Genomic DNA, 56,218 nt, shown 5'->3' with positions numbered 1-56,218 from the left:
ATCGCGCGCTCGACCCGGCGGCGCATGTCGAGAAAGGCGGCGCCGGCGCGGCGGATCTCCTCGGCCCCGGCGGGGCGGAACGGGGCGGAGCGGCCGCGGCCGAACTCCTCCGCCGCGGTGGCGAGCTGGCGGATCGGGCGCACCTGGTTGCGCAGGAAGATCACCGCGACCACGGCCAGCAGCATGGCGGTGGCGACCATCCAGACCAGCAGGATATGCGGGTTGGACGCGATCGTGCGCTTGCGCGGGATCAGGGCGCGCATCACGCCCTTGTCGGTCTGGATCTTCACCTCGACGTCGCGGTCGTAGCGCAGCAGGTCGATGGCCATGGGGCGGGGGATGTTGGCCCGCAGCGTGTCGGCGAGCGCGTTGCCGGAGACGTCGTAGAAGCGCCGCATCCGCTCGGGCGAGACGGCGCGGCCGGCGTCGAGCGCCAGCGTCAGGCCCAGCGGACGGGCGAGGCGTTCGAGCCCGGCGCGGGCGGTCTCGATGTCGGGGGCCTCGTCGACGGCGGCGACGGCGTAGTTGAGCTCCAGCGCCACGGCGCCGGTCATCTGCTCGGTGACGCCGGCGTAGTGGCGCTGGATGAACAGGCCGGCGACGACGCCCTGAAGGAGGATGATCGGAGCCAGCAGGATCAGCAGGGCGCGGCCGAAGAGCGAGCGGGGGAGGTATTTCTTGTAGGGTTTGGCCATGGGCGCAGGCTGCGGCCTGGCGGGGCGGGCGCCAAGGGGGAAATGCGGCGGAAGCCGCGCGGCGGCGGTCGCGCGGGTGGGAAGGTCGGCGCCCGCGCGGCGTTGAGGCGGGGGCGCGGGCGGCGGGGGGCGCCGGTGGAGACGGGGGCGCGGCATCGGAGGTCCGCGCTGGCGGGACGCGTGGGAAGCGGTTCAGGGCGGCGCATGTCGGGGCTGAATCGTTGCGGCGGAACGGGTTCGGCCTGGTCGCCGGCCAGCGATCAGCGCCGCGGCCACGGCGCCGGGCGCCCCCTGGCGCGGCCCGGACCCCGCGCGTCCGGCGGGACGGCCGCAGGCCGGACGCGCCGCGCCGGCCGGATCCGTCGCAGCCCCGTCTTCCGCGCGCCGGCCCGAAAACCCCTTGCCTCCCCACGCCCCGACGCGTGACACATTGGGCGCCCGACCCGCGCCCCCCACCGCGCGCGCTCCCCTGCGCATCCGGGCCACGAAACCGCGAGGAGATGCCCGATGGCCGCCGACCCGTTCAACCGCGACCCCGCCGTGACCCATGGCGAGGCGGTCAGGCTGGAGCCCGGCCTGCGCCGGATCACCTGCCCCAATCCCGGCCCGATGACCTTCACCGGCACCCAGACCTATATCCTCGGCGAGGGCCAGGTCGCCGTGATCGACCCCGGCCCGGTCGACGAGGACCACCTCGAAGCCGTGCTCGGCGCCCTCGCCCCCGGCGAGAACGTCCATGCCATCGTCCTCACCCACACCCATATCGACCATTCCCCGGGCGTGGCCCCCCTGCTGGCCCGCACCGGCGCCCCGACCTACGGCTTCGGCCCGCATGGCGCGGGGATGTCGCGGCGGATGACCGATCTCGCCGCTTCGGGCGCGCAGTTCGGCGGGGGCGAGGGCGGGGACCGGACCTTCAGGCCCGACAACCTGCTCGCCGACGGCCAGCGGCTGGAGGGGCCGGGCTGGGCGATGACCGCGATCCACACGCCGGGCCACATTTCCAACCACCTGGCCTTCGCCATCGAGGCGGACGGCATGGCCCCGGGCGCGGTGCTCTCGGGCGATCACGTGATGGGCTGGTCGACCTCCATCGTCTCGCCCCCGGACGGGGACATGGCCGCCTACATGGCCAGCCTGCGGAAGCTGCAGGGGCGGGGGGACCGCGTGTTCTATCCGGGCCATGGCCACCCGATCCAGGACCCCGAGGCGATGATCGCCCATCTCATCGCCCATCGGGAGCAGCGCGTCGCCCAGATCCTCGACGCCCTGAAGACGGAGACGGGGGCCACCCCGGCGGAGCTCGCCGCCGCCATCTACACCGAGGTCGACCCCCGCCTGCTGCCCGCGGCGGCGCGCAACGTGTTCTCCGTGCTGATCGGGCTGGTGGAGGAGGGACGCGCCGCGCATGACGGCGCCCTGACCCCCGACACCGCGTTCCGCAGGGTCTGAACGCCCCGCGGCGCATGCCGCCCCGCCTTCGCCCGCGGCCGGGCGCCAGGTCTCCCTGCGCCGCCGGGCGCCAAGTCTCCCCGCGCCGCCGGGCGCCCGGTCTCCGAGCGCCGCGGGCGGAACGTCTCCGCCCGCGGGCCCTCGACGCGGCGCCCGGCGCGGGGCGGATCGGGGGTCAGTCCTCGCAGATCTCGCGCAGGGCCAGCCATTGCGCGTCTTCCAGCGCCGGCCGGTAGGGCGCGCCCGCGGTCACGTCGGCGGCGCGGGCGTCGGCGATGCGCTCATCCATGTCGGGATGCGAGGCGAAATGCCGGGCCAGCCCCTCGGGCCGCGCGCCGGGCCCGGCGGAGAGCCGCTCGAAGAACCCCGCCAGCGCCGAGGCGGGCAGGCCGGCCCGGGCCAGAAGCTCCTGCGCGTAGACATCGGCCTCGCGCTCGGCCTCCTGGGAATAGCCGGCGTCGACCAGCGCCCCGGCCAGCCGAGTCGCCGCCGAGCCTCCCGCCACGTCGCCGAACATCATCCCGATCAGCGCCGTCGAGCCCGCCCCGCGCAGCATGTCGCGCAACTGGTGACGCAGCGCCACATGGCCGAGCTCATGGGCCAGCACCGCCGCCACCTCATCCGGTCCCGAGGCCTGCTCCAGCAGCGCCGAGAGCACCAGAACGTAGCCCCCCGGCGCCGCGAAGGCGTTGACCTGGTCCGAGCGATAGACCGCCGCGTTGATCGGCACATGCAGGTTCGCCGCGGAGGACAGCCGGGCGATCATCGCGTTCAGCGCCGCCACGCCCTCGGGCGCGTCGCAGCGGCGGGCCCCCCTGGGGAACATGACGCGCACGGCCTGGTCGCGGGCGGCCTCGCCCAGCGCGCGCTCCTGCTCCGCCGGGATCAGGGGCGCCATCCGCTCGGCCGCCATCGGGGCCAGCCAGAACAGCGCCGCGGCGGCCGCCGCCAGCGCGCCGCCGCCCCAGAGCGTCATGCGCAAGGCCCCGCGGGCGGGCGAGGGACGGCGGTCGAGATCCTCGCACACCGCCTCGATCGCCTCGATCATCTGGGGGTCGCGGATCACCAGCCGCTCGTCCGCGTCTTCGAGCCGGTCGGGGTCCGGGGTCAGCACCATCAGGTCGCCCGGCGCGTCGGCGGCGGCCTGCGAGATCCGGCGCAGGCTGGCCAGCGCCCAATGCGCCACCGGCATGTCGTCGAAGCTCATCAGGGTCAGTGACTGTTCGCCGAAGCGGACCACGACCTCCTGCGGCTGGCCGCGGATCCCGTCATGGTAGTCGCCCACCGATTCCAGCAGCGCATAGCGCTCAAGCGCCGTGCCGCGCACGCCGCCCATTCGTCTGCCGCCGGAGCCTTTGGCCATGGGTCCTCGTCCTGACCGCCCCGGCGCGGCCCCCTGGCGGGGCCGTCTTCCCGGGCGCGGGCCGGCCCTACATAGGCGATCCGCCGGGCGGGGACGAGCCCTGCGGCGCAGGCTTCCGGCGGGCGGGACGCCGCGGGTCGGGGTGGAAAGCGGGGGGGGAACGGGGGGGGAACGGGGGGAAACGGGCGCCGCGGCGTCAGAACAGGCCGAGGTCGAAGGCGTCGTCCAGCCCTTCGCCCGCCGCCTCGCGATCGGCCGCGCGCTGGCGCACCGGCTCCAGCCGGTTGACGTCCTGAACGGTGATCGAGTCGCACAGATGCTCATGCCGTCGCCGCACGAAGACATAGGTCCACAGCCACAGCATGAAGGTCGCCGACAGGAAATAGTCGGTGGCCATGGCCATCATCGCCAGCCCCTGCGCGCGCCAGGTGTGGAAGCCCTCGAACAGGCTGTCCGCCACCGCGTTCAGCGCCGGCCCCTGCAACGCCGGAAAGGCCGTGAGATCGAGGCTCAGCAGATGGTCGGCGCGCAGCTCCTCCAGCCCCTTGAGGTCCACCTGCTCCATGATGCTCCCCGCCGCGGGGTTCTCCATCTCGACGCGCGAGGCGGCGACCATGGGGATCGAGGTCACCGCGAAGATCATCACGTAGACGGCGAGTCCCGGCCAGAAATTGCGGCGCGAGACCGCCATGTAGGCGTCCACGATGTGCCACATGGAGAAGGTGCAGCGGATGCGGGCGCCGGCCAGGCTGCGGGCGTTCATGAACAGCCGCGTCTCTGCGGCGCGGTAGTTCGCCCAGGCCAGCGCCAGCCCCAGCACCAGCAGCAGCGCGGTCGCCACGATGGCCAGCGGCCCGTAGGCCAGCAGCAGCGCCGCGGGGTCGTCGAGCCTCAGGAGCTCGCGCAGTTCGGACGAGGCCGCCACCGCCGCGATCCCGCCGGCCAGCGTCCAGAACGGCAGCCAGTTGACCAGCAGCGGCCAGGGCCGGCCGTGGAATTCGAACGCGGCGTCGCCCCAGCGCATGGCGCGCGACATCCGCGCTTCGCGCATCCAGCGCCAGATGGGCCAGGCCAGCCCCGCCGTGGCCGCCACCACCGGCGCCCAGACCAGCCACAGGCCGGCCACCGACCAGCCCGAGCCCTCCATGCCGAAGCGGATGTTCTTCCACCGCGTGCGCGCCAGCCGGTAACGCCGCCCGCGGAAGGCCGCGTATTGCATCAGCGGCGACAGCAGCAGCAGAGCGACCCCCGCCGTCATCGCCCAGCCGCCGATCCCCGCGGCGCCGCCGCCCAGCAGCGACAGGCCGAGGAAGGCGCCGCCGAACCCCACGGCCCCGAACACCACCGCGAGGCAGGCCATGGCGATGGCGAAGCCGACGAACAGCTCCGACCCGCGGCCGGTGTATTCAAGCCGGGCGCCGTCGACCTCGGTATGCGCCCAGAGAATGCGGCGGGTCTGGGTCTTCATCCAGAACCGGTAGAGCCCCAGCGTCAGCACGGAGATCGCGCCGTGAGTGACCGTGACCGCCGAGAGCAGCCCCTTGTCGTCCTTGTATTCCGGCAGCGCCTCACGCGGGAGCGCGGAGAGCCCGGATTCCGCCGCGGCCCGGGCTGCGCGGGCGCGGCGCAGGCGCTCGGCGTGCTGGATCGCGGCGTGGGAGAACGCGTCGTCGCCGCGGATGGTGGCGACGACGTCGTTCTCCTCCGCGCGGGCCGCCTGGGCGGCGCGGGCGGCGGGGCTGGGGATGGCGTTGGGCGACCCGGGCGGCGGCGCCTGTGGCGCGGGCCGCGGCGCCGGAGCTGCGGACAGGTCGGGCTCGGTCCGCGGACCGGTCTCCGCCGGGCTGCGTCCGAAGGGGGAGAGCCGCTTGCGCGCGCCCTCTTCGGGCCGGGGCGCGGAGGCGGCGTCGCGCTCGGCCGCCGGCGGCTTTCCGGCCGCGTCCGCCGCATCGGCGTTTTTGTTGGCGGGCGGCGGCGGATGCGCCTGGGCGTGGTTGAGCGACATCGGCGCGTCGCCTGCGCCCTCGTCCAGCGAATAGAGGAACGACGGACGGTCCTGAACCACGTCGCCGAACAGATCGGCGATCGGCTCCGGGTCCTTCCTCGTCCGTTTACGCGCCATGTGAATCCCTACGCCCCGCGCGGGAAGGTCCGCACGCACCGATCCGGAAACGTATCACTTCCCCTTCCGGTAAAGAATATTAACCGGGCGCGAAGAGGCGCCGCGACGGCGCCCGCGGCCCGCCACAGCGCGAAGCCGCGCTCCGCCAGCCGGAAACGCCGTGGCGTCAAGGACTTGTGACAAAGCTCACAATAACGCGGGCGGCCCATTCTGGGGCAATCGCCCGCGAAGGCGCTCAAGGGCGGTCCCCCCCGGACCCGAAGGCCCGGGGGGAGGAGGCGAATCGGTCAGGCCGCCTCGGGGTGGTGGTAGCCGATGCCTTCGAGTTTCTTGCGCAGTTCCAGCTTGGAGATCTTGCCGGTCGCGGTATGCGGCAGCTCGTCCATGAAGATCACGTCGTCAGGCACCTGCCACTTGGCGAAATGCTCGGCGACGAGGGCGAGGATCTCCTCCTTCGGCGGCTTCTCGTCGCCGACGGGCACGATCACCAGGATCGGACGCTCGTCCCATTTGGGATGCGCCACCCCGATCGCCGCGGCCTCGGCCACCAGCGGATGCGCGACGGCGGCGTTCTCCAGGTCGATGGAGCTGATCCACTCGCCCCCCGACTTGATCACGTCCTTGGAGCGGTCGGTGATCCGCACATAGGCGTTGGGGTCCATGGTGGCCACGTCGCCGGTGTCGAACCACTGGGACCCGGGAAGCGCGGCGTCCTCGTCCTTGTTGTGGTAGCGCTTCACCACGCCGAAGCCGCGGATCCACAGCTTGCCCTGCTGCTTGCCGTCCCAGGGCAGCTCGTTCTCCGCGTCGTCGGTGATGCGCAGATCGACGCCGTAGGGCGGGTGGCCGACAGAGGTCTGGATGTCCAGCTTGCCGGCCTCGTCCAGCGCCATGACCTCGGGCTTGAAGGTGCAGACGGAGCCGAGCGGCGACGTCTCGGTCATCCCCCAGGCGTGGATCACCCGGGCGCCGTAGTCGTTCTGGAACGCCTCGATCACCGCGCGCGGGCAGGACGAGCCGCCGATGATCACCTTGTTGAGGGTGGAGAACTTCAGGTTGTTGGCCCGAAGATACTGCAGCATCCCCAGCCAGATCGTGGGCACCGCGGCGGTGGCGGTCACCCCCTGCTCCAGCATCTCGTAGAGCCCGGCCGCGGACATGTCGCGCCCCGGCATGACCAGCGACGCGCCGGACATGGCCGAGACATAGGCCAGCCCCCAGCCATTGGCATGGAACAGCGGCACCACCGGCAGGATCACGTCGTTGGACGAGCCGCCGAGGCAGTCCGGCTGCAGCGCCGTCAGCGCGTGCAGCACGTTGGAGCGGTGGGAATAGAGCACGCCCTTGGGATTGCCCGTGGTGCCCGACGTGTAGCAGAGGCCGCAGGGGTCGGTCTCGGGGCCCGTGACCCACTCGAAATCGCCGTCCTCCTCGGCCACCATCTCCTCATAGCAGATGGGGTTGGGAAGGGTGGTTTCGGGCATGTGGGCGCGGTCGGTGAGGATCACCCATTTCTCGACCTTGGGCAGACGCGGGGCCAGCGCCTCCATCAGCTTCACCAGGTCGGCGTCGACCATGATGACCTTGTCGTCGGCGTGATTGATGATGTAGTCGAGCTGCTCGGCGAACAGCCTGGGGTTGAGCGTGTGCAGGATCGCGCCGCAGCCGGAGACCCCGTACCAGACCTCCATGTGCCGCACGGTGTTCCAGGCCATCACGCCGATGGCGTCGCCGCGGCCATAGCCCAGGCGGGCCAGCGCCTGGGCGCACTTCTTCGCCTTGGCGTGCACCGTCTCCCAGTTCGATTCCACGATCGGACCTTCCGCCGAACGGCCGCGCACCGGGCGCTTGCCGTGATATTTGGCGGCGTGGTCGATAACGGTGGAAACGCGCAGCGGATAATCCTGCATCGATCCTAACATTCGGCGTCCTCCCTGACGTCTTTCCGCGCGCCGTTGCCGTGGCCGTCGGCGACGGTCGGCGCGGGTTCCCTATGGCGGTTACGTTATAGGTAACATGCGTAAGATCGGGAGCAAGACGGACCCTAGGGAAGGCGCCCGATCCGGCCGTTTCCGGCCGATTTCGCGGGGCGAAGCCGGGCCGGGCCGGGTGTTCGCGGGTCCGGCCGCGGCGCGGGCCGGACCCGGAGCCGGCCTCAGCCCGCCTCCCGCATCTTCGCGATGGCCTCGGCCTGGGCGAGCAGCTTCTGCGCGACCTCGACATGCAGGTTCTCGACGATGCGGCCGTCCACGACCGCCACCGCCTCGCCCTTGGCGCGCGTCTCCTCGAAGGCCGCGACCTGGCGCCTGGCGAGCGCGATGGCGTCTTCGGAGGGGCCGAACTCCTCGTTCGCGATCTCCAGCTGCGCGGGGTGGATCAGGGTCTTGCCGTCGAAGCCCATGGACTTGCCCAGCGCGCAGGCGGCGCGGTTGCCGTCCGCGTCCTGGTAGGCGTTGTAGACCCCGTCGAGGATCGCCAGCCCGAAGGCCCGCGCCACCAGCAGGCACATGCCGAGCGAGGTCATCACCTCGGTCCGGGCGTCCGTATGCGCGGCCTCGAGCTCCTTCACCAGGTCGTTGGTGCCCATCACGAAACAGGCGAGCCGCGGGGTGGCCTCGGCGATCTCACGGGCGTTGAGGATGCCGATCGGGGTCTCCATCATCGCCCAGATCCGGGTCGTGGCGGGGGCGCCGGCCTCGTCCATCAGCTTTTCCACCGCGTGCAGGTCGGCGGCGGAGCCGACCTTGGGCACGAGGATCGCGTCGGGGGCGGCCGCCGCGGCGGCGCGGATGTCGGCCTCGCCCCATTCGGTGTCGAGCCCGTTGACCCGCACGATGATCTCACGCAGCCCGAAGCCGCCTTCCTTCAGCGCGCCGACCACGAGATCGCGGGCCAGCTCCTTCTCCGTCGGGCCCACGGCGTCCTCGAGGTCGAGGATCAGGGCGTCGGCCGGCAGGCCGCGCGACTTCTCGATGGCGCGGGCCTTGGCGCCCGGCATGTAGAGAACGGAACGGCGGGGGCGGGCGGCCTCGGTCATGGGGATCTCCGGTGTCGACGGGTTCTCGGGGGGGCTTGCGCAGGTTTTCCGCTGGGTAGCCTGCGGGGGACGGCCGCGCAAGTTCATGCCACGTCGCAGCGATCAAGAGACCGATGATTGCGCGCCGCGGCGGCCTTTGAGGGGATGGGGGGCGGGACGGCGAGAGGGGCGGCCAGGGGGGCAGGACGGCGTTAACTCTATTTTCGCTCCTCGCGTTCATCCTGATGCTCGCCGCCGCAATGGGCGGGACCGGCTCCCGGGCGGCGCTTCGCGGCTGTCGGGGGGGCCGAACCCGCCCTTTCGCGGCCGATCCGCCGACCCGAGATCCTGCGCCCGGCAGGTTCGGCCGGCGGCTCGGCGGGTCCGGGTCCCGGCGGCGCCCGGCGCCTGCCCTTTGAGGTGATGCCATGGAACGCGTGACCAATGCCCGCCCGGACCCCCGGACCCCGCGCCCCCTTCGGGCGTCTCATGCCGCCCCCGCCCTGCGCGGCGGCGCGCGTCGGCTGCTCTCGGCTCTTGTGGGCGCGGCCTGCATGGCCGGCGCCCTCGCCGCCCCCGCGCCGCTTTCGGCGCAGGAGCCCGGCCGCCCCGCCGGCCGGCCGGAGCCCATGCCGACGCAGGGCGCTCCCGGCGGCTCGATGTGCGGGGACCGGGGCAAGGTCGTCTCCCGCCTCGCGGAGAAATACGGCGAAACCCGGCGCGGCTACGGCCTGCAGCGCGGCTCCGCGGTGGTGGAGGTCTACGCCTCCGGCGACACCGGGTCCTGGACCATCCTTCTGTCCACGCCCAACGGCCTGGCCTGCCTGCTGGCCGCCGGCCAGAACTGGGCGCCGACCCCGGAGGAAGCCGCGGCCGCCCTCGGCGACCCGGCCTGACGGCGGGTCCGTCGCGGCCCCTCGCCGCCGGACACCTCGCCGCCCGCGCCCGGGTCGCGACGCGGGCGCGGCGCCACGGACCCGCAGGCGGGCCGGTCGGGCGCCCGCTCCCCCCTCAGTCCTTGAAGCGTAAGTCCCTGAATCGAATTGTCCGGCCCTGCGCCGAGGTGCTAGCCTCAGGACGCGCAGCCTCTGAAAGGACGTTCCAGTGTTCAAGGAATTCAAGGAATTCGCCGTAAAGGGCAATGTCGTCGACATGGGCGTCGGCATCGTCATCGGCGCCGCCTTCACCACCATCGTGAAAAGCTTCGTCGACGACATCGTCAACCCGATCATCGGCCTGTTCACCGGAGGGGTCGATTTCTCCGGCCTCTACATCAACCTCTCGGGCGAGGAGATCACCAACCTGGCCGAGGCGAAGGAGGCCGGGCTCGCCGTCGTCACCTACGGCGTTTTCATCAACGCCATCATCGCTTTCGTGATCGTCGCCTGGGTGCTTTTCTTCGTCGTGCGCGGCGTCAACACCCTGCGCCGCAGCGTCGAACCGCCGACCGAGCCGCCGGCCGAGGACGCCCCGGCCGCCCCTCCCGCCGACATCCAGTTGCTGGGCGAGATCCGCGACCTGCTGAAGAATCGGCCCGTCTGAGCGGCCCGCAGCCCCTCGGCGCGCTCAGAACAGCGCGCCGAGGGCCAGGAAAGTCGCCAGCCCCGCGACGATGGCGCCCAGCAGGGACCGGGTGAGGATGCCCACCGCGATCGTGACCGCGGCGCCGGCGATTCGGGCGGGATCGGTCTCCCCCTCCAGCGCGCGGGGCCACATCGCCATCGGCGCGGCCAGCGCCGGCAGCACCGTCACCGGCACATAGCGCAGCAGGCGCATCGCCCAGGTCGGAAACTCGCGCCCGCCCGCCAGCAGCAGGAAGGACGCGCGCACGAAATAGGTGCCGAAGCCCAGCGTGATGATCGCCGCCCAGGCGGTGACGTCCGAAATCCCGGTCATCGCGCCGCCCCCCCCGCGTCCGCACGCGCCGCCGCCCGCCGGGCCAGCGCGATCTCGACCGCCGCGCCGGTCCCCATGCCCAGTCCCGAGGCGGCCAGCAGCCCAAGCGACCACGGCAACTCCGCCAGCAGCAGCGCCGCCGTCACCGCCACCGCCGCCGCGCAGAGATTCGGCACGCCCCGGATCATCGGCGCGGCCAGCGCGAAGAAGGTCAGCGGCGGCGCGAAGTCGATCGGCAGGCTCGCCGGAATCGCCGAGCCCGCCAACGCGCCCACGGCCGTGCCCGCGATCCAGCTCGGCAGGATCGGGGCGCCGGACCCGAAATAATAGCCGATGCGTCGGGCCCGGCTTTCCTCCGGCCGGTCCTGGTAGCGCCGCAGCGCCAGCCCATAGACCTGGTCGACCACGAAATAGCCCGCGATCGCCCGCACCCAGCTCGACGTCCCGGTGAAGTAGGGCGCGAGCGACGCGGAATACATCGCCAGCCGCAGATTCACCGCCAGCGCCGCCAGGATCGCCACGATGACCGGCGCGCCGTCGGAAATCAGCTCGATCAGCACGAATTGCGACGCGCCCGCGATCACGAAGCTGGTCAGCACCATGATCCCGGTCAGGTCCATGCCGGCCGCCGTCGCCACCACCCCGAACAGCAGGCCGAAGGGCCACACCACCACCATGAAGGGGATGCCCGCCAGCGCGCCGGAGCGGAAGCCGCGCAGGAATTCGCCGTCCCCGCGGAACGGCGATGCGGACGGGTTGCGGACCGGCTCGGCCGCGCTCATGCTCGGGTCGGGGGGGAGATCTTTCATCAGCAAAGCTTACCTATCCCGCCTCTCCGCGCAAATCACGGATTGTGACCCATGACCCCAGCGCCGGCGATGCTTCGCCCGCCCGCCCGCATCCTCCCCGACCCGCACGCGCCCGGCCTGACCCGCGAGGTCGAGGGGTTCGACGAAACCGGCGCCCCTCGCGCGACGCGGGTGATCGAGGAACGTCCCCTGACGCTCTGGCTCAACGGCCGCGAGATCGTGACGGTGATGACCATCGGCGACCACCCGGAATGCCTGGCGGTCGGCTATCTCGCCAACCAGGGGATGCTGCGCCCGGACGATGTGATCACGGCCGTGGAGCATGACGACGACCTGGAAGTGGTCGTGGTCCGCACCGCGCGCGAAACCGACTACGAGGACAAGCTGGCGCGGCGCACCCGCACCTCGGGCTGCGCGGTGGGCACGGTTTTCGGCGACATGATGGAGGGGTTGGACGGCCTGGTCCTGCCGGAGCTGGAGGTGCGGACCTCGGATCTCTACGCCCTGTCGAAGGCCATCAACCAGATGCCCAGCCTCTACCTGGAGGCCGGCGCGATCCACGGCACGGTGCTGTGCAGGGGGGCCGAGCCGCTGGTCTACATGGAGGATGTCGGCCGCCACAACGCGGTGGACAAGATCGCCGGCTGGCTGCGGCTGCGGGGCGAGGACGCGTCGGACAAGCTGATCTACACCACCGGGCGGCTGACCTCGGAGATGGTGATCAAATGCGCGCTGATCGGGGCGCCGGCGCTGGCCTCGCGCTCCGGGTTCACGGCCTGGGGGGTGGAGATCGCGCGGCAGGTGGGGCTGACCCTGGTCGGACGGCTGCGCGGGCGGCGGTTCCTGTGCCTGTCGGGAGAAGCGCGGCTGCTGCGCGACGCCGATCCGGCCGGCGTGGCGGACGAGCCGCGACGGTCCGGGCGCAAGGGCGGGCGAGGCGCCGAGGCCTGACCCCGAGGGCCGCGCGACCACCCGCTCGCGAACCGCGCCCGGGCGCCCGCGCGGCCTGTCGCCCGGGGCGCCCGGCGGCGCCGGGGCGGGCGGCGACGCGAATTCCGGGCGCCGGGCGTTGCGTTGGCGGCGAGGGCGCCGATGATGCCCGGCGAAAACGGCGCGCCGCCGGACCCCCTTTCCAGGGTTCGCCCTCGACATGGGCGACCGGCGCGCCGCGCGAAGGAGACGCGATGCTGACCGACATTTACGGGGTGATCCTCGCCGGAGGCGAATCCCGCCGCATGGGCGGAGGCGACAAGGGGCTGGAGATGGTGGGCCGCCAGCCGCTGCTCGCCCATGCGCTCGCCCGCCTGTCCCCTCAGGTCCCCGCCTTCGCGCTGAACGCCAACGGGCCGCGGGCGCGGTTCTCGGCCTGGGGGCTGGAGGTGATCCCCGATGCCGCCCCCGACCGGCCCGGACCGCTGGCCGGCGTGCTGGCCGGCCTGGACTGGGCGGCGGAGCGCGGGGCGCGCGGGATCGTCACCGTGGCCTGGGACACGCCCTTCTTCCCGCGCGACCTCGTGCCCCGGCTGATCGACGCGGCGGAGGCGGCGGGGACCCCGCTGGCCATGGCCGTGACCCCGGATCCCCGGCTCGGGACCGCGCGGCATCCGACCTTCGGGCTCTGGGACGCGGGCCTGCGCGAGGATCTGCGCGCCTGCCTGGCCGGCGGGATGCGGCGGGTGGTGGAATGGACCGCGCGGCATGGCTGCGCCGAGGCGATGTTCGAGGCCGAGCCCTTCGACCCTTTCTTCAACGTCAACGCCCCCGAGGACCTGGCCGAGGCCGAGCGCCTGTGGGCCGCGCATCTCGCCCCCGGGCCGACGGCGGAGGAGGCGGGGCGATGAGCCGCTCGCCGGTCTGGGGGATCACCGGCTGGAAGAACGCCGGCAAGACCACGCTGGTGGAGCGGCTGGTGGCGGAGATTTCCGGCCGCGGGCTGGCGGTATCGACCCTCAAGCACGCGCATCACGGCTTCGACCTGGACCGGGAGGGGGCGGACAGCTATCGCCACCGCGAGGCCGGGGCGCGCGAGGTGCTGATCGCGTCCGGAACCCGCTGGGCGCTGATGCGCGAGCTGCGCGGGGCGCCCGAGCCCTCGCTGGACGAACTGCTGGCGCAGATGGCCCCCGCGGATCTTGTGATCACGGAAGGATGGAAGCGCGGCCCTCAGCCCAAGGTGGAGGTGCATCGCCCCGGCCTGGGGCGGGAGCTGATGGCTCCGGGCGACCCGACGGTGCGGGCGGTGGCGGCGGATGCGGATGTGATCACGGACCGGCCGGTGCTGGACCTCAACGACGTGCCCTCCATCGCCGATTTCATCCTGGACGAGCTGGGGATCGGATGAACGCGCCGCCCCCTCCCGCCGATCCGCCGGCCCTGCGCAACGACTGCTTCGCGTTGCCGCCGGGAGTGGACTGGCTGGCGGTGGACCGGGCGCTGGACCTGCTGCGCGAACGCTGCGCGGTGGTGACGGGGGCGGAGACGGTTCCGCTGACCCAGGGCGCGGGCCGCGTGCTGGCGGCGCCGGTCGCGGCGGGCCGGCCCAACCCTCCGGCGGCGAATTCGGCGGTGGACGGCTACGCCTTCGCCCATGCCTCGCTGACCGGAGCGGACCCCGAGCGTCTGCGGCTGATCCCCGGCCGCGCGGCCGCCGGCGCGGCGTTCCAGGGCCAGGCCGGCCCCGGCGAGGGCGTGCGCATCCTGACCGGCGCCGCGCTTCCCGCTAGGACGGATACCGTTGTATTGCAAGAGGATATCGGGCTGGCCGGGGGTGAATTGCGGCTCCGCCCCGGCCTGAAGCGCGGGGCCAACACGCGCGCCAGGGGCGAGGACTTCGCCGCCGGCGCCCCGCTTCTGCCCGCGGGCCATGTCCTGCGCCCGCAGGACCTGGCGCTGCTGGCGGCGGGGGGGCTGGACCGCGTTCCCGTGCGCCGGCGGCTGCGGGTGGCGGTGCTCTCCACCGGGGACGAGCTCGCCGATCCGCCGGGACCGCCCGAGGCCACCATCGACGCCAACCGACCCATGCTGCTGGCGCTGATCCGGGCCTGGGGGTTCGATCCGGTGGACCTCGGCCGGGCGCGCGACGACGCGGGCGCGGTGCGCGCCGCGCTGGATCGCGGGGGGGCGGAGGCCGACGCGATCCTGACCTCCGGCGGGGCCAGCGCGGGGGACGAGGACCACGTCTCCGCCACCCTGCGCGCGGCCGGCGCGCTGACCGCATGGCGCATCGCGGTGAAGCCGGGACGGCCGCTGGCGCTGGCCGCATGGAACGGCGCCGCGGTGTTCGGCCTGCCGGGCAACCCGGTCGCCGCCTTCACCTGCGCGCTGATCTTCGCCCGCCCGGCGCTGCTGGCGCTGGCGGGCGCGGGATGGCGGGCGCCCCAGGGCTTCGATCTCCCCGCCGGCTTCGCCAAGACCCGCAAACCCGGACGTCGCGAGTTCCTGCGCGCCCGCATCTCCGCCGAGGGTCGGGCCGAGCCGTTCCGCTCCGAGGGCTCGGGCTTGATCTCGGGCCTCGCATGGTCCACGGGGCTGATCGACCTGCCCGATCCCGGCCCCGACGTGGCCGAGGGCGATCCGGTCCGCTTCATCCCCTATGCGAGTTTCGGTTTGTGATCACACCCCGCGCCGCCGCCATGATCCGTACCGGCGGCTTCTACGCCGCGCTGTTCGGCGCATTGGGCGCGCATCTGCCGTTCTGGCCGCTGTGGCTGTCCGACTGGGGCCTGTCGGATGGCGAGATCGGGGCCTATCTGGGCGCGGGAATCGTGTTGCGGCTGGCCGCGGGGCTCGGCCTGCCGGTGCTGGCCGACCGACGCGAGGCGCGGCGGCTGACGCTGGGGCTGGTCGCGGGGGTCGGGGCGGCGCTGTTCGTCGCGCATCTGGCGGTCGGCTCGAAGCTGGCGCTGCTGGCGCTGACCATGCTGACGGCGGGCGTGTTCTCGGCGATGATCCCGATCTCGGACGCGCTGACCGGGGCCGCGGCACGGGTTCACCGGTTCGAATACGCGCCGGTGCGGGCGGTGGGCTCGGCCGCCTTCCTCGCGATGAATCTCGGGCTGGGCGCGGCGCTGGCCTTCGCCGGGACGGACGCGATCCTGTGGGTCATCGTGTTGTGCCTTCTGGCCGCCGCGGCGCTCGGGGCCACCCATCCCGGCGGCGGCAAGGTCAAGGGCGCCGAGCGGCCGACGCTCGCCGAAATGCGGCGGCTGGTCACCGGCCGCGTGTTCCTGACCTTCACCGCCGCGGCGGGGCTGGCGCAGGCCTCGCACGGGGTGATTTACGCATATGGATCCGTGCATTGGCGGGCTCTGGGCGTGCCGGAGGCGACCATCGGGATGCTCTGGGCCGCAGGGGTCGCGGTCGAGGTCGTGCTGATGGCCGCGTTCGGGCCGTGGCTGGTGCGCCGGTTCCGCCCCTCCGGCGCCATCGCGCTGGCCGGCGGCGTCGGCGTGGTGCGTTGGGCCGCGATGACCTTCGATCCGGAGGGCGCCTTCCTGTGGGTCCTGCAGGCCAGCCACGCGCTGACCTTCGCGGCGGCGCATCTGGGGATCATCGCCTTCATCGCCCGCGGCGCGCCAGACCGGCTGGCCGGCGCGGCGCAGGCGGTGATGCAGGCCTTCGGCACCGGCATCCTGATGGCCGTGGCCTCGGGCGCCGCCGCGATCGCCTATCCCTGGCTGGGCGCCGGCGCCTGGTGGATCGCCGTCGCGATGTCCGCCGCCGCGCTGATCCTCGCCGTCTCCGCGCGCAAGATGTGGGACGGCGGGCCGCTGCCGGCCTGACGCCCACGCTTGCGCGCCGGAGCCCCGCAGGGCAGGCTCCGCGCCGGTTTCCTCGAACCCCGGAGCGCCCGAGATGTCCCCGAAAAGCTGGGCCGACGCCGCCCCCCGCCTGATCGCCGTCGCCGCCGGACGCGCCCCCGCCGACATGGTCGTGCGGGGCGGAACCTGGGCCAATGTGCAGTCGGGAGAGATGATCCCGGCCACCGATCTGGCCATCGCCGACGGGCGCTTCGCCTATTGCGGGCCGGACGCCTCGCCCTGCATCGGGCCCGACACGGTGGTGATCGAGGCCGCCGGGCGGGTGCTGTCTCCGGGCCTGATCGACGCGCATATGCACGTGGAATCGGGGATGCTGACGGTCACCGAATTCGTGCGCGCGGTGGCGCCGCATGGCTCGACCTCGCTGTTCATCGACCCGCATGAGATCGCCAACGTGCTGGGATTGAAGGGCGTTCGGCTGATGCATGACGAGGCCATGCTGCAACCGACCAATGTTTTCGTGCAGGCGCCGTCCTGCGTGCCCTCCGCCCCCGGACTGGAGGTGGCGGGGGCCGAGTTCGGGCCGGACGAGATCGCCGAGATGATGACCTGGCCCAATATCGTCGGTCTGGGCGAGGTGATGAATTTCCCCGGCGTGGCGGCCGGCGACGCCCGCATGGTCGGCGAGATCGCCGAGGCGATGCGGGCCGGCAAGACGGTCGGCGGGCACTACGCCTCGCCCGACCTGGGGCGCGATTTCCACGCCTACGCCGCCGCGGGGCCGGCCGACGACCATGAGGGCACGCGGGCCGAGGACGCGCTGGCCCGCGTGCGGCAGGGGATGCGGGCGATGCTGCGGCTGGGCTCCGCCTGGCACGACGTCGCCGAGCAGGTGCGCGCGGTGACCGAGGGCGGGGCGGACCCGCGCAACTTCGTGCTCTGCACCGACGACTGCTATGCGGCGACGCTGGTGCGCGACGGGCATATGGACCGGGTGCTGCGCCATGCGATCGCCCAGGGCCTGCGCCCGATCACGGCCCTGCAGATGGCGACGCTGAACGCCGCCACCCATTTCGGGATGGAGCGGGAGATCGGCTCCATCGCGCCGGGTCGGCGGGCGGATTTCGTGATCACACCCTCGCTGGCCGGGTTCTCGGCGGAGCTGGTGGTGTCGCGGGGCGAGGTGGTGGCCGAGAAGGGCGCGATGGTCGCGCCGCGGCCGGGCTTCGTCTATCCGGCGGAGGCCAAGAACACCGTGAAGGTCGGCCGCAAGGTCGTGGCCGAGGATTTCGTGATCACAGCGCCCGAAGGGGCCAACGCGACGCGCGCCCGGGTCATCGGGGTGGTGGAGAACCAGGCCCCCACAAAGGCGCTGGAGATGGAGATCCCTGTCCGCGACGGCCGTCTCGCGCCCGAGGGGGCGGAGGGCGACGTCTGCCTGATCGCGGTGGTCGAGCGGCATCGCGGCGAGGGCAGGGTGGTGACGGCGCTGGTCTCGGGCTTCGGCTATGAGGGGCCCTGCGCGGTGGCCTCGACGGTCGCGCATGACAGCCACCACCTGATCGTGGTGGGCACCTCGGCCGAGGATATGGCCGCCGCCGCCAACCGCTTGCAGGACATCGGCGGCGGCGTCGCGGTATGGAAGGACGGGGCGGAGGCGGCCCTGGTGCCCCTGCCGGTCGCCGGCCTGATGTCGGATTCCCCGGCCGAGGAGGTCGCCGCCCAAGCCGACGCCATGGCCGACGCCATGCGGGCCTGCGGCTGCACGCTCAACAACGCCTTCATGCAGCATTCGCTGCTGGCGCTGGTGGTGATCCCGGCGCTGCGGATCTCCGATCAGGGATTGGTGGACGTCACCGCCTTCCAGCCGGTTTCCGTGACCGTATGACCTGTGATCACACCCCTGTCGCCGGGGGTGTGATCACGCCGGCTTGCGCTCGGCGTAAAGGCACAGGAGCTGCAGCGCCACGGTGGCGCCGGCGAGCGCGGTGATCTCGCCCACGTCATAGGCCGGCGCCACCTCCACCACGTCCATGCCGACCAGGTTCAGCCCGCTCAGCCCGCGCAGGATGCCCAGCGCCTGCCAGCTCGCCAGCCCGCCGCAGACCGGCGTGCCGGTGCCCGGCGCGAAGGCCGGGTCGAGGCAGTCGATGTCGAAGGTCAGGTAGACCGGCGCGTCCCCGACCCGCGCCCGGATCGCGGCGATGGTGGCGGCGATCCCGGTCTCATGGACCTTGATCGCGTCATAGGTCTCGACCCCCATCGTGTCGTCATTGGTGGTGCGGATGCCCACCTGGATGGAGCGCGCGGCGTCGATCTCTCCGCCCGCGATCCCGTCGCGGAACATGGTGCCGTGGTCGATCCAGTCCGGCCCGCCGCCATCCCAAAGGTCTGAATGCGCATCGAAATGCACCAGCGCCACCGGGCGGCCGAGCCGTTTCGCATGGGCCTTGATGCTGGGATAGGTGGTGAAATGGTCGCCGCCGATGGCCAGCGGAGTCGCGCCGGCGTCGAGGATCGAAGTCATCGCCGCCTCGATCGCCGCGGGCACCTCGGCCGGATGGCCATGGGGGATCAGGACGTCGCCCCAGTCGACCACGGCCATGCGCTCGAACGGGTCGAAGGCCGAGGGCCAGGCCCGCGACCAGCCCAGTTGCGAGGACGCGGCGCGCACCCCCCGCGGCCCGAATCGCGCGCCCGGCCGGTTGGTCACCGACTGGTCGTAGGGCACGCCCACCACCGCCACGTCGACGCCCGCCAGGTCGCGCGCATAGCGTCGGCGGCAGAAGCTGAGCGCCCCGGACCACATGGGCTCGTCATGGGTCACGGCCTGGTTTCCTTCGGCGAGGAAGGCGTAGTCGCGGCGGTGCGGATCGGACATGACGGGCTCCGGAAACGGCGGGCAAAGGCGGGGGGGCAAGGCCCGGATTGACAGGCCGCCCATTTGTGATCACAATTAGCCCATGACCCTCGCCGATGCAACCACTCCGTCTCCGGCCGTTCGCCCGGTCCGCGCGCTCCTGGACGAGGGCGCCGGCCCTGCGCATGAGCGCGTCTACAAGGCCCTGCGCCGCCGAATCCTGCACGGAGAGATGGCGCCCGGCGAACATGTCACCCTGCGCGGCGTCGCGGGGGAACTCGGCGTCTCCATGACCCCGGCGCGCGAGGCGGTGCGCCGGCTGGCCGCCGAGGGCGCGCTGGCGATCTCGGCCTCGGGCCGCGTCTCCGCCCCGATCCTCAGCCCGGCGCGGGTGGAGGAGCTGGCCTCGATCCGCGCGCTGCTGGAACCCGAGCTCGCCGCCCGGGCCCTGCCGCGCGCCCATTTCAGCCTGATCGAGCGGCTGAAACGCATGGATGCCGAGATCGACCAGCACCTGAAATCCGGCGACGCCGCCGCCTATGTGCGCGGAAACCTTGAGTTTCACCGGACGCTTTACCTGCGCGCCCACGCCCCCGCCATGCTCGCGCTCGCGGAGACGGTGTGGCTGCAGACCGGCCCCTCGATGCGCGCGCTCTACGCCCGGATCGGCATGGGGCGGGTCGCCGACTATCACCGCAAGGCCATCGCCGCGCTGGCCGCGGGGGACGAGGCGGGACTGCGCCTCGCCATCCGCGCCGACGTGCGCCAGGGCCTGACCATGCTGTCCAACGAGGGCCTCGACCAGGCCTGACCGGACCCGATCACGACTCGCTGGAACCGCCTCCGACCCGGGGCGGCGGCGACCCACCCGCCAAGGACCTCGCCATGAATGTTCTGAGCAACCCCCGCTCGACCGCCGATTACCAGGCGATGGACGCCGCCCATCACTGGCACCCGTTCACCGACACCGCCGACCTGGCGGCGAAGGGCGCGCGTGTGATCACATCCGCGCAGGGCGTGTGGCTGACCGATTCCGAGGGCGCCCGGATCATGGACGGCATGTCCGGCCTGTGGTGCGTGAATGTCGGCTACGGGCGTGAGGAAATCGTCGAGGCGGTGACCCGCCAGCTCCGCCAACTGCCCTACTACAACACCTTTTTCCAGTGCACCCATCCCGCGGCCGCCGAGTTCTCGGAGGCGCTGGCCCAGGTCGCGCCGCCGCATATGAACCGGGTGTTCTTCACCAACTCGGGCTCGGAATCCAACGACACCGTGTTCCGCATGGCCCGGGTCTACTGGGACTGCATGGGCCAGCCGTCGAAGAAGATCTTCATCGGCCGGCATAACGGCTATCACGGCTCGACGGCGGCGGCGGCGAGCCTCGGCGGGATGTCCGGGATGCATGCGCAATCCGGCCTGCCCTTTCCCGGTTTCGCCCATATCGACCAGCCCTACTGGTATGGCGAGGGTCGCGACACCGGCCTTTCGCCGGAGGAATTCGGGCTCGCCCGCGCCCGCCAGCTCGAAGCGAAGATCGACGAGCTGGGCGAAGACAACGTCGCCGCCTTCATCGCCGAGCCGATCCAGGGCGCCGGCGGGGTCATCATCCCGCCCGAGAGCTACTGGCCTGAAATCGCGCGTATCTGTCGGGAGCGGAACATCCTTCTGGTCGCCGACGAGGTGATCTGCGGCTTCGGGCGCACCGGGTCCTGGTGGGGCTCGGAGACCTATGGCGTGACCCCCGACCTGATGCCGATCGCCAAGGGCATGACCTCGGGCTATCAGCCGATGGGGGGCGTGCTGATCTCCGACCGCGTGGCGGGGCCGGTGATGGAGAAGGCCGGCGAGTTCTACCACGGCTACACCTATTCCGGGCATCCGGCGGCGGCGGCGGCGGGACTCGCGAGCCTGCGGATCCTGCAGGAGGAGAAGCTGGTGGAGCGGGTGCGCGACGTGCTGGCCCCGAAGCTGGCGACGCTGTGGGGCGGGCTCGCGGATCATCCGATGGTGGGGGAGACCCGGACCAGGGGCTTCCTCGGCGCCATCGAGCTGGCGAAGAACCCCGCGACGGGCGAACGCTTCGGCGAGGAAGTCGGGGCCGGGGCGCGTTGCCGGGATCTCTGCGTGGCCAACGGGTTGGTGATGCGGGCCGTGGGCGACACCATGATCCTGTGCCCGCCCTTTGTGATCACGGAAGACGAGATGGACGACATGGCCGCCCGCGCCCGCAAGACGCTGGACGATCTGGCCGATCAGCTCACCCGCGAAGGGCTGATGTGATCACAGGCGGATCCCGGCCGCTCAGCTGAGGATCACGCCCACCGCGACCATGGCGAGGCCGAAGAAGGCCACGCCCACGGCGGCGAAGTTCACCAGCTGCACGCGGCGCAGGATGCGGCGGACCTCCTCGGGGTCCGTCGCGGCGCCGCGCAGGGACATGGCCTGGCGAATGCACCAGAACAGGCCGATCAGCCCCGCCACCGCGGTGATCGCGCCGATCCATACCAGTATCGCCATGCCCAAATCCTCCGTGCCCGGGTCCGCGGCCTGATGCCCGCTTCGGCGCGCGGAGGCAAGCCGCGCCGCGTTTCCGCGGGACCGCCCACCCCGTCGCCCTCGCCCCCCGCCCTCGCCTTCCCCGCCCGCGTCCCCGGTTCCGCGCCGCGCGGGCGCCCCGGCGCCGAAAGCGCCTCCGTCGACGCGCGGCTCAGCTCCGGAGCCAGTCGGGCGCGAAGGTCAGCCTGTCGCATTCGGCAAGCCGGGCGGCCCGCGTCAGCTCCGCCGTCAGCCCGGCGACCCGGCCGGCGCCCATCCGCACCCCCGCCTCCGGCCAGAACGCCCGCACCGCCATCGCGCCGCCGTCCCGCTTCGCGTCCAGTCGGCCGATCATGCGGTCCCCCTGCATCACCGGGAACACGTAGTAGCCGTAGCGGCGCCGGGCCTCGGGCACGAAGATCTCGATGCGGAAATGGAAGCCGAACAGCCGTTCGGCCCGCGCCCGGTCCCGCAAGGCCGGGTCGAAGGGCGACAGCAGGCGCACGCGCGACCCCGGCTCGGGCAGTGAGGCGGCCTCGTCCAGCGCGGCCTGGGTGGAGAAGGCGCGGCGGCGGACGCCGTCGGCCATCTCGACCTCCGCCTCCAGGATGCGGCCCGAGGCGAGCGCCTGCGCGCACCACGTCCGGGCCTCCTCCCGCGTGACGATGGCGAAGAAGTCGGCCAGCTCGCCCGCCGTGCCGAAGCCCAGCCGGTCCAGCGCCGCCGACATCGCCCAGTCGACGATCTCGGCGTCGTCGCGGCGGTCGGCGAGATGCGCTTGCGGGATCACCCGCTCGGTCAGGTCGTAGAACTTCCGAAAACCCTGGCGGTGGCATATCGACAGCCGGCCGGAGCGCCAGAGGAACTCCAGCGCCGTCTTGGAGGGCTGCCAGTCCCACCACCCGCCGCCGCCGCCGGCCTCCTCGCCCGCCACGTCGCGGGTGCAGGCGGGGCCGTGATCCGCGACATGGCGCAACACGGCGTCGATCTCGGCGGCCCAGCCCTCGCCCCGCCATTGCGGCCAGCGCGCCTGCATCCGGGCTTCGTCGCGGGCGAATTTCAGCCGCCACATCGGGTGGAAGTCCATGGGGATGACCGCGGCGTCATGGGTCCAGTGTTCGAACGCCGCGCGGTCGCGGGCCACCAGCCGTTGCAGCGCCGGCGGACGGAAGCGGCCGCGCCGCGACCACAGGATCAGGTCATGGGCCCGCGCCAGGGTCAGGACGCTGTCCACCTGCACGAAGCCCAGCCCGTGCAGCACCGATTCCAGGTCCGCCCCGGCGCCGGGACCGGATTCGGCCCGCAGCAGCAGGTGACGGTCGAGGAACAGGCGGCGCGCGCGCCGGTTGTCGAGCACGGGACGAGTCATCCGCCCATCCTAGTCGGCGCGGCGGCCGGGCGACAGCGGATCGCCCGGCCGGAGACCGGCGAGGTTCACTCCTCCGGCAGGCAGCCGCCGCCCGAGGGCGTGTCCAGCCAGAACAGGTCGCCCGCCGCCATCTCGGTCTTGTCGGCCGAGCGCAGCTCGTCCACCCGACCGTCGGCGCGCACGATCCGGGTGCGGCCCAGCGCCCCCGGCCCGCCGCCGAGCAGCCCCGGAGGCGGCGCCACCCGATGCCCGGCGAGGATCGCGGCCGTCATCGGCTCCAGGAACCGGATCCGCCGCCGGGTGCCGTCGCCGCCGCGGAACTTCCCGGCGCCGCCGGAGCCTTCGCGGATGGAGAACTCCTCCAGCAACACCGGATAGCGCCATTCCAGCACTTCCGGATCGGTCAGCCGCGAGTTGGTCATGTGGGTATGCACCCCCGACGTGCCCGGATGCCCGGTCCCGTCGTTCAGCACCCCCGCGCCCGAGCCGCCGCAGACGGTTTCGTAATATTGCCGCCGGTCGTCGCCCCAGGTGACGTTGTTCATGGTGGACTGCGCCGCCGCCTGCACGCCCAGCGCCAGCAGCAGGGCCGAGGTCACGGCCTGGCTGACCTCCACATTCCCCGCGATCACCGCCGCCGGGTAGACCGGAGCGATCATCGAGCCCTTTTCCACGATGATTTTCAGGGGCTTCATCACCCCTTCGTTCATCGGGATATTGTCCTCCACCAGCAGGCGGAAGACATAGAGGACCGCGGCCCGCATCACCGGCTCGGGGGCGTTGTAGTTGGTGGGAAGCTGGCGGGTGGTGCCGGTGAAATCCACCGTCGCCTCCCGGGCCTCCTTGTCCACGGTCAGCTTCACGCGGATCTCGCGCGCCTCGCCGTCATAGTCCGGGTCCATCGGGTAGACGAACTCGGCGTCCTTCAGCTTGACGATGGCGCGGCGGACGCATTCCTCGGCGTTGTCCTGGACGTGCTGCATGTAGGCGTCGACCACCTCGCGGCCGAACTGGCGCACCATGCGTTTCAGCTCCTGCGCGCCCTTCTCGCAGGAGGCCACCTGGGCCTTGAGGTCCGCGATATTGGTATCCGGCGAGCGGCAGGGATACGGGCCGGACATCAGGATTTCGCGGGTCTCGGCCTCCCGGAACACGCCTTTGTCGACGAGTTTCCAATTGTCGATCAGCACGCCCTCGTCCTCCACCACCCGGCTGTCGGGAGGCATGGAGCCGGGCGTGAGACCGCCCACGTCGGTATGGTGCCCGCGGGAGGCGACGTAGAAGATGATCTCGTCGCCGTCCTCCTCCCAGACCGGGGAGACCACGGTGATGTCGGGCAGGTGGGTGCCGCCGTTGTAGGGGGCGTTCAGCACGAAGACGTCGCCCTTCGCCATCACCGGGTTCTGGTCGATGATCGACTTCACCGAGGCGCCCATGGACCCCAGATGCACCGGCATGTGCGGGGCGTTGGCGATCAGGTCCCCGGCCGCGTCGAAGACGGCGCAGGAGAAGTCCAGCCGCTCCTTGATCGTCACGGAGACGGCGGTGTTCTCCAGAACCGCGCCCATCTGTTCGGCGATCGACATGAAGAGGTTGTTGAACACCTCCAGCAGCACCGGATCGGCCTTGGCGCCCACGGCCTCGGTTTTGGGGCGGGCCTTGATGCGGTGGAGCTTGATGTGGTCGTGCTCGGTGACCTCCGCCTGCCAGCCGTCCTCGATGACGATGGAGGTATGGGGCTCCACCAGCACCGCGGGGCCGGTGAGACGGTCGCCGGGGCGCATCTCCTCCCGCTTCACATAGCGGGCGTCATGCCATTGGCCTTCCGAGTAGAATTCCGCCTCCAGCGCCGAAGGGAAGGCGGTTTCCTCCCGCGTTTCGGTCGGGTGGCTGGGTTCGGAGAGGTCGGCGGCGCGGCCGACGGCTTCGTTGGAGATCGCCTCGATCACCAGCGGCTTGTCGCCGGGGTCGAAGCCGAAGCGGGCGCGGTGGGCCTCGGCGAAGGCGGCGCGCATGTCTTCCTCGCGCCCCAGCGGGATCTCGATGGCGGTGTCGGTGCCCTCGACCTTCAGCAGCAGGACCGGGTGCAGGGTGATGTCGCGGTTGGCGACGCCCTGGGATTCCACCTCCATGGAGACGACCATGGACAGCCGGTCCAGATCCGCGGCGGCCTGAAGGCGCGAAGCCGCGTCCAGCCGCGCCTCCACCGCCATCTGGCGCGAGGCCCGGATATCCGCGAGCCCCATCCCGTAGGCCGACAGCAGCGAGGCCAGCGGATGGATCAGCGCGCGGGTCATGCCCAGAAGGTCGGCGATGCGGCAGGCGTGCTGCGCGCCGGCGCCGCCGAACACGGTCAGGCAGTAGCGCGACACGTCATGCCCGCGCTGGACGGAGATCTTCTTGACCGCGTTCGCCATGTTCTCGCAGGCGATGCGCAGGAAGCCGTCGGCCAGTTCCTCGGGGCTGCGGCCGACCTCCTTCGCCATCTCCTCGAACCGGGCGCGGGTGGCGTCGGCGTCGAGCGGGCGGTCCGCGTCGGGCCCGAAGATGGCGGGGAAGAAGTCCGGGCGCAGCTTGCCGGTCATCACGTTGGCGTCGGTGACGGCCAGCGGGCCGCCGCGGCCGTAGCAGGCGGGGCCGGGATGGGCGCCGGCCGAGGCCGGGCCGACCTGCAACCGCCCGTCGCGATATTGCAGCAGCGACCCGCCGCCGGCCGCGACCGTGTGGATATGCATCATCGGCGCGCGCAGGCGAACGCCGGCGACCTCGGTGTGCAGGACCCGCTCGAACTCGCCGTCATAGTGGCACACGTCGGTGGAGGTGCCGCCCATGTCGAAGCCGATCATCTTCGATTCGCTGGCGATTTCCGACGTGCGCACCGCGCCGACCACGCCCCCCGCGGGGCCGGAGAGGATGGCGTCCTTGCCCTGGAACAGCGTCGCGTCGGTCAGCCCGCCCGAGGACATCATGAACATCAGCTTGCCGCCCAGCGCCTCCGCGCCCTCGTCCTCGCCCACCCGGTCGAAGGCGGCGGCGACCCGATCCACGTAGCGGCGCAGGATCGGGCTGAGATAGGCGTCCACCACGGTCGTGTCCCCGCGGCTGACCATCTTCATCAGCGGGCTGACCTCGTGGCTGGTCGAGACCTGGCCGAAGCCGGCCTCCCGCGCCAGTTCGGCGGCCCGCTTTTCGTGGGCCGTGTGGCGATAGGCGTGGACGAAGACGATGGCCACGGCGTCGATGCCCGACGCCTTGGCCTCGGCCAGGTCGCGGGCCAGCGCGGCTTCGTCCAGCGGGGTTTCGACCGTGCCGTCGGCCATCAGGCGCTCATCGGCCTCGATCACCTGTTCGTAGAGCAGTTCGGGCAGCACGATATGGCGGTCGAACAGGCGCGGGCGGTTCTGGTAGGCGAGCCGAAGCTGGTCGCGCAGGCCCTTGGTGATCACAAGCAGCGTGCGGTCGCCCTTGCGCTCCAGCAACGCGTTGGTGGCGACCGTGGTGCCCATCTTCACCGCGTTGATGCGGTCGGCGGGGATCGCGTCGGTCGGTCCCAGCCCGAGAAAGCCGCGGATGCCGGCCAGCGCCGCGTCCTCGTATTGCTCGGGATTCTCGGAGAGCAGCTTGGCGGTATGGATCGCGCCCTCGGGGTCGCGGGCCACCACGTCGGTGAAGGTGCCGCCTCGGTCGATCCAGAAATCCCACCGGCTCATGTGCGCATCCCCTTTGCCAAGCGTGTTGTCCGGACTATCGCTTGGTTTTCGGCGGAGGCAACCGGGGCGGGGTGCGACGATGGAGCTTAGGGCGCTTGAGACGGGCGATCTGGAGGCGGCCCGGGCGATCTGGAACGCGATCATCCGGGACACCAACATCACCTTCACCGATATCGAGCGGACGCCGGAGTCGATGGCGGACTGGCTGGTCTCGGGCGGTCCGCGGCTGGGGGCGTTCGAGGGCGGGCGCCTGCTGGGCTTCGTCTCCGCCGGTCAGTTCCGGCCGGGGCCGGGCTATCGCTACACGTTCGAGCATTCGGTGCATCTGGCGCCCGAGGCGCGGGGCAAGGGCGCCGGGCGGGCGTTGATGGAGGCGCTTTACGCGGCCCTCAGGCCCTGGGGCGCGCATACGCTGATCGGGGCGATCACCGGGGACAACCATGTTTCGCTGGCGTTTCACGCGCGGCTGGGCTTCGTCGAGGTCGGGCGGATGGCCGAGTCCGGATGGAAGTTCGGCCAGTGGCATGAGCTGGTGCTGATGGAGAAGCGGCTCTAGCCACGGTTCCGCAGGATTTGTCGGGTCGGGCCGTGGCAGACAGGGGCGACCCCGGACGGAGACCCGCGATGACCGATGCCCGACCCGACCCGCGCACCCGCCCGCTTCCCGGCCCCGACCCCTACGCCGCCCGGCTCGACCGGGTGCTGGACCATATCCACGCCCATCTGGAGGAGGATCTGTCCTTCGACCGGATGGCCGAGATCGCCTGCCTCTCCCCCTGGCACTGGAGCCGGGTCTACGCGGCCATGCGGGGCGAAACCGTCGTCGCCACCATCCGCCGCCTGCGCCTGCAACGCGCCGCGGACCGGCTGGCCAATACCGGGATGGCGGTGGCGGAGGTGGCGACGCGGGCGGGCTACGGCTCCGCCGACGCGTTCGGGCGGGCGTTTCGCGACGCCTACGGGATGGCGCCGGGGGCCTATCGGCGCGCGGGCTCGCACGCCGCCTTCCGCGCCGCGACGCAGGCCGCGGACGCGGCCGGCTTTCCGGTGGAGATCGTCGCCCTGCCCGCGCGCAGGCTGGCGGCGATGCCGCATCACGGCGATTACATGAAGATCGATCACGCCATGGGCCGCCTGATCTCGGCGCTCGGCGTTCAGCCCGGCGTGCGGACGCGGGCGGAGATGATCGGCGTGTTCCTCTCCGATCCCGGCATCGGCCCGGTCGAGGCGCTCCGCTCCCTCGCCTGCCTGCCGCTGGAGGATGGCTCCGCCCCGCCGGCCCCGCCGCTGAGCGCGGAGACGCTGCGCGGCGGAGACTGGGCGCGCCTGCGCTACGCCGGGCCCTACGCGGACATGCCGGGCGCCTATCGCTGGTTGCTGGGGACGTGGCTGCCGGGATCGGGGCGGGAGCCCGCGGACGCGCCGATCTTCGAGGCCTATCTGGACGATCCCCGCGACACGGCCCCCGCCGCGCTGCGCACCGACATCCACCTGCCGTTGCGCGCCCTTTCGTGACGCCGCCGCCCGTCCCCCCTGCCGTTGCGGAGGCGCTGTCCCGCCATCCGCCCGCCATCGCCGCCCGCCTGGCCGAGATCCGCGCGGACATCTTCCGGGCGGCCGAGGCCGAGGGCGCCGCCCCCGTCGCGGAATCCCTGGCCTGGGGGGAGCCGTCCTACCGCCTCGCGTCCCCGCCCCGGGGCGCCGCGATCCGCCTGGGCCGGGTCCGCGCCGCGCCCGACGCCTGCGCGGTCCTGTTCCACTGCCGCACGACCCTGATCGAGGGCTTTCGCCGGGACTTCGCCGGGCTGTTCCGCTTCGAGGGGACCCGCGCGCTGATCCTCCCCGCCGAGGGGCCATGGCCGCGCGTCCCCCTCGGGCTCTGTCTGCGCGCCGCGCTGACCTATCGCCCGTGAGCCCCCGTTCGCCCGTGAGCCCCCGTCCGCCGCCCCGCCCCGGTTCCGCCTGGCGCGCCGTCGACCCGCCGCGCGGGCGCCCGGCCCCAACCCGCGGGACGGTTCCCGCGCGGCGCGCGTCAACCTGACCGACCGCGACCCGGCGCCCCCGCCTCGCCGCCGGGGCGCAGCCCGGCTATGCTCCCCCCATGTCGATCTGGACCCGCATAGGCGAGGCGCTTCAGGCGCTGCGCGAGGGCGAAAGCCTCTCGGACGTCTTCGGCCGTCTGAAGACCCCGCCCGAGCAGTCGGTGGGCTTCGCGATCGCGGTCATCGCGCTCGGCGCCAAGATGGCCAAGGCCGACGGGCAGGTGACCCGCACCGAGGTCACCGCCTTCCGCGACGTGTTCCACATCCCCCCCGAGGCCGAACGCCAGGCCGCCCGCGTCTTCAACCTCGCCCGTCGCGACGTGGCGGGGTTCGAGGGCTACGCGGCCTCAGTCGCGCGGATGTTCGGCGACCGCTCGGACCCGCTCGCCGATCTGCTGGAGGGCCTGTTCCACATCGCCGCCGCCGACGGCGAATTCCACCCCGACGAAGAACGGTTCCTGCGCCGGGTGTGGGAGATCTTCGGCCTGCCCGAGACCCTGTTCCGCGGTCTCCGCTCCCGCTACGCGCCGGACGCCGAGCCCGATCCCTGGGCGGTGCTGGGCGTGACCCCCGACACGCCCCTGCCCGAGATCCGGCGCGCCTGGCGGGCGCTGGTGCGCGACAGCCATCCCGACCGGATGATGGCCCGCGGCGTGCCGGAGGAGGCCGTGCGCCTCGCCACCCAGCGACTGGTCGACATCAACAAGGCGTGGGAGGAGATCTCCGCGATGAGCCGCGCAGCGGGCTCCGCCCCGGGCTGATCCGCGCCGGCTTCCCCTTTCCCCTTCCCCTTCCCCTTCCCCCTTCCCGGGCCTCCGGGCCTTGCCTTCGCGCTGCGCGGCATATCTCTGGGTCAGGCTCCGGGACCCGACCCCGGCGCCGCAGCATCCGGGACGCCGCCGCGCCGCCCGCAACGGAGGACCCGCCATGGCCGATCCCATCCCCCATCCCGACCGCGCCGCGGACGCCGAGGCCGCCGACCGCCTGCGCCGCGCGCTGGGCCGCTTCGCCACCGGCGTCACCGTGATCACCACCCGCGCCCCCGACGGCGCGGCCCTGGGCTTCACGGCCAATTCCTTCAACTCGGTGTCGCTGAACCCGCCGCTGATCCTGTGGTCGCTGGCCCGCAAGTCCGAGCGGCTGGGCGCCTATCGCGGCGCGGATTCCTACGCCGTCAACGTGCTCGCCGCCCACCAGGAAGGCCTCGCCCGCCAGTTCGCCGGCCCGGCCGAAACCCGGTTCCGGGACGTCGACTGGCGCGAGGGTCTCGGCGGCGCCCCGGTGCTGGCCGGGGCGCTGGCGGTGTTCGAATGCGCCCATGAGGCGGTCTATCCCGCCGGCGACCATGAGCTTTTCATCGGCCGGGTCGAGCGGGTGACCGAAACCCCCGGAGACCCGCTGACCTTCTTCGGCGGCGGCTTCTTCACGCTGCTGGGCGAATACCGCCCGCCCGCGGAGGAAGGCTGATCCCGGCCCGCCCGGCGCCCGCGCCGAATCCCCTCCCCCCGGCGCCCTCGCCGAATCCCCTCCTTGCCGCCCCGCCGCGCCGCGGTTAGGGTCCGCGCCCTGTCGAGGCGGCCCGCGAAGACGCGAGTCGCCTCGGCTCGTATGCACAAACTCCCGCGGATATCCCCGCGGAGACGAACCACGCAAAGGAGCGCGCCATGTTCAAGGGGTCGATCACAGCCCTGGTGACGCCGTTCAAGGACGGCAGGCTGGACGAGGCCGCGCTCAAAAAACTCGTGGAATGGCAGATCGCCGAGGGCTCCAACGGCCTCGTCCCGGTCGGCACCACGGGCGAGAGCCCGACCCTCTCCCATGAGGAGCATCGCCGCGTCGTGTCGCTGGTGGTCGAGACCGCCGCCGGCCGCGTGCCGGTGATCGCCGGCGCCGGGTCGAACAACACCGCCGAGGCGGTGGACTTCTGCCAGCACGCCGAGGACGCGGGCGCCGATGCGGTGCTGATCGTCACGCCCTATTACAACAAGCCGTCCCAGCGGGGGATGATCGCGCATTTCACGGCGTTGCACGACGCCTGCAAGCTGCCGATCATCATCTACAACATCCCCCCGCGCTCGGTCGTCGACATGACGCCCGAGACCATGGGCCAGCTCGCCACCCTGCCGCGCATCGTGGGCGTCAAGGACGCCACCGGCGACATCACCCGGGTGTCGAAGCAGCGGCTGACCTGCGGGCGGGATTTCATCCAGCTTTCGGGCAATGACGACATGGCGCTGGGGCACAACGCCCATGGCGGGGTCGGCTGCATCTCGGTGACCGCCAATGTGGCGCCGAAGCTCTGCGCCGAGTTCCAGGCGGCCACCCTGCAGGGGGATTACGGCAAGGCGCTCGACTACCAGGACCGGCTGATGCCCCTGCATGTCGCCCTGTTCCGCGAGCCCAACCCGACCGGGCCGAAATACGCCCTGTCGCTGCTGGGCGTGTGCACGGACGAGGTGCGGTCCCCGATGGTCCCCATCGAGGAATCGACTAAGGCCGAGATTCGGGGAGCGATGGCGCATGCCGGGCTGATCTGAGCCCGAACGCGCCTATATAAGAGCCATGGCCAAGAAGTCCGATCCCAATTCGAAGGTGATCGCGGAGAACCGCCGCGCCCGTTTCGACTACGCCATCGAGGACGATCTCGAGGCCGGGATCGTGCTGCATGGCTCCGAGGTGAAGGCCCTGCGCACCGCGCAGGCCAACATCGCGGAGAGCTACGCCTCGGTCGAGGGGGGCGAATTGTGGCTGATCAACTGCTACATCGCCCCCTACGGCCAGGCCGACAAGTTCAAGCATGAGGAACGTCGGCGGCGCAAGCTGCTGGTTTCGCGGCGAGAACTGGCGCGGCTGTGGAACGAGACCAAGCGCGGCGGCATGACCATCGTGCCGCTGCGCATGTATTTCAACGAACGCGGCATGGCGAAGCTGAAGATCGGCATCGCCAAGGGCAAGAAGACCGTCGACAAGCGCGAGGGCCAGAAGCAGCGCGACTGGCAGCGCGACAAGGCGCGTCTGCTCAAGCAGCACGGCTGACGCCGGGCGCCCCCCGCGCCGTCCCCCGCCCTCGGCGCGTCCCCCGGACCGGCCCGAAGGGCGGAACGGGGCGCCGGCCGGGTCGGCGCGGATCGGCGCCGGATTTGGGGGGAGGAGACCCGAGCATGACCGCACCCGACGAAACCCGGCTTCTGGCCGCGCTGGAAGCCACCTGGCCCCCTGCCGCGATCGACGAGACCTCGGCCCCCGGCTGGCGCCTGCGCGACGGCGCGGGGGCGGGCAAGCGGGTGGACTCGGCGCGCTCGCTCGGCGCCTCCGATTTCGAGGCCGCCGCCGCCGCCATGCGCGCCGCCGGCCGCCGGCCGCTGATCCAGGTCGCTTCGGACCCCGATCTCGACGCCAGGCTGGACGCCGCGGGCTGGGAGATCGTCGATCCCACCCTGCTGCTGGCCGCCCCCGTCGCCAAGCTGGTCGACATGGAGGCCCCGCGGGGCGTGAAATCGGTGCTGGTGCGCACCCGCCTGGCGCTGCTGGACGAGATCTGGGACGCCGGCGGCATCGGCCCGGCCCGCCGCGCCCTGATGGACCGCTGCGCCCTGCCCAAAGCCACGATCATGACCCGCACCGACGACATCGTCGGCGGCCTGTCCTACGTGGCGGTGGATGGCGACGTGGCGATGATCCACGCGGTCGAGGTGCGCCCCGAGGCGCGTCGCCGCGGCGTCGCCCGCGCCGGGCTCTCCGCCGCCGCCCGCTTCGCGGCGGAGAACGGCGCGCAATGGCTCGCGCTCGCCGTCACCGAGGCCAACGCCCCCGCCCGCGCGCTTTACCACAGCGCAGGCATGGAAAATGTCGGACGCTATCATTACCGTCTGGCCCCGAAGCAGGGCCGCTGAATCGGACGGCCCTCCAAGGAGGACCCAGATGAGCGACACCCCCGCCGCCAAGAAGCCCGACGCCGGCCCGATCCCGCAGCCCGAGCTGCCCGATGGCCTGCCGACCGCGCTGAACCTGCCGCCGGAGCAGCCGCTGCCCGACGACATCGCCAAGTATTTCAACGTCTGCAACGACAAGCTGGGGATGATCCCCAACGTGCTCCTCTCCTACGCCTTCGCGCCGGAGAAGCTGCGGGCGTTCTCGGCGCTCTACAACGACCTGATGCTGGCGGATTCCGGCCTCACCAAGCTGGAGCGGGAGATGATCGCGGTCGCCGTGTCTTCGGTGAACCGCTGCTTCTACTGCCTCACCGCCCATGGCGCCGCGGTGCGCCAGCTCTCGGGCGATCCGAAGCTGGGCGAGTTGATGGTGATGAACTACCGCGCGGCCCCGCTGGATGCGCGCCAGCGGGCGATGCTGGATTTCTCGGTGAAGATGACCGAGGAGAGCCACCGCATCGAGGAATCCGACCGCGAGGCGCTGCGCGAGGTCGGGTTCACCGACAAGGACATCTGGGACATCGCCGCGGTGGCGGGGTTCTACAACATGACCAACCGGATGAGCTCGGCCGTCGATATGCGGCCGAACGACGAATATCACGGGATGGCCCGCTAGGGGCCGCCCGCGGGCGGGGGCCTTTCAGGCCGCCGCCCGCACCAGCGCCGGATAGCGCAGGCCCAGCGTGATGGCGCGCAGCACGAAAAAGCACATCAGCGCGGCCCACAGCCCGTGCAGGCCGAACAGCGGAACCAGCGCCGCCCAGGCCGCGAGATACAGCGCCAGCGACCACAGCATGGCGTTGCGCATGTCCCGGGTCCGCGTGGCGCCGATGAAGATCCCGTCCAGCATGAAGGCCGGCAGGCCGACCACCGGGGCCAGCGCCGCCCAGGGCAGGTATTCGCGCGCCGCCGCCCGCACTTCGGGCGCCGTGGTCATCAGGTCGATGATCGCGCCCCCCAGCAGCCAGAACCCCGCCCCCAGCGTCGCCACGCAGGCCAGCCCCCAGGCCGAGGTCAGCCTGGAGGCGCGCCGCAAGAGGTCCGGCCGCCTCGCCCCGAAGAACTGCCCGACCAGCGCCTCGGCCGCGAAGGCGAAGCCGTCCAGCGCATAGGCCGAGATCGCGAGGAACTGCATCAGCACCTGATTGGCGGCCAGCGACACGTCCCCCCAGTCGGCCGAGCGGAACAGGAAGAAGCCGAAGCCGAACTGCAGCAGGCAGGACCGGATCAGGATATCCCCGTTGACCTTCGCCATGTTGATCAGCCGCACCCGGTCGAAGATCCGGGCCGGGTCGCGCCAGCCGTCGCCGGCGAAGGCGTCGCGGCACATCCACAGACCCAGCGCCGCGCCCCCGACCTCGGAGATCAGGGTGGCCGCCGCCACGCCCTCCACCCCCCAGCCGAAGCCGAGCACGAAGAGCAGGTCCAGCGCGATGTTCAGCCCGTTCATGGCGATCTGGAGGATCAGCACGCCGCGCGTCCGCTCCATCGCGATCAGCCAGCCGGTCAGCGCGTAGACCGAAATCGCGAAGGGTCCGCCCCAGATCCGAAGGGAGAGGTAATCGCGGGCCATGTCCTCGACCTCGGCCGAGGCGGGGGAAAGCTCGAAGGCCGCCCAGAACAGGGGCGCCTGCAACAGGATGAAGATCAGCCCCGAGGCGCCGGCGATCAGCATTCCGCGCAGCAGCAGGGCGGCGCATTCGGCGGAATCCCCGCGCCCGCGGGCCTGCGCCACCAGCCCCGAGGTGCCCATGCGCAGAAAGCCCATGGTCCAGTAGATGAAGCTGAGGATCACCGCCCCCATGCCCACCGCCCCGATCGGCGCGGCCGCGCCGAGCTGCCCGATCACGCCGGTATCCACCGCCCCCAGCAGGGGCGTGGTGGCGTTGGACAGCATGATCGGCACGGCGATGGCCAGGACCCGGCGATGGGTCAGCGGGGCGGGCGCCTCTCCCGCCGCGACGGGAGAGGCGGGCGCGTCGTTCATGGAGGTCAGGCCTCGGAGGGCATCAGGAAATGGCCGACGGCGGAGAGGAAGGGCCGCGCCCGCTCCTCCTGCCAGGCCTCGACCGCCACGGAAGCGTAGCGGCGCCCGGCCCGGCGGATCTCGGCCCGCGCATAGGCGTCCCGCGGCCCGGCGGAGCGCAGGTAGTCCAGCGTGAAGTCGATGGTCTTGGGCAGGGGCGGGAACTCTCCGCGGCCGATGGCGGCGGCGGGTTCGCCCCCCTGCTCCATCCGCGCCCAGACCAGGGTCCAGGCGAGCCCGATCTGGGCGGTGATCTCCAGGAAGGCCCCGGTGGCGCCGCCATGCAGGGCCGGCAGGACCGGGTTGCCGATCAGCTTCTCGTCGAAGGCGAGGCGGGCGGTCAGCTCATCGCCCAGCCGGTCGAAATGGATGCCCAGCACGCCGGCGAAAGGCACCGTGGCGACCAGCGCCTCCAGCGCCGCGTCGCGCCGGGCTTCGACCACATGGGCGGGCTCGCGCCGGGGGCGGGGGGGACGGACGGCGCTCATGCCTTGTCCTCCGGCTTCGCGGCGGCGGCCTTCGCGGCGGGGCGCGGGCGCTCCAGCACGAAGGCCCCGGCGGCGGTGGCGATGGGGTCGTCGATGTCGCCGTCATGGGCGACCGAGCGCACGAAGGCCACGTGGCGGGTGGCCTTGTAGCATTCGGCCCGCGCCACGATGTCCGCTCCGGGCTTCGCCGGACGCATGTAGTCAATGCGCAGGTCAAGGGTCGAGGTGCCCGCGGCGCCGGTCGGGTGGCTCATCACCGCGGCCCCGGAACAGCCGTCGAGCAGGGCCGTGACCACGCCGCCATGCAGCACGCCGGACTGCGGATCGCCCACGAAGCGCGGGTCGAAGGGCACCCGCATTTCCGCCACGCCGGCGAAAAGCGATTCGAGCTTCATGCCCAGTTCGCTGTTCCAGCGCACCCGTTCCATGAACCGCCGCCCGATCTCGGCGACTTGATCGGCGCTCAACGGCGTGGAGCGGGCTTCGGTCCTGGGGTCGGCGGAAATGGGGCGGGCCGCGTCGGATCGCGGGTCGGACTCTGTCATAATCGGCCTTTCGCTCGGCGCCGCTTCGTCGTAACCGCGCCACAAGGCCGGTCTAGCCCGGAGCATGGGGCGCGTCCACCACGCGGCCCGGACCGTCCCCACGCGCTGTTGCGTCGGAAAGCAGCGGTCGGCGCAGGCATGCGCGAACTGTCGCAGCGGTATGCTGCGGCTGCGAGACGCAGCGCGGAGCAGGCAGCATTAATCCTACCCGGTCTTGTCATTATCGTCGCCGCGTCTTACGTCCACGTCAACCAGCGGGGCTCGAGACGCGAACCGAACGCGGCGCGAAGGGCTCATCACGGAGAGACAAGTGAACGACACCGAGACAGAAACCTACACCACCATCAGCGAAATGTGCGCCGAGTTCGACGTCACGCCCCGCACGCTGCGGTTCTACGAGTACAAGGAACTGCTGCAGCCGCGCCGCGAGGGCCAGAAGCGTCTGTTCACCAAGCGCGACAAGGCCCGCCTGAAGCTGATCCTGCGCGGCAAGCGCTTCGGCTTCTCGCTGGACGAGATCCGCGAGCTGCTGGACCTCTATTATGTGGGCGATCAGCAGGCGACCCAGCTGGCGCGGACCTATGAGCGGGCCCTGCTCCGCATGAAAGCCATGCGCGAACAGCGGGCCGAGCTGGACGTCGCCATCGACGATCTTCAGCGGAACCTCGACATGGTTTCCCAGATGCTGGAGCAGCGCGGCGTCAAGGCTGCGGCGGAGTAAGACCGGCCCGGCCGAGGCCGGACCGCAAGGGAAGACGCCGGGGATGACCCCGGCGCTGCGTTTCGCCGGGCCCCACGCCGGCGCGACCTGATCGGCCGGGAGCATCCCGGTCCGCGATGCCGGCGACGAGCGGGGAGCGCGTCGCCGGCCCGGGCCCCCCTCTGGGTCCGTCCAGCTCCCTCAAGGGTTTCGCCGGCCGGGCGCCGAACGACCCGACGCCCGAGTCCCCCTTTTCGACCGCCTCGTCAGGCCCCCCCGATCCGGCGGCCCCTATCCGGCCCCCCGGATGCGGCGGCCCCGTTGCGACGGCCCCCGATCCGGCGGTCAGGTCCGTCGAATGCCATCTACGGACTCCTCGCCAGGCGGGGCGTTGGCGCTTAGATCGCTTCGCATACCCGTCCGGATCCGGCCCCGCATGGCGCGACCTGACGCCACGGCGCTCTTTACGTGCGCGTCAACTTACGCCATATCCATCGCGGACAGGCCGCAACAGGCCTTGTATGGTTTTCGGAAGCGTGGACGCGCCGCAAGCGCCTCGCCCGCCCTTGGGAGGACGATCGAATGCCCATCTACAACCCGCCGCTCCGCGACATGGATTTCATCCTGCATGACGCCCTCCAGGTGTCGACGCAGGAGATCGACGGCTATTCCGAGCTCGACCGCGACTTCACCGCGGCGATCCTCGATGAGGCCGGCAAGATCGCCCGCGACGTGCTCGCCCCCCTGAACCTGGTCGGCGACCGGCAGGGCTGCGTGCTGGAGAACGGCGTGGTGCGCACCCCCGACGGGTTCAAGGCGGCTTTCGACACCCTGCGTGAGGGCGGCTGGACCGGGCTCGACTGCGATCCCGAATTCGGCGGCCAGGGCATGCCCTACGTCATCGCCACCGCGGTCGGCGAGATGCACTCCGCCGCCAACATGGCGCTGATGATGTATCCGGGCCTGACCCACGGCGCCTATTCGGCGATCCACACCCATGGTTCGGACGACCAGAAGGCGATGTATCTGCCCAGAATGGTGTCCGGAGAGTGGACCGGCACCATGAACCTGACCGAGCCGCATTGCGGCACCGATCTCGGCCTGCTGCGCACCAAGGCCGAGCCGCAGGACGACGGCTCCTACAAGATCACCGGCCAGAAGATCTTCATCTCGGCCGGCGAGCACGACATGTCCGAGAACATCATTCACCTGGTGCTGGCGAAGATCCCCGGCGGCCCGGACGGGGTGAAGGGCATTTCGCTGTTCATCGTGCCCAAGTTCATGGTCGGCGAGGACGGAAGCCTCGGCGCCCGCAACGCGCTCGCGGTCGGCAAGCTCGAAGAGAAGATGGGCATTCACGGCAACGCCACCTGCGTGATGAACTACGACGGCGCCACCGGCTACCTGATCGGGGAGGCGCACAAGGGCCTTCGCGCCATGTTCACCATGATGAACGAGGCCCGCATCGGCGTCGGCATGCAGGGGCTTTCGCAGGCCGCGGCGGCCTATGACAACGCGGTGGAATACGCCCGCGACCGCCTCCAGGGCCGCGCCGTCACCGGCGTCGAGGCCCCGGACAAGCCCGCCGACCCGCTGATCGTGCATCCCGACATCCGCCGGATGCTGATGGATCAGAAGGCCTTCGTCGAAGGCGCCCGCTTCTTCGCCATGTGGGGGGCGATGATGATCGACCGCTCGCACCGCATGGGCGACGCGGAGGCGGAGGGGCTGATCTCCCTGCTCACCCCGGTGATCAAGGGCTTCCTGACCGACAAGGGCTACCAGTCCGCGACCCAGGCCCAGCAGGTCTATGGCGGGCACGGCTATATCGAAGAGCAGGGCATGTCCCAGTTCGTCCGCGACGCCCGCATCGCCATGATCTACGAGGGCGCCAACGGCGTGCAGGCGCTCGACCTCGTGGGGCGCAAGCTGGCGGCCAACGGCGGCAAGCCGGCCATGGCCTTCTTCGAGATGATCAAGGCTTTCATCAAGGCCAACGAGGGCGACGAAGCCCTGAAGAAAGACTTCCTCGACCCCCTGAAGGCGGCCTCCAAGGACCTGCAGGGCGCGGCGATGTATTTCATGCAGAACGGCATGAAGAACCCCAACGCGGCGCTGGCGGGCTCCACCGACTTCCTGCACCTGTTCGGCCATGTCTGCCTTGGCTACGCCTGGGCGCAGATGGCGGTCGCGGCCAATGCGGCGCTGGCGGCGGGGACCTCGGACGAAGCGTTCTACGCCAACAAGATCCGCACCGGCCGCTACTACATGGCCCGCCTCCTGCCCGAGACCGCGCTGAACCTCGCGCGTATCCAGTCGGGTCCGGAGCCGGTCATGGACATGCCCGCCGAGGCGTTCTGATCCAGCGGCGCCGTCCCCCGGGAGGGGGCGACGGCGCCGCCCCCGCCGCCCTCTCCCGCGCATGGCGGGGAGGGCCGGGACGGGCGCCTGCGTTCGGGCGCCTGCGTTCGCTCGGGGGCTTGCGCGCTCGCCACCGCGAGCGCACCTGCGTAACAAGGTGATCGGGCCGACAGAGTCCGACACTACCGACGCATCCAAGGGAGACCCGCATGACCGCCCCTATCCTCGCCTCCGCCTGGATGAACGACGAGCACCAGATGCTCGAGGACATGACGTCCAAGTTCATCACCGACGCCTGGACCCCGAACTACGCCAAGTGGCGCGCCAACGGGATCATGGACCGCGAGGCCTGGAACCAGGCCGGCGAGAACGGGCTGCTGCTGGCCTCGATCCCCGAGGAATACGGCGGCGCCGGCGGCGATTTCGGGCATGAGGCGATCATCCACATGGTCGCCGCGCGGCTGAACCTCGCCTCCTGGGGCATCGGCGTGCATTCGGCCATCGTCGCCCATTACATCCTCGCCTACGGGTCGGAGGCGCAGAAGGCCAAATGGCTGCCGAAAATGGCGTCCGGAGAGCTGGTCGCCGCCATCGGCATGACCGAGCCGGGCACGGGATCGGATCTCCAGCGCATCCGCACGCGGGCCGACAAGAACGGCAACGGCTACAAGATCAACGGCCAGAAGACCTTCATCACCAACGGCCAGACCGCGGACCTGATCCTGCTGGCCTGCAAGACCGATGTCAGCCAGGGCGCCAAGGGCGTGTCGCTGATCATGGTCGAGACCGAGGGGGCCGAGGGCTTCCGCCGCGGCCGCAACCTGGAAAAGGTCGGCATGCACGCCGCCGACACGTCCGAGCTGTTCTTCGACGACGTGCAGGTGCCGCCGGAGAACCTGCTGGGCGGCGTCGAGGGCCGCGGCTTCTACCAGATGATGGAGCAGCTGCCCCAGGAACGCCTGTCGATCGGCGCCACCGCCATCGGCGCGATCGAGGGCGCCGTGGCGCTCGCCACCGCCTATGCGAAGGAGCGGGAGGCCTTCGGCAAGCCGATCATCCAGAACCAGGCGCTCGCCCACAAGCTGGCCGAGTGCAAGACCGACATGGTGGTGGGCCGCGCCTTCTTCGACAGCTGCTGCGTCGCGCATCTGAAGGGCGAACTGACGGTCGAAGCCGCGGCCATGCAGAAATACTGGCTCACCGACCTGCAGGGGAAGGTGATCGACAGCTGCCAGCAGGTCTTCGGCGGCTATGGCTACATGATGGAATATCCCATCGCCGAGATGTGGGCCGACGCCCGCGTCCAGCGCATCTATGGCGGGACCAACGAAATCATGAAGGAACTGATCTCGCGCAGCCTGTAACACTGCGCCGCGCGGCCGGGGCGCGTTCCCGGCCGCGGATCCGATTTCAGGGAGAACCCCGCATGTCCGCCTACAAGCTCACCTGCTTCGCCCAGTCCGGAAACGCCTACAAACCCGCGCTCTATTTCGCGCTGGGCGGCATCGACTGGGAGCCGGTCTGGATCAACTTCTTCAAGGGCGCCCACAAGGAGCCCGCCTTCGCCGTCAAGAACGACATGGCGCAGGTGCCGGTGCTGGAGCATGGCGACCTGGTGCTGTCGCAAAGCGCCGTGATCCTCGACTATCTGGTCGAGCAGGAAGGCAAGTTCGGCTGGGAGACCGCCGCCGAAAAACGCGAGATCTGGCGCTGGGTGATGTGGGACAACTACTCCTTCACCTCGATGTTCGCCCCGTTCCGCTTCTTCGCCGCCTTCGTGCCCGAGGACAAACGCGACCCCGGCGCCATGAAGTTCATGGAAATGCGCATGGCCAACGCCCTGAAAACCCTCGACGCCCGCCTGGCCGGTCGCGACTGGGTGGCGCTGGACCGGCCGACCATCGCGGACATTTCGATCGCCGGCTACTGCTATTACGGCGACGAAGTTCCGTTCGATTTCAACGACTACCCCAACATCCTCGCCTGGAAGGACCGCCTCGCGGCCCTGCCTGGCTTCGTGATGCCCTATGAGCTGATGCCCAGGGGCTGACGCCTCCTCCCCGACCCCGGAACGCCGACCGGAAAGGACCTTTCCCCATGACCGACGCTTACATCTTCGACGCCGTGCGCACGCCGCGGGGCAAGGGGCGGGCCGACGGCTCGCTGCACGAAGTCACCTCGGTGCGTCTCTCCGCCGAGGTGCTGAACGAGCTGAAGGCCCGGAACGACCTCGACACTTCGAAGGTGGAGGACGTGATCTGGGGCAACGCCACCCAGGTCGGCGAGCAGGGCGCCTGTCTCGCCCGGTCCGCGGTGCTTTACGCGGGCTGGGACGAGCGGGTGCCGGGGCTGAGCATCAACCGCTTCTGCGCCTCGGGCATGGAAGCGGTGAACCTCGCCGCCAACCAGGTGAAGGGCGGGGCCGGAGACCTTTACGTGGCCGGCGGGGTCGAGATGATGTCCCGCGTGCCCATGGGCTCGGACGGCGCCGCGGTGGCCGCGGACCCGACCCTGGCGATGAACGCCTATTTCGTGCCGCAGGGCGTGGGCGCCGACATCATCGCCACCAAATACGGCTTTTCGCGCGACGACGTTGACGCTTACGCCATGGAGAGCCAGCGCCGCGCCGGCGTCGCCATCGAGGAAGGCCGTTTCAAGAAGTCCGTGATGACGGTGCGCGACCAGAACGGCCTGCCGATCCTCGACCATGACGAATATCCCCGCCCGGGCACCGACATGCAGGCGCTCGGCGCCCTGCGCCCGGCCTTCCAGATGATCGGCGAGGCCATGCCCGGCTTCGACGCCATCGCCAAGCTGAAATACCCCGAGCTGGAGCGGGTGAACCACGTCCACCACGCCGGCAACTCCTCGGGCATCGTGGACGGGGCGACCGCGGTTCTGATCGGCTCGAAAGAGGCCGGAGAGGCGCTGGGGCTGAAGCCGCGGGCGCGGATCCGGACCTCGGTCAAGGTCGGCTCGGACCCGACGATCATGCTCACCGGCCCGGTTCCTGCGACGGAAAAGGCGTTGAAGGTCAGCGGCATGTCGATCTCCGACATCGACCTGTTCGAGGTGAACGAGGCGTTCTCCGCCGTCGTCCTGCGCTTCATGCAGGCCTTCGACGTGGACCATGCCAAGGTGAACCCCAATGGCGGGGCCATCGCGCTGGGGCACCCGCTGGGCGCCACCGGGGCGATGATCATCGGCACGGTGCTCGATGAGCTGGAGCGCACCGGCAAGGGCGTCGGGATGGCCACGCTCTGCGTCGCCTCCGGCATGGGCGCCGCGACGATCATCGAGCGCGTGTGACCCCGGATCCGACTCAGACCCGGGCGCCGTCGCCGACGACGGCCCGCCCTCGACCGATTCCCCCCCACGGGAGACTGACATGACCGAGATTTTCCATACCGAGATCGACGCCGACGGCGTGGCCGTCCTGAGCTGGGACCTGCCCGGGCGTTCGATGAACGTGATGACGATGGAGGGTCTGGCCGAGCTCGACGCCGCCATCGACGCCCTGCTGGCCGACGACGCGGTGAAGGGGATCGTGCTGACCTCCGCCAAACCCGATTTCGCGGGGGGCATGGACCTCAACATCCTGCAGGGGATGAAGGATCAGGCCGGCGACGACCCGGCCAAGGGCCTGTTCGAGGGCGTGATGCGGATGCACGCCCTGCTGCGCAAGCTGGAACTGGCCGGCATGGACCGCAAGACCCGCAAGGGCGGCAAGCCGGTCGCCTGGGCCTGCCCGGGCACCGCCGCGGGAATCGGGCTGGAGCTGGGCCTGGCCTGCCATCGCCGGTTCGCGGCGGACAATCCCAAGGCGAAGATCGGCCTGCCCGAGATCATGGTCGGCATCTTCCCCGGCGCCGGCGGGGCGACCCGCGTGTCCCGGATGCTGGGCGCGATGGCCGCCGCCCCCTTCCTGATGGAAGGCAAGATGATGGCCCCCGCCAAGGTGAAGGCCGCGGGGCTGGTCGACGAGGTCGTGCCGGCGGATGACCTGATCCCCGCCGCCAAGGCCTGGGTGCTGGCCGCCAAGGCCGCCGACATCGTGAAGCCCTGGGACGCCAAGGGCTGGAAGATGCCCGGCGGCGCCCCCTATTCCGCCCAGGGGTTCGAAACCTTCGTCGGCGCCGCCGCCATGATCCACGGCAAGACCCAGGGCGCCTATCCCGCCCACAAGGCGCTGCTGGCCGCGGTCTACGAAGGGGCGATGGTCGATTTCGACACCGCCCTGCGCATCGAGGCCCGCTGGTTCACCAAGATCCTGATGAACCCGTCCTCCGGCGCCATGATCCGCTCGCTCTTCCTCAACAAGGAGGCGCTGGAAAAGGGCGCGGTCCGGCCCAAGGACGTGGCCGACATGCGGGTGAAGAAGATCGGCATTCTCGGCGGCGGCGGCTTCATGGGCGCCGGCATCGGCTATGTCTCGGCCATGGCCGGCATCGAGGTGGTGCTGATCGACCGGGACGACGCCTCGGCCGCCAAGGGGGTGGACTTCGTCACCGGCCTGCTGGACGACGCGCTGAAGAAAAAGCGCCTGACCGAGGACAAGAAAACCGCGATCCTCGGCCAGATCACCGCCACCGCGGATTACGCCGCCCTGTCGGGCTGCGACCTCGTGATCGAGGCGGTGTTCGAGGATCCGGGCGTCAAGAAGATCGTGACCGAGGCCGCGCAGGCCCATCTGGGCCCGGACGCGATCTTCGCCTCCAACACCTCGACCCTGCCGATCACCGACCTGGCCGGGAACTACAAGGACCCCGAGAAGTTCATCGGCATCCACTTCTTCTCACCGGTTCACAAGATGATGCTGGTGGAGATCATCAAGGGCAAGAAGACCGGGCCGGAAGCCGTGGCCAAGGCGCTCGATTTCGTGCGCCAGATCCGCAAGACCCCGATCGTGGTCAACGACGCCCGCTTCTTCTACGCCAACCGCTGCATCATCCCCTATATCAACGAGGGCACGCGGATGGTCACCGAGGGCGTCGCGCCCGCGCTGATCGAGAACGCCGCCAAGCAGATGGGCATGCCGCTCGGCCCGCTGCAGCTGGTGGATGAGACCGCGCTGGATCTGGGCCAGAAGATCGCCAAGGCGACCAAGGCCGCGATGGGCGACGCCTATCCCGAAAACCCCGCCGATCCGCTGATCGACTGGATGGTCGGGGAGGGACGGCTTGGTCGGAAGGCCAAGGCCGGCTTCTACGCCTATGACGACAAGGGCAAGCGGCAGGGCCTGTGGGACGGTCTGGCGGCCAAGTACCCGGTGGCCGACGATCAGCCCGACGTCACCGAGGTGCAGCACCGCCTGATGATGGCCCAGAGCCTGGAGGCCGTGCGCGCGCTGGAGCAGGGCGTGCTGGAGGACATCCGCGAGGGCGACGTGGGCGCGATCCTCGGCTGGGGCTTCGCGCCCTGGTCGGGGGGCCCGTTCTCCTGGCTCGACATCCTGGGCGCCGACAAGGCGGCGGCGATCACCGACGCGCTGACCGCGAAGTTCGGCGAGCGTTTCGCCACACCCCCGCTGCTGACCGAGATGGCCGCGAAGGGCGAGACTTTCTACGGCCGCTTCGGCCCGCAGGCCAAGGCCGCCGCGTAAGGCGCCCGGCCGGCGACGCCGGCCCGTCGGGGCGGGGGCTCGATGCCCCCGCCCCGACGACTCCCCCCTCACATACCCTCGCCCCCCTGAAAAGCGACATTCGCAGGTCGTGGAATCGCCCCGATCGGCGCCTATGTGATCCGCAGTCAGGGCGGCCCTTGGGGCCGGCCCGCGGATAGACTACAAAGGACGCCATGACCCGACGCGCTCCCCTCGCCGCCGCCGCGCTGGCGCTCGCCGCATTGCTGCCCGCCCTCGCGCCCGCGCCCGCCGCGGCCCAGGACGGCCGCGATCTCGCGCGCATCTCCGCCTATCTCAACGCGCTCGACACCGCCGAGGGCGGTTTCGTGCAGATCGCCCCGGATGGCGAGACCTCGGACGGGCGGTTCTATATCGACCGCCCCGGCCGCATCCGCTTCGAATACACGCCGCCGAACCCGTCGCTGGTGGTGTCTGACGGCACCTGGGTGGTGGTCTACGACATGCGCGACTGCGGCAAGCAGACGGCGCCCCTGTCCTCCACCCCGCTGAACCTGTTCCTGCAGGAGCGGGTGGACCTGCGCGCCGAAGGCGCGGTCAGCGCGATCGAGCGTCAGGCCGGGCAGATGCGGGTCACCGCAGTCAATCCGTCCGACCCCAACGGCGGGTCCATCACGCTGATCTTCAACGACAACCCGCTGGAACTGCGGCAGTGGATCGTCACCGATCCCGAGGGCCGCAACACCACCGTCGCGCTGAACGAGATCACCCGCGGCGTCGACATCAACGTCGCCAAGTTCCTGCCCGCCCGCATCGAGATGGACGAGTGCAACTGACGCCCCGAGCCGTCGCCCGCAGGGGCGACGGCGCCGACGCGGCCGGTCTTCAGCCCAGAGTGACGAAGACCGGGGCGTGATCCGAAGGTTTCTCCCAGCCCCGGGCGTCCTTCAGGATCCGGGCGCCATGGGTGGGAAGGTCGGGCGTGGTCCAGACATGATCGAGCCGCCGGCCCTTGTCCGCCGCCGCCCAGTCCTTCGCCCGATACGACCACCAGGAATAGAGCTTGCCTTCGGGCGCATGCTTGCGCACCGCGTCGACCCAGCCCCCCGCGGTCTGGGCGGCGGTCAGCTTCTCGATCTCCACCGGCGTGTGGCTGACGATCTTGAGAAGCTGCTTGTGGGACCAGACATCGTCCTCGCCCGGCGCGATGTTGAGATCGCCGACCAGCACCGCCGGCCCGCTCTGATCCCGGTAGATCGCCGCCATTTCATCCACGAAATCAAGCTTGTGGCCGAATTTCGGGTTCACCTCCCGATCCGGCTCGTCCCCGCCTGCAGGGACGTAGAGATTGTGGATCATCGTGCCGTCGGCCAGCCGCGCGGAGACATGCCGCGCATCGCCCTTGCCGCAGAAATCATGTCGGCCGGCATCCTCCAGCGGGATCCGCGACAGGATCGCCACGCCGTTGTAGCCCTTGTCGCCGCGGACCGCGAGATGGGTGTAGCCGATCTCCGCGAAGGTCTCGGCGGGGAATTTCTCCGCCGGGCACTTGGTCTCCTGCAGGCAGAGCACGTCGGGCGCCTCGGTCTCCAGCAGGTGGCGCACGATGGGCGCGCGCAGGCGGACCGAGTTGATGTTCCAGGTGCAGATGGTGAACGGCATGGGGCAGGCTCCGGCGGCGGGATCTGGGCGCGGGGCGCACCATGCGCGGGCGCGCGCGCGGGGACAAGCCCAGGGCGGACCGCTTCGCCGCGGCGCCGGCGCGGCGCCCGGCATGGCGCGCAGCGACCCCTTGGAACCCAAAGCGCCCGGCGGGAGGGGACCGCCGGGCGCCACCTTGGTCCGAGCGCGCGCGCCGCGAGGGGTTGCGGCGCAGCGGCGCTCCAAGGTTGAGTCATATCTGGGGAGCCGCACGCGCCATTCAAGCGGCGCCGGCCCGCGGGTTACACGACCAGACGGTAACCTCCCGATTCCGTGACCAGCAGCCGGGCCTCGGAGGGGTTGGGCTCGATCTTCTGGCGCAGCCGGTAGATATGCGTCTCCAGCGTGTGGGTGGTGACGCCGGCGTTGTAGCCCCAGACCTCGTGCAGCAGCACGTCGCGCGCCACCACCGCATCGTTGGCGCGGTAGAGGAACTTGAGAATGTTGGTCTCTTTCTCGGTCAGGCGGATCTTCTTCTCCGCCTCGTCCAGCAGCATCTTCATCGCCGGCTTGAACGTGTAGGGGCCGATGGCGAAGACCGCGTCCTCCGACTGCTCATGCTGGCGAAGCTGGGCGCGGATGCGGGCCAGAAGCACCGGGAACTTGAAGGGCTTGGCGATGTAGTCGTTGGCCCCGGCGTCGAGCCCCAGGATCGTGTCGCTGTCCGAGGTGTGCCCGGTCAGCATGATCACCGGGCATTTCACGCCCTGCTTGCGCATCAGCCGGCAGACCTCACGCCCGTCCATGTCGGGCAGGCCCACGTCGAGGATCACCAGGTCATGCGCCGCGCCGCGGGATTTCTCCAGCCCCGCGCCGCCGGTCTCGGCCTCGAACACGTCGTAGTCTTCGGTCAGCACCAACTGATCGGCCAGCGCGTCGCGCAGGTCCGGATCATCGTCAACCAGCAGGATTTTCTTCAGCGCGGCCATGTCGTTCGGCTCTCCCCGGCTCTTGATTGCGTCGGTCAATGTGATCTGGCGTGAGCCGCCCCCGCGCGCGAGGTTTCATGTCGAAGTTTCACGGAGACGTGGCCGGAGGCCGGGCTTTGTTTCACTCAGCCGGGGTTGGCGCTATATGCAGGGGGCTTGATCGAGAGGCCCCCGCGGCCTTTCCCCGGGACCGGAGGGCGCGATGGGTCTGAAGCTGAGCATCTGGGAACAGGCCGCGCGGGCGCGGGCCGACCTGCGCCTCGGCGCCGTCGTGGTGCTGGTGCGAGGCGGCGCGGGCGTCCTGGCGGCGGGGGCGGAGACGCTGCCGGCCGAGCGGCTCGATGACCTGCGCGAGGCCGGGCCCGTGGATCTGGCCGTGACGGCGCGGCGGGCGACCACGCTGAAGGCGCGGGCCTATGACGGCGACATCGCGCGGATCGCGGTGGATGCGGATTACGACCTGGCGCGGATCCGGGCGACCGCGGACCCGGCGCGCGACCTTTCCGACCCGATGAAGGGCCCGTTTCACACGCGGCGCGAGGGCGACGCCGGTCTGCACCGCGCCGCCGTTCGGCTGGCCAAGCAGGCCCAGCTTCTGCCCGCCGCGCTGGTCGCGACCCTGCCCTCGCGCAAGGCGGCCGAGGCCGTGGCCCGCGAGCACGGCCTGTCCCTGATCGACGCGGACGCGCTGCTGGCGGCGGAGGTCAACGCCATCGGCATGCGCCCGATCTCCGCCGCGCGGGTTCCGATGGAGGTGTCGGAGCGCGGGCGCGTGCATGTCTTCCGCCCCGAGGACGGCTCGGAGGAGCACTACGCCATCGAGATCGGCGCCCCGGACCGCGCCAAACCCGTGCTGACCCGGCTGCATTCGGCCTGTTTCACCGGGGATGTTCTGGGCTCTCTCAAATGCGATTGCGGCCCGCAGCTGCGCGCCGCCATGAAAGCCATGGCGGACGAGGGCGCGGGGGTGCTGCTTTACCTGAATCAGGAGGGGCGGGGGATCGGGCTGGCCAACAAGATGCGGGCCTATTCGTTGCAGGATCAGGGATTCGATACGGTCGAGGCCAACCACCGGCTGGGATTCGAGGATGACGAGCGCGATTTCCGCATCGGCGGGACGATTCTCCGTCGGCTCGGCTATCGCGCGGTGCGGCTGCTGACCAACAATCCCCGCAAGGTGGGGATGATGGGCAATGCCGGGCTGCGGGTGATCGAGCGGGTGCCGCTGCAAGTGGGCGAGACTCCGCAGAACGCGCATTACCTGGCCACCAAGGCGGCGAAGAGCGGGCATCTTCTGTGACTGATTCGCGTCTCGGCGTGGCGGCGGGGACACGATCTGACGACATGATTGTCCGCAACCGCGCCGCCTTCTACCTCGGACGCCGGTTTCCCTGCGTGATCGGGCGCGGCGGGCTGGTGGCGGACAAGCGCGAGGGCGATGGCGGGACCCCCACCGGCCCCTTGCGGCTGGCGGCGCTGCGCTGGCGGGCGGATCGCGGGACGCGACCCGCCGGACAACTGCCCGCGAAACCCATCGGCCCCCATGACCTTTGGTCGGACGACCCCGCCGATCCGCGCTACAACCACGAGATCCGCGACGCGCGCGGCTATTCGCATGAGCGGATGCGGCGGCGGGATCGTCTCTATGATCTGGTGGCGATCACCGACCACAACTGGCCGGACGCGAATCCGGGCCGGGGCTCGGCGATCTTCGTGCATTGCTGGCGGGCGCCGGGACGGCCGACCGAGGGCTGCGTGGCCTTCGACCCCCTGCATCTGCGCTGGATTCTCGCCCATTGGCGGCCCTGGGGACGGATCATCGTCCGCCCCTGAGCCTCAGTCGTAGGCGCGCTCGCCGAAAATGGCGGAGCCGACGCGGACATGGGTGGCTCCGAACTCCACCGCCGTCTCGAAATCCGAGCTCATGCCCATCGACAGCCCGGTCAGCCCGTTGCGCTCCGCCAGTTTGCGGAGCAGGGCGAAATGCAGGGCCGGGGCTTCGTCCACCGGGGGGATGCACATCAGCCCCTCGACCGTCAGGCCCATCGGCCCGCGGCATTCGGCGAGGAAGGCGTCCAGGTCGGCGGGGGCGATTCCGGCCTTCTGCGGCTCCTCCCCCGTGTTGACCTGCACGAACAGGCGGGGCGAGCGGCCGGCGGTCTGCACGGCGTCGGCGATCTTGCGGGCGAGTCTCGGGCGATCGACGGACTGGATCACGTCGAAGAGCTCCATCGCCTTGTTGAGCTTGTTGGTCTGCAGCGGCCCGATCAGGTGCAATTCCAGGTCGGGCATGGCGGCGCGTCGGTCGGTCCAACGGCCCTCGGCCTCCTGCACCCGGTTTTCCCCGAAGATCCGCTGGCCGGCGTCGAGCACGGCCTGCACCCGATCCTCGGGCTGCACCTTGGAGACGGCCACCAGGGTGACGTCCGCGGGATCGCGGCCGGCCTTGCGGGCGGCGTCGCTGAGTCGGGTCTGGATATCGGTCAGGCTCATGCCCAACGGAATCGCAGGAGCCGGGGCGGATCGCAAGGCCCACGGCGCGGCGCCGCACGGAAAGCGGCCCCCCAAACGAAAAGGGAGCGGGCCAAGGCCCGCTCCCCATCACATCCGACTGATCGAAAGATCAGAAGCCAACCTGGAGGATGGTGTAGATGTTGTAGCCGTCGGTGGCGCCGTTGTCGCCATACATGGCGGCGACGTGGCCGGTCACACCCGGGGCCAGGGCGTAGGAGACCCAGCCGGCGAAGGTGTCGATGTCCGAAGCGGCGGTGTCGGAGAAGGCGTAGCCACCACCGAAGGTCCAGGGACCGGTGCGGTAGCGGAAGCCGATCGCGACGTCGTCGGAGGACGTGGCTTCGTTGTTCTCGTAGTGCACGCCGCCGGTGAAGCCGGCATAGCCCAGCTCGGCGCCCAGCGACCAGACGTCGATGTCCTGACCGCCCGAACCGGTGGTCGCATCGCCGAAGGTGTAGTCACCGCCCAGCGCGACGCCGAAGCCCGAGAACTCGCCCGAGTAGTTGGCGGCCAGCGAGACGACGTTGGAAGCGCCGGCATAGGGACGGTCACCGGTGGTGACGCGCGCGCCGTCGTTGGCGCCGTCATAGCCCGCGTCCGGCGTGAACGACACGGCGGCGGTGAAGCCGGCGATCGTCGGGGTCGCGTACATGATCATGAGGGCGTCGAAGCCGTCATCCGAACCGGCCATCGGCACTTCGCCGAAACCGTCGTAGTAGGCGATGCGGCAGCCGGCGGCGCAGAAGATGCCGACGTCGCCGTAGTTGTCGCCGGCGGTGTCGTTCGAGCCGACGAGGATCTCACCGAAGGAGCCGGACACGGTGGCCCAGTTCTCATCGATCTGGTCGCCGGTGGTGAAGGCCTCGAGCTCGACGCGGCCGGCGAAGGTCAGGCCGTTGTCGGAAGAACCCGAGAACTTGAGGTGCATTTCGCCGTCACGCAGCAGCGCGACTTCGGTGTCGCCGGTGGCGGTCACGTCGGTCAGGCCGGCGCCGAAGAACATGTAACCGCCGACGGAGCCGGTCGGGCGCTCAGCGGCGGACGCGATGCCGGCAGCGGCGCCAGCGACGAGCGCGGTCGTCGCGAAGAGAATCTTCTTCATAGTGTCCCTCGCAGATGGGTTCTTTGTGAGTCGATGTGTTCCCATCCATCGGTTTGTCCGATGAATACGAGACGTTGTGTCGTCCAAAGCGCCCGGCCGGTCAACGCTGATGGTCCCTCCCCCCGATGCGAGCCCTTCGACTTGTAGCAACGGCGCCACAAGCGGTCCCTGCGCCGGGCGCGACCGAACCGCTGTCGCGACCGTCCTGCGCGTCGACGCGGAGCCCGGACCGATGACCGTGCGGGGCCCCCGCGGGGCGGGCGACGCGCGGGTCCCTGCGGCATCGCCGGATCGTCATCCGCGCGGGGGCCCAACCCCTTTGCATCGCTCGGCCTCGGCGGATAGACAGACGCATCGTGCGGTTTGGGCGAAGGAACAGGAGCCTATGCGGCTGATGCGGAACGGACTCGTCTGCCTTGCGGCGGCGGCGGCGCTCGCCGGATGCGGGCTCGATGGCGAAGAGCCGACACCCCTTACCGACCGGGAGGCCGTGCAGTCGGGCTCGCGGTTCGAGACCCCGACCGTGGTCGGCGATCTCTTCGCGACCGGGCGACCCACCGGCCCCGATGGCGAAGGCGGATCGCTGCCGGTCAACAAGTATCTGTGGCGGGCGTCGCTGCAGACCCTGGAATTCCTGCCTCTGGCTTCGACCGATCCGTTCTCGGGCGTGATCGTCACCGACTGGTCGAACTCCGCCCAGACCCCGGACGAGCGCTTCAAGGTCACCGCCTACATCACCGACTACAAGCTGGAGGCCCGGTCGCTGCGCGTCGCGGTCTACCGCGAGGTGAAGAGCGGCGACGGCGCCTGGGCGCCCGCCGACGTGTCCGACGCGACGCCGCGGCGTCTTGAGGACGCGATCCTGACCCGCGCCCGCCAGCTTCGCGTGGCGGAGCTGGAAGCCGACGGTTGAACCGGACGGCCGCGCATCACCCTGCGCGGCCCTCCCCCCGGCCCGCCTGTCCGTCCCGGCCTCATTGAAAAGCCCCGCGCGCCGGCCTAAGACGGCCAGCGACCGCCGTGCGCGTCCGCCGGGTCCCTGACCGGGCCTGTCGGACCAGGCGCCGGCCTAGGCATATGGCCGGCCGCGCGCGCCCTTCGCCCGCGGCCAGGGAACCGGGGACGACGGATGACGCGCTACGACCACCGCGCAGCGGAGCCGAAATGGCGGAAGGCCTGGGACGAGGCGGAGCTGTTCCGCGCCCGAGTCGACCCTGAAAAGCCGAAATACTACGTGCTGGAGATGTTCCCCTATCCGTCGGGGCGCATCCATATCGGGCACGTGCGCAACTACGTCATGGGCGACGTGGTGGCCCGCTACAAGATGGCCCGCGGCTTCAACGTGCTGCATCCGATGGGCTGGGACGCCTTCGGGATGCCCGCCGAAAACGCCGCCATGGAACGCAACGTGCATCCCGGCGACTGGACCTATCAGAACATCGCCGTGATGAAGGAGCAGATGGCGCCGATGGGCCTGTCGCTCGACTGGTCCCGCGAATTCGCCACCTGCGACCCGGAGTATTACGCCCAGCAGCAGGCCCTGTTCCTCGACTTCCTCGAAGCCGGGCTGGTCTACCGCCGCAAGTCGGTGGTGAACTGGGATCCGGTGGACATGACCGTGCTCGCCAACGAGCAGGTGATCGACGGCAAGGGCTGGCGCTCCGGCGCCCAGGTCGAGCGCCGCGAGCTGGTGCAGTGGTTCTTCAAGATCACCGAATTCGCCGATGAGCTGCTGAGCGCCATCGACGGGCTGGAGAAGTGGCCCGACAAGGTCCGCGCCATGCAGCGCAACTGGATCGGACGCTCGGAGGGGCTGCAGTTCTCCTGGAAGACCGCCGGCGCGCCCGAGGGGTTCGAGGCGCTGGAGGTCTACACGACCCGGCCCGACACGCTCTACGGCGCCTCGTTCTGCGCGGTCTCGGCGGATCATCCGCTGGCCGTGAAGCTGGCCGCCTCCGACCCCGAGATCGCCGCCTTCTGCGACGAGTGCCGCCGCACCGGCACCTCGGAGGAGGTGATCCAGACCGCGCCGAAGCTGGGCCGCGACACCGGGATCACCGTCGATCACCCGCTGATCCCCGGCAAGACGCTGCCGGTGTGGATCGCCAATTTCATCCTGATGGACTACGGCACCGGCGCCATCTTCGGCTGCCCGGCGCATGACCAGCGCGACCTTGATTTCGCTCGGAAATACGGGCTGGAAGTGGTCCCCGTCGTGGCCCCCTCGGACGCCGTCGCCGCCAGTTTCGCGGTGGCCGATGAGGCCTATGTGGGCCCGGGCCGGCTGATCAATTCCGACTTCCTCGACGGCATGAGCATCGAGGACGCCAAGGCCGCCGTCGCCGAACGCATGGAGGCCGCCGGCCAGGGCGAGCGCAAGGTGAACTACCGCCTGCGCGACTGGGGCGTCAGCCGCCAGCGCTACTGGGGCTGTCCGATTCCGGTGGTGCATTGCGACGCCTGCGGCACCGTCCCGGAGAAGAAGGAGAATCTCCCGGTCGAGCTGCCCAGGGACGTGGACATCTCCCAGCCCGGAAACCCGCTGGACCGGCACCCGACCTGGAAGCACGTGGCCTGTCCCGTCTGCGCCGCCGATGCGCGGCGGGAGACGGACACCATGGACACGTTCGTGGATTCGTCCTGGTATTTCGCCCGCTTCACCGCGCCCCGCGCGACCACGCCGACGGAACCGGACGACGCCGCCTACTGGATGAATGTGGACCAGTATATCGGCGGGGTGGAGCACGCGATTCTCCACCTGCTCTATTCCCGCTTTTTCGCCCGCGCCATGGCCCGCACCGGCCACCTGCCCGACACCGCGATCGAGCCCTTCGAGGCGCTGTTCACCCAGGGCATGGTCTGCCACGAGACCTACCAGGACGCAGCCGGCAAATGGCTCGCGCCCGAGGAGGTCAAGTCAGCCGAGGGCGGCGGCTGGGTGACGCTGGACGGCGCGCCGGTGACCACCGGACCGTCGATCAAGATGTCCAAGTCCAAGAAGAACGTGGTCGCCCCCGAGGACATCATCGAGAAGTTCGGCGCCGACACCGCGCGCTGGTTCATCATGTCCGACAGCCCTCCGGAGCGGGACGTGGAGTGGACCGCCGCCGGGGCCGAGGCCGCCAACCGCTTTCTCAACCGGGTCTGGCGGCTCTACGCGGAGGCCGATCTGCCCCCCGCCGGGTCCGACGCGCCGGCGGAGATCGCCGATGGCCCCATGGGGCTGCGCAGGGCCGCCCACAGGGCCGTCCGCGACCTGACCGGGGACATCGAGGGCTTCGCCTTCAACAAGGCCATCGCGCGGCTCTACGAGCTTGCGGCGGCCATCTCCCAGGTGAAGGCCGGGGACGCCGGCGCCGGATTCGCCCTGCGCGAGGCGTTCGAGCTGATCGCCCGGCTCATGTCCCCCTTCGTCCCGCATTTCGCGGAGGAGCTCTGGGCCTCGCTGGGTCACGACACGCTGCTGACCGGCGCCGCCTGGCCCGAGCCCGATCCCGCGCTGCTGGAGGACGATCAGGTCCTGATGCCCGTGCAGGTCAACGGCAAGAAACGCGCCGAGATCCGCGTGGCGAAAACCGCCTCCAAGGAGGAGATCGAGGCCCTGGCCCTGGCCGAGGACGGCGTGCGCAAACATCTGGGCGAAAACGGGCCGCGCAAGGTCATCGTGGTGCCCGGGCGGATCGTGAATGTCGTCGCCTGATCCCACCGCCTGCAAGGCCCTTGTCCCCCGCCGGGCGCTTCTGCGCCTGGCGTTGCTGGGCGCGGGGGCGGGGGGGCTCGCGGCCTGCGGGTTCACCCCGGCCCTGCGCGAGGGCGGCGGCGCCACCGCCGTCAACGGCGCCACTGTCTACAACGTGCCCGAGGGCCGGCTGGGCTTCGAGCTTCGCGCCTCCCTGCAAAGCCGCATGGGCAAGGCGGGGGAGGACAGCGTCTACCTGCTGACCGCCGACCTGGTGATGACCCAGACCGGGCTGGTCATCACCCAGGACAGCGACACCACCCGCTACGTGGTCCGCGGACAATCTATCTGGACCCTGGACGGCCCCAGGGACTTCGAGGCGCTCGGCGGGACCGTGGAGGCGATGTCCGCCTATTCCGCGACCGGCTCGGTCTACGCCACCCGCGCCGCCCGTCGCGACACCGAGGCCCGCGTGGCCCGAGAACTGGGCGAACGCATCTGGGTCGAGATCGCCGCCCGTCTCGGCGCCGGCTGAGAGCGCGCGTGCGATGAAAATTCCCAGCGGCCGCATCCGGGGCTTCGCCGCCCGCCCCGACCCGGCCGTGGTGGCGCTGCTTCTGCACGGCCCCGACGCGCTGGAAATAGACGACCTGCGCGTGCGCCTGTCCTCCACGCTGCTCAAGGCGGCCGGAGAGGGCGCGGAGATCACCGCCATGGATCCCGGGGAGGCGCGCCGCGATCCCGCCGCCCTGCGCGACGCCCTGCGCTCCGGCGGGCTGTTCGGCGGGCGGCCCGTCGTGGTCATCGAGGGCGCCGCGGATGGCGCGACCGACGCCGTTTCCAGCGCGATCGAGGGGCTGCAACCCGGCGAAGGCGCCTTGCTGGTCACGGCCGGGCAGCTCAACGCGCGGTCCAAGCTACGGAAATTGTTCGAAGATTCTGGGAATTGCGCGTCTCTCGCGATCTATCCGCAGGAGCTGGACCGCGACGGGCTGAGCGCGATGTTGTCCGAGGCCGGGCTCGACCGCATCTCGGACGGCGGTCGCGACGCCCTGCTGGACCTCGCCGCCTTCCTGGAACCCGCCGAGGTTCGGGGACTGGTCCGGACGCTGGCGCTCTATGCCCTTGACGCTACGTCTCCTTTGGAGGCGGCGGACGTCCTCTCCCTTGCGCCGGAAACGCAGGAGGGCGATGTGGACGGCGTTGTGGAGGCGGTGCTCGCCCGTCGCCCGGACGCTGCGCTGGCCGCCCATGGACGGCTGGCGGCCAAGGGCGCGACCGCGACTTCCGTGGCCCTGGCTCTGGGGCGTCAGTTCCGCCAGTTGCACGCGCTGGCGGCCTCTCCGGACGGCCCGGACGCTGCGGTCGGACGGATGCGGCCGCCGCTCTACGGCCAGCGCCGCGACGCCATGCTGCGCGCGGCCCGCGGTTGGCCGATCCGCCCCTGCGAAGCGGCGCTGTCGATGATCCTGGAAGCCGAACTGGGCCTGCGCTCCTCCGCCCCCGCGCCGGAGCGCGCATCGGTCGAGCGGCTGATCGTCCGGCTGGCGACCCTGAGGCCCTGAGGCCCCGGGTCCCTCAGCGCGAAATCAGCTGGCAGATGGCGTCGAGCTCATCGAGAGTCGCATAGCGGATTCGAAGTTCTCCGCCGTCCTTCTCGCTCTTGTGGTCGATGCGCACCTTCATGCCGAGATTGGCCGAAAGGTCCATCTCCAGCGCCTTGGTATCCGCATCCTTGCCCGCCCCGCCCGAGGGACGCGCCGGTCCCTCCGGCTTGGCGCGCCGGGCCAGCGCCTCGGTTTCCCGCACCGAGAGATTGCGGGCGATCACCTGCTCGGCCAGCGCCACCGGGTTCTCCGCCGTCACCAGCGCACGCGCATGACCGGCGGAGATCCGCCCCTCGTCCAGGTAGCCCAGCACCGTCTCCGGCAGGGTCAACAGCCGCAGGGCGTTGGCGATATGCGGACGGCTCTTGCCCACGATGCTCGCCAACTTTTCCTGCGTATGCCCGAAATCCTGCATCAAGCGGGA

52 protein-coding genes (2 of these 52 only partly in view) are annotated in these 56,218 nt (G+C 71.0%); 33 read left to right on the top strand and 19 right to left on the bottom strand.

Going from position 1 to position 56,218, the window contains the following annotated elements:
- Positions 1-695, bottom strand: the 5' portion of a protein-coding gene (locus BLV24_RS11535; RefSeq protein WP_092681805.1) for an ATP-binding protein. 637 nt of this gene lie to the left of the window's left edge; only the first 695 of its 1,332 coding nucleotides appear in the window; the start codon lies at positions 693-695; its stop codon lies off the left edge, out of view.
- 507 nt (positions 696-1,202) lie between these two features.
- On the opposite strand from BLV24_RS11535, the gene BLV24_RS11530 reads away from it, so the two are divergent.
- Entirely contained in the window at positions 1,203-2,147 is a 945-nt protein-coding gene (locus tag BLV24_RS11530) for an MBL fold metallo-hydrolase (RefSeq protein WP_092681803.1), read from the top strand.
- Between the two features lie 175 nt (positions 2,148-2,322).
- Here BLV24_RS11530 and BLV24_RS11525 read toward each other — a convergent pair whose 3' ends face one another.
- From BLV24_RS11525 to BLV24_RS11510, 4 genes are all read right to left on the bottom strand, one after another.
- Positions 2,323-3,510: a M48 family metallopeptidase gene (locus tag BLV24_RS11525; protein WP_143040298.1), complete on the bottom strand. Its 1,188-nt coding sequence runs from the start codon at positions 3,508-3,510 to the stop codon at positions 2,323-2,325.
- A 196-nt stretch (positions 3,511-3,706) separates the two neighbouring features.
- A complete protein-coding gene (locus BLV24_RS11520; RefSeq protein WP_143040297.1) occupies positions 3,707-5,632 on the bottom strand; it encodes a DUF898 family protein in 1,926 nt (641 codons plus the stop codon).
- A gap of 287 nt (positions 5,633-5,919) precedes the next feature.
- Positions 5,920-7,554, bottom strand: a complete 1,635-nt coding sequence (locus BLV24_RS11515; protein ID WP_092681799.1) for a long-chain-fatty-acid--CoA ligase — start codon at positions 7,552-7,554, stop codon at positions 5,920-5,922.
- Positions 7,555-7,787: 233 nt separating this feature from the next.
- Positions 7,788-8,669 carry an HpcH/HpaI aldolase/citrate lyase family protein gene (locus BLV24_RS11510; RefSeq protein WP_092681797.1) on the bottom strand — a complete coding sequence of 294 codons (882 nt, stop codon included), beginning with the start codon at positions 8,667-8,669 and terminating at the stop codon, positions 7,788-7,790.
- Between the two features lie 407 nt (positions 8,670-9,076).
- Here BLV24_RS11510 and BLV24_RS11505 point away from each other — a divergent pair, with 407 nt between their 5' ends.
- Together BLV24_RS11505 and mscL are read left to right on the top strand one after the other, a co-directional pair.
- Positions 9,077-9,544, top strand: coding sequence for a hypothetical protein (locus tag BLV24_RS11505; protein ID WP_245710521.1), 468 nt, complete (start codon positions 9,077-9,079; stop codon positions 9,542-9,544).
- Positions 9,545-9,752: 208 nt separating this feature from the next.
- A complete protein-coding gene (gene mscL, locus BLV24_RS11500; protein WP_092681795.1) occupies positions 9,753-10,190 on the top strand; it encodes a large conductance mechanosensitive channel protein MscL in 438 nt (145 codons plus the stop codon).
- Positions 10,191-10,214: 24 nt separating this feature from the next.
- Here mscL and BLV24_RS11495 read toward each other — a convergent pair whose 3' ends face one another.
- Together BLV24_RS11495 and BLV24_RS11490 are read right to left on the bottom strand one after the other, a co-directional pair.
- Positions 10,215-10,544 carry a branched-chain amino acid transport AzlD family protein gene (locus BLV24_RS11495; protein ID WP_092681793.1) on the bottom strand — a complete coding sequence of 110 codons (330 nt, stop codon included), beginning with the start codon at positions 10,542-10,544 and terminating at the stop codon, positions 10,215-10,217.
- The gene (locus tag BLV24_RS11490; protein WP_245710519.1) at positions 10,541-11,353 is read right to left on the bottom strand and encodes an AzlC family ABC transporter permease; all 813 of its coding nucleotides are present in this window, start codon (positions 11,351-11,353) and stop codon (positions 10,541-10,543) included. The genes BLV24_RS11495 and BLV24_RS11490 overlap by 4 nt, the downstream gene beginning before the upstream one ends.
- 51 nt (positions 11,354-11,404) lie before the next feature.
- Here BLV24_RS11490 and BLV24_RS11485 point away from each other — a divergent pair, with 51 nt between their 5' ends.
- The 6 genes from BLV24_RS11485 to ade all read left to right on the top strand — a co-directional run bounded on the left by BLV24_RS11485 (position 11,405) and on the right by ade (position 18,001).
- Positions 11,405-12,304, top strand: a complete 900-nt coding sequence (locus BLV24_RS11485; protein WP_092681791.1) for a formate dehydrogenase accessory sulfurtransferase FdhD — start codon at positions 11,405-11,407, stop codon at positions 12,302-12,304.
- Between the two features lie 233 nt (positions 12,305-12,537).
- Entirely contained in the window at positions 12,538-13,194 is a 657-nt protein-coding gene (gene mobA / locus BLV24_RS11480) for a molybdenum cofactor guanylyltransferase MobA (RefSeq protein ID WP_092681789.1), read from the top strand.
- Positions 13,191-13,694, top strand: a complete 504-nt coding sequence (gene mobB, locus BLV24_RS11475; protein WP_092681787.1) for a molybdopterin-guanine dinucleotide biosynthesis protein B — start codon at positions 13,191-13,193, stop codon at positions 13,692-13,694. The genes mobA and mobB overlap by 4 nt, the downstream gene beginning before the upstream one ends.
- Entirely contained in the window at positions 13,691-14,965 is a 1,275-nt protein-coding gene (locus tag BLV24_RS11470; RefSeq protein ID WP_092681785.1) for a molybdopterin-binding protein, read from the top strand. The genes mobB and BLV24_RS11470 overlap by 4 nt, the downstream gene beginning before the upstream one ends.
- Before the next feature lie 20 nt (positions 14,966-14,985).
- On the top strand, positions 14,986-16,134 hold the full coding sequence (locus BLV24_RS11465) for an MFS transporter (RefSeq protein ID WP_176954712.1): 1,149 nt from the start codon (positions 14,986-14,988) through the stop codon (positions 16,132-16,134).
- Between the two features lie 73 nt (positions 16,135-16,207).
- The gene (gene ade / locus BLV24_RS11460; RefSeq protein WP_092681781.1) at positions 16,208-18,001 is read left to right on the top strand and encodes an adenine deaminase; all 1,794 of its coding nucleotides are present in this window, start codon (positions 16,208-16,210) and stop codon (positions 17,999-18,001) included.
- A 33-nt stretch (positions 18,002-18,034) separates the two neighbouring features.
- On the opposite strand, the gene speB is transcribed toward ade, so the two are convergent.
- On the bottom strand, positions 18,035-18,994 hold the full coding sequence (speB, locus tag BLV24_RS11455; protein ID WP_092681779.1) for an agmatinase: 960 nt from the start codon (positions 18,992-18,994) through the stop codon (positions 18,035-18,037).
- Between the two features lie 82 nt (positions 18,995-19,076).
- On the opposite strand from speB, the gene BLV24_RS11450 reads away from it, so the two are divergent.
- On the top strand, positions 19,077-19,784 hold the full coding sequence (locus BLV24_RS11450; RefSeq protein WP_092681777.1) for a GntR family transcriptional regulator: 708 nt from the start codon (positions 19,077-19,079) through the stop codon (positions 19,782-19,784).
- Positions 19,785-19,858: 74 nt separating this feature from the next.
- Positions 19,859-21,253 carry an aspartate aminotransferase family protein gene (locus BLV24_RS11445; protein ID WP_092681775.1) on the top strand — a complete coding sequence of 465 codons (1,395 nt, stop codon included), beginning with the start codon at positions 19,859-19,861 and terminating at the stop codon, positions 21,251-21,253.
- 21 nt (positions 21,254-21,274) lie between these two features.
- Here BLV24_RS11445 and BLV24_RS11440 read toward each other — a convergent pair whose 3' ends face one another.
- From BLV24_RS11440 to BLV24_RS11430, 3 genes are all read right to left on the bottom strand, one after another.
- On the bottom strand, positions 21,275-21,490 hold the full coding sequence (locus BLV24_RS11440; protein ID WP_092681773.1) for a hypothetical protein: 216 nt from the start codon (positions 21,488-21,490) through the stop codon (positions 21,275-21,277).
- Positions 21,491-21,680: 190 nt separating this feature from the next.
- Positions 21,681-22,877: a winged helix-turn-helix domain-containing protein gene (locus BLV24_RS11435; RefSeq protein ID WP_092681771.1), complete on the bottom strand. Its 1,197-nt coding sequence runs from the start codon at positions 22,875-22,877 to the stop codon at positions 21,681-21,683.
- A gap of 65 nt (positions 22,878-22,942) precedes the next feature.
- The gene (locus BLV24_RS11430; RefSeq protein ID WP_092681769.1) at positions 22,943-26,587 is read right to left on the bottom strand and encodes a hydantoinase B/oxoprolinase family protein; all 3,645 of its coding nucleotides are present in this window, start codon (positions 26,585-26,587) and stop codon (positions 22,943-22,945) included.
- A 79-nt stretch (positions 26,588-26,666) separates the two neighbouring features.
- Here BLV24_RS11430 and BLV24_RS11425 point away from each other — a divergent pair, with 79 nt between their 5' ends.
- The 9 genes from BLV24_RS11425 to BLV24_RS11385 all read left to right on the top strand — a co-directional run bounded on the left by BLV24_RS11425 (position 26,667) and on the right by BLV24_RS11385 (position 33,177).
- Positions 26,667-27,143: a GNAT family N-acetyltransferase gene (locus BLV24_RS11425; RefSeq protein WP_092681767.1), complete on the top strand. Its 477-nt coding sequence runs from the start codon at positions 26,667-26,669 to the stop codon at positions 27,141-27,143.
- A 68-nt stretch (positions 27,144-27,211) separates the two neighbouring features.
- Positions 27,212-28,102, top strand: a complete 891-nt coding sequence (locus tag BLV24_RS11420; RefSeq protein WP_092681765.1) for an AraC family transcriptional regulator — start codon at positions 27,212-27,214, stop codon at positions 28,100-28,102.
- Positions 28,099-28,500 (top strand): hypothetical protein, encoded by a 402-nt coding sequence (locus BLV24_RS11415; RefSeq protein ID WP_092681763.1) that lies wholly within the window; start codon positions 28,099-28,101, stop codon positions 28,498-28,500. The genes BLV24_RS11420 and BLV24_RS11415 overlap by 4 nt, the downstream gene beginning before the upstream one ends.
- A gap of 188 nt (positions 28,501-28,688) precedes the next feature.
- Positions 28,689-29,390 carry a molecular chaperone DjiA gene (locus tag BLV24_RS11410; RefSeq protein ID WP_092681761.1) on the top strand — a complete coding sequence of 234 codons (702 nt, stop codon included), beginning with the start codon at positions 28,689-28,691 and terminating at the stop codon, positions 29,388-29,390.
- A 166-nt stretch (positions 29,391-29,556) separates the two neighbouring features.
- Positions 29,557-30,096, top strand: a complete 540-nt coding sequence (locus BLV24_RS11405) for a flavin reductase family protein (protein ID WP_092681759.1) — start codon at positions 29,557-29,559, stop codon at positions 30,094-30,096.
- Positions 30,097-30,293: 197 nt separating this feature from the next.
- A complete protein-coding gene (dapA, locus tag BLV24_RS11400) occupies positions 30,294-31,166 on the top strand; it encodes a 4-hydroxy-tetrahydrodipicolinate synthase (protein WP_092681757.1) in 873 nt (290 codons plus the stop codon).
- 25 nt (positions 31,167-31,191) lie between these two features.
- Positions 31,192-31,665: an SsrA-binding protein SmpB gene (smpB, locus tag BLV24_RS11395; RefSeq protein ID WP_092681755.1), complete on the top strand. Its 474-nt coding sequence runs from the start codon at positions 31,192-31,194 to the stop codon at positions 31,663-31,665.
- Positions 31,666-31,790: 125 nt separating this feature from the next.
- Positions 31,791-32,522 carry a GNAT family N-acetyltransferase gene (locus tag BLV24_RS11390; RefSeq protein ID WP_092681753.1) on the top strand — a complete coding sequence of 244 codons (732 nt, stop codon included), beginning with the start codon at positions 31,791-31,793 and terminating at the stop codon, positions 32,520-32,522.
- 85 nt (positions 32,523-32,607) lie between these two features.
- The gene (locus BLV24_RS11385) at positions 32,608-33,177 is read left to right on the top strand and encodes a peroxidase-related enzyme (RefSeq protein WP_245710540.1); all 570 of its coding nucleotides are present in this window, start codon (positions 32,608-32,610) and stop codon (positions 33,175-33,177) included.
- 24 nt (positions 33,178-33,201) lie between these two features.
- Here BLV24_RS11385 and BLV24_RS11380 read toward each other — a convergent pair whose 3' ends face one another.
- The 3 genes from BLV24_RS11380 to BLV24_RS11370 are packed head-to-tail and all read right to left on the bottom strand — an operon-like array spanning position 33,202 to position 35,542.
- Positions 33,202-34,548 carry an MATE family efflux transporter gene (locus BLV24_RS11380; protein ID WP_092681751.1) on the bottom strand — a complete coding sequence of 449 codons (1,347 nt, stop codon included), beginning with the start codon at positions 34,546-34,548 and terminating at the stop codon, positions 33,202-33,204.
- 5 nt (positions 34,549-34,553) lie between these two features.
- Positions 34,554-35,075 (bottom strand): PaaI family thioesterase, encoded by a 522-nt coding sequence (locus BLV24_RS11375; RefSeq protein WP_092681749.1) that lies wholly within the window; start codon positions 35,073-35,075, stop codon positions 34,554-34,556.
- Entirely contained in the window at positions 35,072-35,542 is a 471-nt protein-coding gene (locus BLV24_RS11370; RefSeq protein WP_245710517.1) for a PaaI family thioesterase, read from the bottom strand. Before BLV24_RS11370 ends, BLV24_RS11375 begins: the two co-directional genes overlap by 4 nt.
- 430 nt (positions 35,543-35,972) lie before the next feature.
- Between BLV24_RS11370 and BLV24_RS11365 the strand changes: the two genes are divergently transcribed.
- The 7 genes from BLV24_RS11365 (at position 35,973) to BLV24_RS11335 (ending at position 45,098) form a co-directional block, all read left to right on the top strand.
- Positions 35,973-36,341 carry a MerR family transcriptional regulator gene (locus BLV24_RS11365; protein ID WP_092682075.1) on the top strand — a complete coding sequence of 123 codons (369 nt, stop codon included), beginning with the start codon at positions 35,973-35,975 and terminating at the stop codon, positions 36,339-36,341.
- A gap of 561 nt (positions 36,342-36,902) precedes the next feature.
- Positions 36,903-38,681, top strand: a complete 1,779-nt coding sequence (locus tag BLV24_RS11360; protein WP_092681745.1) for an acyl-CoA dehydrogenase C-terminal domain-containing protein — start codon at positions 36,903-36,905, stop codon at positions 38,679-38,681.
- A 209-nt stretch (positions 38,682-38,890) separates the two neighbouring features.
- The gene (locus tag BLV24_RS11355) at positions 38,891-40,045 is read left to right on the top strand and encodes an acyl-CoA dehydrogenase family protein (protein WP_092681743.1); all 1,155 of its coding nucleotides are present in this window, start codon (positions 38,891-38,893) and stop codon (positions 40,043-40,045) included.
- Positions 40,046-40,107: 62 nt separating this feature from the next.
- Entirely contained in the window at positions 40,108-40,731 is a 624-nt protein-coding gene (locus tag BLV24_RS11350; protein WP_092681741.1) for a glutathione S-transferase family protein, read from the top strand.
- 47 nt (positions 40,732-40,778) lie between these two features.
- Positions 40,779-41,990: an acetyl-CoA C-acetyltransferase gene (locus BLV24_RS11345; RefSeq protein WP_092681738.1), complete on the top strand. Its 1,212-nt coding sequence runs from the start codon at positions 40,779-40,781 to the stop codon at positions 41,988-41,990.
- A gap of 79 nt (positions 41,991-42,069) precedes the next feature.
- On the top strand, positions 42,070-44,283 hold the full coding sequence (locus BLV24_RS11340) for a 3-hydroxyacyl-CoA dehydrogenase NAD-binding domain-containing protein (protein WP_092681735.1): 2,214 nt from the start codon (positions 42,070-42,072) through the stop codon (positions 44,281-44,283).
- A gap of 194 nt (positions 44,284-44,477) precedes the next feature.
- Positions 44,478-45,098, top strand: a complete 621-nt coding sequence (locus tag BLV24_RS11335; protein WP_092681733.1) for a LolA family protein — start codon at positions 44,478-44,480, stop codon at positions 45,096-45,098.
- Positions 45,099-45,147: 49 nt separating this feature from the next.
- Here the strand turns inward: BLV24_RS11335 and BLV24_RS11330 are convergent, their stop codons facing one another.
- Positions 45,148-45,924, bottom strand: coding sequence for an exodeoxyribonuclease III (locus tag BLV24_RS11330; RefSeq protein ID WP_092681731.1), 777 nt, complete (start codon positions 45,922-45,924; stop codon positions 45,148-45,150).
- 281 nt (positions 45,925-46,205) lie between these two features.
- Positions 46,206-46,892, bottom strand: coding sequence for a response regulator transcription factor (locus BLV24_RS11325; RefSeq protein ID WP_092681728.1), 687 nt, complete (start codon positions 46,890-46,892; stop codon positions 46,206-46,208).
- Between the two features lie 202 nt (positions 46,893-47,094).
- Between BLV24_RS11325 and ribA the strand changes: the two genes are divergently transcribed.
- The gene (gene ribA / locus BLV24_RS11320) at positions 47,095-48,192 is read left to right on the top strand and encodes a GTP cyclohydrolase II (protein WP_092681726.1); all 1,098 of its coding nucleotides are present in this window, start codon (positions 47,095-47,097) and stop codon (positions 48,190-48,192) included.
- A 44-nt stretch (positions 48,193-48,236) separates the two neighbouring features.
- Positions 48,237-48,725, top strand: a complete 489-nt coding sequence (locus tag BLV24_RS11315; protein WP_092681724.1) for a L,D-transpeptidase family protein — start codon at positions 48,237-48,239, stop codon at positions 48,723-48,725.
- 3 nt (positions 48,726-48,728) lie between these two features.
- Here the strand turns inward: BLV24_RS11315 and BLV24_RS11310 are convergent, their stop codons facing one another.
- Both BLV24_RS11310 and BLV24_RS11305 read right to left on the bottom strand, forming a co-directional pair.
- Positions 48,729-49,385 carry a YggS family pyridoxal phosphate-dependent enzyme gene (locus tag BLV24_RS11310; protein ID WP_092681722.1) on the bottom strand — a complete coding sequence of 219 codons (657 nt, stop codon included), beginning with the start codon at positions 49,383-49,385 and terminating at the stop codon, positions 48,729-48,731.
- Positions 49,386-49,515: 130 nt separating this feature from the next.
- Positions 49,516-50,508: a porin gene (locus BLV24_RS11305; RefSeq protein ID WP_176954711.1), complete on the bottom strand. Its 993-nt coding sequence runs from the start codon at positions 50,506-50,508 to the stop codon at positions 49,516-49,518.
- 394 nt (positions 50,509-50,902) lie between these two features.
- Between BLV24_RS11305 and BLV24_RS21970 the strand changes: the two genes are divergently transcribed.
- The 4 genes from BLV24_RS21970 to holA all read left to right on the top strand — a co-directional run bounded on the left by BLV24_RS21970 (position 50,903) and on the right by holA (position 55,752).
- Positions 50,903-51,421, top strand: a complete 519-nt coding sequence (locus tag BLV24_RS21970; protein WP_176954710.1) for a DUF3576 domain-containing protein — start codon at positions 50,903-50,905, stop codon at positions 51,419-51,421.
- A 216-nt stretch (positions 51,422-51,637) separates the two neighbouring features.
- Positions 51,638-54,208, top strand: coding sequence for a leucine--tRNA ligase (gene leuS / locus BLV24_RS11295; RefSeq protein ID WP_092681716.1), 2,571 nt, complete (start codon positions 51,638-51,640; stop codon positions 54,206-54,208).
- Entirely contained in the window at positions 54,195-54,722 is a 528-nt protein-coding gene (locus BLV24_RS11290) for a hypothetical protein (protein WP_092681714.1), read from the top strand. The genes leuS and BLV24_RS11290 overlap by 14 nt, the downstream gene beginning before the upstream one ends.
- 13 nt (positions 54,723-54,735) lie before the next feature.
- Positions 54,736-55,752, top strand: a complete 1,017-nt coding sequence (gene holA / locus BLV24_RS11285; RefSeq protein WP_092681712.1) for a DNA polymerase III subunit delta — start codon at positions 54,736-54,738, stop codon at positions 55,750-55,752.
- Between the two features lie 13 nt (positions 55,753-55,765).
- Here the strand turns inward: holA and BLV24_RS11280 are convergent, their stop codons facing one another.
- A protein-coding gene (locus tag BLV24_RS11280) for a ParB/RepB/Spo0J family partition protein (RefSeq protein WP_092681710.1) crosses the window boundary here: on the bottom strand, positions 55,766-56,218 show its 3' portion. Its footprint extends 411 nt past the window's final position; the window shows 453 of its 864 coding nt (coding positions 412-864); its start codon lies beyond the right edge, outside the window; its stop codon occupies positions 55,766-55,768.

Source organism: Albimonas donghaensis (genome assembly GCF_900106695.1).
Taxonomy (GTDB): Bacteria; Pseudomonadota; Alphaproteobacteria; order Rhodobacterales; family Rhodobacteraceae; genus Albimonas; species Albimonas donghaensis.
Note: the sequence above shows the minus strand (reverse complement) of the source record. Positions and strands in the feature narration are given on the sequence as shown.

Coding starts and splice junctions, on each gene's coding strand:
- BLV24_RS11530 (WP_092681803.1), top strand. CDS start 1,203: ATGGCCGCCGACCCGTTCAACCGCGACCCCGCCGTGACCCATGGCGAG.
- BLV24_RS11525 (WP_143040298.1), bottom strand. CDS start 3,510: ATGGCCAAAGGCTCCGGCGGCAGACGAATGGGCGGCGTGCGCGGCACG.
- BLV24_RS11520 (WP_143040297.1), bottom strand. CDS start 5,632: ATGGCGCGTAAACGGACGAGGAAGGACCCGGAGCCGATCGCCGATCTG.
- BLV24_RS11515 (WP_092681799.1), bottom strand. CDS start 7,554: ATGTTAGGATCGATGCAGGATTATCCGCTGCGCGTTTCCACCGTTATC.
- BLV24_RS11510 (WP_092681797.1), bottom strand. CDS start 8,669: ATGACCGAGGCCGCCCGCCCCCGCCGTTCCGTTCTCTACATGCCGGGC.
- BLV24_RS11505 (WP_245710521.1), top strand. CDS start 9,077: ATGGAACGCGTGACCAATGCCCGCCCGGACCCCCGGACCCCGCGCCCC.
- BLV24_RS11495 (WP_092681793.1), bottom strand. CDS start 10,544: ATGACCGGGATTTCGGACGTCACCGCCTGGGCGGCGATCATCACGCTG.
- BLV24_RS11490 (WP_245710519.1), bottom strand. CDS start 11,353: ATGAAAGATCTCCCCCCCGACCCGAGCATGAGCGCGGCCGAGCCGGTC.
- BLV24_RS11485 (WP_092681791.1), top strand. CDS start 11,405: ATGACCCCAGCGCCGGCGATGCTTCGCCCGCCCGCCCGCATCCTCCCC.
- mobA (WP_092681789.1), top strand. CDS start 12,538: ATGCTGACCGACATTTACGGGGTGATCCTCGCCGGAGGCGAATCCCGC.
- mobB (WP_092681787.1), top strand. CDS start 13,191: ATGAGCCGCTCGCCGGTCTGGGGGATCACCGGCTGGAAGAACGCCGGC.
- BLV24_RS11470 (WP_092681785.1), top strand. CDS start 13,691: ATGAACGCGCCGCCCCCTCCCGCCGATCCGCCGGCCCTGCGCAACGAC.
- BLV24_RS11465 (WP_176954712.1), top strand. CDS start 14,986: ATGATCCGTACCGGCGGCTTCTACGCCGCGCTGTTCGGCGCATTGGGC.
- ade (WP_092681781.1), top strand. CDS start 16,208: ATGTCCCCGAAAAGCTGGGCCGACGCCGCCCCCCGCCTGATCGCCGTC.
- speB (WP_092681779.1), bottom strand. CDS start 18,994: ATGTCCGATCCGCACCGCCGCGACTACGCCTTCCTCGCCGAAGGAAAC.
- BLV24_RS11450 (WP_092681777.1), top strand. CDS start 19,077: ATGACCCTCGCCGATGCAACCACTCCGTCTCCGGCCGTTCGCCCGGTC.
- BLV24_RS11445 (WP_092681775.1), top strand. CDS start 19,859: ATGAATGTTCTGAGCAACCCCCGCTCGACCGCCGATTACCAGGCGATG.
- BLV24_RS11440 (WP_092681773.1), bottom strand. CDS start 21,490: ATGGCGATACTGGTATGGATCGGCGCGATCACCGCGGTGGCGGGGCTG.
- BLV24_RS11435 (WP_092681771.1), bottom strand. CDS start 22,877: ATGACTCGTCCCGTGCTCGACAACCGGCGCGCGCGCCGCCTGTTCCTC.
- BLV24_RS11430 (WP_092681769.1), bottom strand. CDS start 26,587: ATGAGCCGGTGGGATTTCTGGATCGACCGAGGCGGCACCTTCACCGAC.
- BLV24_RS11425 (WP_092681767.1), top strand. CDS start 26,667: ATGGAGCTTAGGGCGCTTGAGACGGGCGATCTGGAGGCGGCCCGGGCG.
- BLV24_RS11420 (WP_092681765.1), top strand. CDS start 27,212: ATGACCGATGCCCGACCCGACCCGCGCACCCGCCCGCTTCCCGGCCCC.
- BLV24_RS11410 (WP_092681761.1), top strand. CDS start 28,689: ATGTCGATCTGGACCCGCATAGGCGAGGCGCTTCAGGCGCTGCGCGAG.
- BLV24_RS11405 (WP_092681759.1), top strand. CDS start 29,557: ATGGCCGATCCCATCCCCCATCCCGACCGCGCCGCGGACGCCGAGGCC.
- dapA (WP_092681757.1), top strand. CDS start 30,294: ATGTTCAAGGGGTCGATCACAGCCCTGGTGACGCCGTTCAAGGACGGC.
- smpB (WP_092681755.1), top strand. CDS start 31,192: ATGGCCAAGAAGTCCGATCCCAATTCGAAGGTGATCGCGGAGAACCGC.
- BLV24_RS11390 (WP_092681753.1), top strand. CDS start 31,791: ATGACCGCACCCGACGAAACCCGGCTTCTGGCCGCGCTGGAAGCCACC.
- BLV24_RS11380 (WP_092681751.1), bottom strand. CDS start 34,548: ATGAACGACGCGCCCGCCTCTCCCGTCGCGGCGGGAGAGGCGCCCGCC.
- BLV24_RS11375 (WP_092681749.1), bottom strand. CDS start 35,075: ATGAGCGCCGTCCGTCCCCCCCGCCCCCGGCGCGAGCCCGCCCATGTG.
- BLV24_RS11365 (WP_092682075.1), top strand. CDS start 35,973: ATGTGCGCCGAGTTCGACGTCACGCCCCGCACGCTGCGGTTCTACGAG.
- BLV24_RS11360 (WP_092681745.1), top strand. CDS start 36,903: ATGCCCATCTACAACCCGCCGCTCCGCGACATGGATTTCATCCTGCAT.
- BLV24_RS11355 (WP_092681743.1), top strand. CDS start 38,891: ATGACCGCCCCTATCCTCGCCTCCGCCTGGATGAACGACGAGCACCAG.
- BLV24_RS11350 (WP_092681741.1), top strand. CDS start 40,108: ATGTCCGCCTACAAGCTCACCTGCTTCGCCCAGTCCGGAAACGCCTAC.
- BLV24_RS11345 (WP_092681738.1), top strand. CDS start 40,779: ATGACCGACGCTTACATCTTCGACGCCGTGCGCACGCCGCGGGGCAAG.
- BLV24_RS11340 (WP_092681735.1), top strand. CDS start 42,070: ATGACCGAGATTTTCCATACCGAGATCGACGCCGACGGCGTGGCCGTC.
- BLV24_RS11335 (WP_092681733.1), top strand. CDS start 44,478: ATGACCCGACGCGCTCCCCTCGCCGCCGCCGCGCTGGCGCTCGCCGCA.
- BLV24_RS11330 (WP_092681731.1), bottom strand. CDS start 45,924: ATGCCGTTCACCATCTGCACCTGGAACATCAACTCGGTCCGCCTGCGC.
- BLV24_RS11325 (WP_092681728.1), bottom strand. CDS start 46,892: ATGGCCGCGCTGAAGAAAATCCTGCTGGTTGACGATGATCCGGACCTG.
- ribA (WP_092681726.1), top strand. CDS start 47,095: ATGGGTCTGAAGCTGAGCATCTGGGAACAGGCCGCGCGGGCGCGGGCC.
- BLV24_RS11315 (WP_092681724.1), top strand. CDS start 48,237: ATGATTGTCCGCAACCGCGCCGCCTTCTACCTCGGACGCCGGTTTCCC.
- BLV24_RS11310 (WP_092681722.1), bottom strand. CDS start 49,385: ATGAGCCTGACCGATATCCAGACCCGACTCAGCGACGCCGCCCGCAAG.
- BLV24_RS11305 (WP_176954711.1), bottom strand. CDS start 50,508: ATGAAGAAGATTCTCTTCGCGACGACCGCGCTCGTCGCTGGCGCCGCT.
- BLV24_RS21970 (WP_176954710.1), top strand. CDS start 50,903: ATGCGGAACGGACTCGTCTGCCTTGCGGCGGCGGCGGCGCTCGCCGGA.
- leuS (WP_092681716.1), top strand. CDS start 51,638: ATGACGCGCTACGACCACCGCGCAGCGGAGCCGAAATGGCGGAAGGCC.
- BLV24_RS11290 (WP_092681714.1), top strand. CDS start 54,195: ATGTCGTCGCCTGATCCCACCGCCTGCAAGGCCCTTGTCCCCCGCCGG.
- holA (WP_092681712.1), top strand. CDS start 54,736: ATGAAAATTCCCAGCGGCCGCATCCGGGGCTTCGCCGCCCGCCCCGAC.